The sequence below is a fragment of the Anditalea andensis genome (assembly GCF_000714815.1).
Lineage (GTDB): Bacteria > Bacteroidota > Bacteroidia > Cytophagales > Cyclobacteriaceae > Anditalea > Anditalea andensis.
The window spans coordinates 173,015-219,371 of record NZ_JMIH01000034.1 but is presented as its reverse complement, the minus strand read 5'-3'; the positions used below and the strand labels follow the sequence as shown (position 1 = coordinate 219,371).

At 40.5% G+C, this 46,357-nt stretch carries 29 protein-coding genes and 1 pseudogene (1 of these 30 only partly in view); 15 read left to right on the top strand and 15 right to left on the bottom strand.

Annotated elements, in window-relative coordinates:
- Nucleotides 1-283: 283 nt before the first annotated feature.
- The 5 genes and pseudogenes from EL17_RS21025 to EL17_RS21000 all read right to left on the bottom strand — a co-directional run bounded on the left by EL17_RS21025 (nucleotide 284) and on the right by EL17_RS21000 (nucleotide 3,509).
- Complete coding sequence (locus EL17_RS21025) at nucleotides 284-496, bottom strand: hypothetical protein (protein ID WP_035079061.1); 213 nt, start codon at nucleotides 494-496, stop codon at nucleotides 284-286.
- A gap of 286 nt (nucleotides 497-782) precedes the next feature.
- The gene (locus EL17_RS21015) at nucleotides 783-1,085 is read right to left on the bottom strand and encodes a MauE/DoxX family redox-associated membrane protein (protein WP_394332179.1); all 303 of its coding nucleotides are present in this window, start codon (nucleotides 1,083-1,085) and stop codon (nucleotides 783-785) included.
- A 688-nt stretch (nucleotides 1,086-1,773) separates the two neighbouring features.
- Nucleotides 1,774-2,181 (bottom strand): annotated as a pseudogene (locus EL17_RS21010) (FMN-binding negative transcriptional regulator); the annotation flags it as partial.
- Between the two features lie 106 nt (nucleotides 2,182-2,287).
- The gene (locus EL17_RS21005; protein WP_035079052.1) at nucleotides 2,288-2,974 is read right to left on the bottom strand and encodes a hypothetical protein; all 687 of its coding nucleotides are present in this window, start codon (nucleotides 2,972-2,974) and stop codon (nucleotides 2,288-2,290) included.
- 1 nt (nucleotide 2,975) lies between these two features.
- Complete coding sequence (locus EL17_RS21000) at nucleotides 2,976-3,509, bottom strand: RNA polymerase sigma factor (protein ID WP_240486042.1); 534 nt, start codon at nucleotides 3,507-3,509, stop codon at nucleotides 2,976-2,978.
- Between the two features lie 281 nt (nucleotides 3,510-3,790).
- Between EL17_RS21000 and EL17_RS20995 the strand changes: the two genes are divergently transcribed.
- The 9 genes from EL17_RS20995 to EL17_RS20960 all read left to right on the top strand — a co-directional run bounded on the left by EL17_RS20995 (nucleotide 3,791) and on the right by EL17_RS20960 (nucleotide 15,988).
- On the top strand, nucleotides 3,791-4,729 hold the full coding sequence (locus tag EL17_RS20995) for an SDR family oxidoreductase (protein WP_316932681.1): 939 nt from the start codon (nucleotides 3,791-3,793) through the stop codon (nucleotides 4,727-4,729).
- A gap of 11 nt (nucleotides 4,730-4,740) precedes the next feature.
- Entirely contained in the window at nucleotides 4,741-5,406 is a 666-nt protein-coding gene (locus EL17_RS20990; protein ID WP_205623598.1) for an SDR family NAD(P)-dependent oxidoreductase, read from the top strand.
- A gap of 18 nt (nucleotides 5,407-5,424) precedes the next feature.
- On the top strand, nucleotides 5,425-5,640 hold the full coding sequence (locus EL17_RS23940; protein WP_205623597.1) for a hypothetical protein: 216 nt from the start codon (nucleotides 5,425-5,427) through the stop codon (nucleotides 5,638-5,640).
- 55 nt (nucleotides 5,641-5,695) lie between these two features.
- Nucleotides 5,696-6,418 carry an Atu4866 domain-containing protein gene (locus EL17_RS24130; protein ID WP_240486041.1) on the top strand — a complete coding sequence of 241 codons (723 nt, stop codon included), beginning with the start codon at nucleotides 5,696-5,698 and terminating at the stop codon, nucleotides 6,416-6,418.
- Between the two features lie 18 nt (nucleotides 6,419-6,436).
- Nucleotides 6,437-7,351: a helix-turn-helix domain-containing protein gene (locus tag EL17_RS20980; protein WP_035079049.1), complete on the top strand. Its 915-nt coding sequence runs from the start codon at nucleotides 6,437-6,439 to the stop codon at nucleotides 7,349-7,351.
- A gap of 474 nt (nucleotides 7,352-7,825) precedes the next feature.
- The gene (locus tag EL17_RS20975) at nucleotides 7,826-11,050 is read left to right on the top strand and encodes a SusC/RagA family TonB-linked outer membrane protein (RefSeq protein WP_035079046.1); all 3,225 of its coding nucleotides are present in this window, start codon (nucleotides 7,826-7,828) and stop codon (nucleotides 11,048-11,050) included.
- A gap of 28 nt (nucleotides 11,051-11,078) precedes the next feature.
- Complete coding sequence (locus tag EL17_RS20970; protein ID WP_035079043.1) at nucleotides 11,079-12,635, top strand: SusD/RagB family nutrient-binding outer membrane lipoprotein; 1,557 nt, start codon at nucleotides 11,079-11,081, stop codon at nucleotides 12,633-12,635.
- A 53-nt stretch (nucleotides 12,636-12,688) separates the two neighbouring features.
- Nucleotides 12,689-15,238 (top strand): phosphocholine-specific phospholipase C, encoded by a 2,550-nt coding sequence (locus tag EL17_RS20965; protein ID WP_035079041.1) that lies wholly within the window; start codon nucleotides 12,689-12,691, stop codon nucleotides 15,236-15,238.
- 171 nt (nucleotides 15,239-15,409) lie between these two features.
- A complete protein-coding gene (locus EL17_RS20960) occupies nucleotides 15,410-15,988 on the top strand; it encodes a helix-turn-helix domain-containing protein (protein ID WP_035079038.1) in 579 nt (192 codons plus the stop codon).
- A gap of 786 nt (nucleotides 15,989-16,774) precedes the next feature.
- Here EL17_RS20960 and EL17_RS22890 read toward each other — a convergent pair.
- Nucleotides 16,775-22,645, bottom strand: coding sequence for a chitobiase/beta-hexosaminidase C-terminal domain-containing protein (locus EL17_RS22890; protein ID WP_051720279.1), 5,871 nt, complete (start codon nucleotides 22,643-22,645; stop codon nucleotides 16,775-16,777).
- A 624-nt stretch (nucleotides 22,646-23,269) separates the two neighbouring features.
- Nucleotides 23,270-25,996: a cation-transporting P-type ATPase gene (locus EL17_RS20950; RefSeq protein WP_035079036.1), complete on the bottom strand. Its 2,727-nt coding sequence runs from the start codon at nucleotides 25,994-25,996 to the stop codon at nucleotides 23,270-23,272.
- Between the two features lie 260 nt (nucleotides 25,997-26,256).
- Here EL17_RS20950 and EL17_RS20945 point away from each other — a divergent pair, with 260 nt between their 5' ends.
- Nucleotides 26,257-27,258, top strand: coding sequence for an amidohydrolase family protein (locus EL17_RS20945; protein WP_035079033.1), 1,002 nt, complete (start codon nucleotides 26,257-26,259; stop codon nucleotides 27,256-27,258).
- A gap of 688 nt (nucleotides 27,259-27,946) precedes the next feature.
- Here EL17_RS20945 and EL17_RS20940 read toward each other — a convergent pair.
- Nucleotides 27,947-28,687, bottom strand: a complete 741-nt coding sequence (locus EL17_RS20940) for a DUF4397 domain-containing protein (RefSeq protein ID WP_084166302.1) — start codon at nucleotides 28,685-28,687, stop codon at nucleotides 27,947-27,949.
- A gap of 499 nt (nucleotides 28,688-29,186) precedes the next feature.
- On the opposite strand from EL17_RS20940, the gene EL17_RS20935 reads away from it, so the two are divergent.
- Together EL17_RS20935 and EL17_RS20930 are read left to right on the top strand one after the other, a co-directional pair.
- Nucleotides 29,187-29,663 (top strand): hypothetical protein, encoded by a 477-nt coding sequence (locus EL17_RS20935; RefSeq protein ID WP_035079030.1) that lies wholly within the window; start codon nucleotides 29,187-29,189, stop codon nucleotides 29,661-29,663.
- A gap of 581 nt (nucleotides 29,664-30,244) precedes the next feature.
- The gene (locus tag EL17_RS20930) at nucleotides 30,245-32,614 is read left to right on the top strand and encodes an ABC transporter permease (protein WP_035079027.1); all 2,370 of its coding nucleotides are present in this window, start codon (nucleotides 30,245-30,247) and stop codon (nucleotides 32,612-32,614) included.
- A 67-nt stretch (nucleotides 32,615-32,681) separates the two neighbouring features.
- Here EL17_RS20930 and EL17_RS20925 read toward each other — a convergent pair whose 3' ends face one another.
- Complete coding sequence (locus EL17_RS20925; protein WP_035079024.1) at nucleotides 32,682-33,992, bottom strand: erythromycin esterase family protein; 1,311 nt, start codon at nucleotides 33,990-33,992, stop codon at nucleotides 32,682-32,684.
- Between the two features lie 686 nt (nucleotides 33,993-34,678).
- Between EL17_RS20925 and EL17_RS22885 the strand changes: the two genes are divergently transcribed.
- Nucleotides 34,679-35,770 (top strand): sensor histidine kinase, encoded by a 1,092-nt coding sequence (locus tag EL17_RS22885; RefSeq protein ID WP_051720275.1) that lies wholly within the window; start codon nucleotides 34,679-34,681, stop codon nucleotides 35,768-35,770.
- Nucleotides 35,767-36,456, top strand: a complete 690-nt coding sequence (locus EL17_RS20915) for a LytR/AlgR family response regulator transcription factor (protein ID WP_035079022.1) — start codon at nucleotides 35,767-35,769, stop codon at nucleotides 36,454-36,456. The genes EL17_RS22885 and EL17_RS20915 overlap by 4 nt, the downstream gene beginning before the upstream one ends.
- Before the next feature lie 80 nt (nucleotides 36,457-36,536).
- Here the strand turns inward: EL17_RS20915 and EL17_RS20910 are convergent, their stop codons facing one another.
- The 3 genes from EL17_RS20910 to EL17_RS20900 form a co-directional block, all read right to left on the bottom strand.
- On the bottom strand, nucleotides 36,537-36,878 hold the full coding sequence (locus EL17_RS20910) for an L-rhamnose mutarotase (RefSeq protein ID WP_035079019.1): 342 nt from the start codon (nucleotides 36,876-36,878) through the stop codon (nucleotides 36,537-36,539).
- Nucleotides 36,879-36,958: 80 nt separating this feature from the next.
- A complete protein-coding gene (locus tag EL17_RS20905; RefSeq protein ID WP_035079017.1) occupies nucleotides 36,959-38,194 on the bottom strand; it encodes a hypothetical protein in 1,236 nt (411 codons plus the stop codon).
- A gap of 310 nt (nucleotides 38,195-38,504) precedes the next feature.
- Nucleotides 38,505-39,242, bottom strand: a complete 738-nt coding sequence (locus tag EL17_RS20900) for a DUF2490 domain-containing protein (protein WP_164675199.1) — start codon at nucleotides 39,240-39,242, stop codon at nucleotides 38,505-38,507.
- Nucleotides 39,243-39,464: 222 nt separating this feature from the next.
- Here EL17_RS20900 and EL17_RS20895 point away from each other — a divergent pair, with 222 nt between their 5' ends.
- On the top strand, nucleotides 39,465-40,415 hold the full coding sequence (locus tag EL17_RS20895; protein ID WP_084166300.1) for an LD-carboxypeptidase: 951 nt from the start codon (nucleotides 39,465-39,467) through the stop codon (nucleotides 40,413-40,415).
- 80 nt (nucleotides 40,416-40,495) lie between these two features.
- Here the strand turns inward: EL17_RS20895 and EL17_RS20890 are convergent, their stop codons facing one another.
- The 3 genes from EL17_RS20890 to treS all read right to left on the bottom strand — a co-directional run.
- Complete coding sequence (locus tag EL17_RS20890; protein WP_035079140.1) at nucleotides 40,496-41,872, bottom strand: Gfo/Idh/MocA family oxidoreductase; 1,377 nt, start codon at nucleotides 41,870-41,872, stop codon at nucleotides 40,496-40,498.
- A gap of 247 nt (nucleotides 41,873-42,119) precedes the next feature.
- Nucleotides 42,120-44,222, bottom strand: a complete 2,103-nt coding sequence (gene glgB / locus EL17_RS20885) for a 1,4-alpha-glucan branching protein GlgB (protein WP_084166299.1) — start codon at nucleotides 44,220-44,222, stop codon at nucleotides 42,120-42,122.
- On the bottom strand, nucleotides 44,215-46,357 hold the 3' portion of the coding sequence (gene treS, locus EL17_RS20880; RefSeq protein WP_035079007.1) for a maltose alpha-D-glucosyltransferase. 1,172 nt of this gene lie beyond the right edge of the window; only the last 2,143 of its 3,315 coding nucleotides appear in the window; its start codon lies beyond the right edge, outside the window; it ends in the stop codon at nucleotides 44,215-44,217. The genes glgB and treS overlap by 8 nt, the downstream gene beginning before the upstream one ends.

The following is a 46,357-nucleotide window of genomic DNA, read 5'->3' as shown; positions in this document are numbered from 1 at the left end:
CTGGCGCTGATAGACAGCGTGGGGCTGATCCTGAAGGAAGAGGCCGCCAAGCGCGGCATGCACGTCGAGATCCAAGTGGGCCCCGGCCCTGAAAAACCTCCCTCCACCGATATGGTCCAGCGGGAGAACGGGAGTCCGTAGCGGGGGTAAGGTGCCTGGAGGGCCTGATTAAAGGTCCCTAATGTGATCTTTAACCGTGCAAAGCACCATGCCGTACATGCACCCAGGCTACTAAAAAGCTTCCGCCCATCTAACTTATCTCAACCCAAGTTAAACTGAATAATCAACAGCGGGCGGAACTTTTACTAGTAGTGGGAAGTATCAAATAAGGTACAGCAGCGTAATATGGAATCAGAAATTGAAATTCTGTACCCCTGTGGATTTGAAACCCAAATTGATTTTGGATTTCACTATTTGGCTGCGTAAAGGCAAAAGCCAGTACCGCACCCAGAGAAAATACTCCTCCGCGTAGGAGGATTAAAGCATGTTTTTTCATAGCTTTATTGTTTGTTAGTTAAAGATTACCGGTCGTCTTGGCATATCTTCCTGGCCGGGGAGATATATGCGCCTTCCGAGAGGGACGGCCGGTTTTTTTTGCCCCCTGCTGCTGTCCGGCAGCCACCTGGTAGCTTCACGGACAGTGATGGTTTTGCTTTTTATTTAATTCAGTGTTTCACTGACTGCCAAGAAGTGCATTATGAATAATTTGTAATTCCGATTACCATAGATCTAATTTCTGTATTATATATTTGTTTTTAGGGCCCAAATGGGCCTTTCGTTTTTTATGCTTTAAAAAGGCCCATTTGGGCCTTGGCCCTTTTTCTTCTTTCAAGCAGGTAGCCTATGAATGAAATACCCAAGAAAAAGAGGTTGAACAGCAAATGCTGGGACCAGCTCATCGACTGGATCACCCCACCACAGGAGTAGGGGATCCTACCCAACATACCAGTCATCACCACCCCTATATATAAGCTGAAACTACCCATCAGCCACGTACTGATCACCAGCCCCCAGTACCTGAAATAGGGGATGAGCAGCATAGCCGCTGCAGCCAGTTCTATGGCAGGCAGTACATATAGTAGCAGATCAGCTGTCCAGATCGGCCTATCCTAGTCCATCACTACCCCTGCACCAGTCTTGGGTAACGTAGGAGAAACGTAGACTTTATGTATCTCCAAAGGTCAAAGGACCCCTTGTTCAAGGGGCAACCTTTGAACAGGTTTGACAAGAACCATAACCATGGATTGAACGATTGGCCATTCCCATTGTGTGTTGGTCCGACTGGGGATGGCAGACCAATAAAAGAGGTGATATTATTATGAGGGAGCGTTAATTGCTGTGAACTGGATTGGACCTCATTCCACGATGATGAAGATAGTTCCTAATTTTAGGAAATAGCATATGGGAGCGGATAGGGTAAGGAGGCCATGCTGAAAGTCTCCATTTCTTTAGAAATATATGATACATTGTAGACAGACATACCGGTCATCTCTATACCTATGAATTAAATCCAGGAAATAGATTATGGGAAATGACATTCCAGACGCCGAATACTTTTCCAGCTCCAGAGGTCTTTTGGTAATACCTTCAAAGAATTAAAAAAAGAAGACTGATCGTCAGTATGTTTCTATATAGAATTAGGAATTGATATGGGTTTAATAGATGGTATAGTCATCATCTCTGCCAACACATTTCCCCTTTGGCCTTATAGTAAGAGTGGGGTAAGCTGATAATTTATTTCCATAGGCTTCCAATAAAAAGCTCCATCCTTCATCATTCAAAGCTTATACTGATTTTGTCCTGCGTATTATAAATGCCAGACTTTCCTATAGATATCCTATACCTGTCATATGAAGCTTTTTTTAGCCATTGTACTTGATAATGATCCCTAAGGTTTTCCACACTGGCTGCTTCAGCAGCCAATTTTGATGCTATTTTATAATGTTTATGGTCAGGGCTGTGATCCAGTCTTGGATATTGATTTCCCATGTCCATAGGCGGGGAAAGCATAGTCATTTCAAGTCGGTACATTAAGTTTTTGTCATAATGTTTTCTCGAAATATAGGCATGTGGCTCATTGAAAATCACCATCACCGGAATGTTCTCAATGTCCCAGTTATGTTCGTTTGCCTTTGCAAAATGGGAAGTCAGGGTAACGGTGTCCTTCTTGATGGAATGACGGAGTAATAGGGGCCGTGAAAATTACAGTAGATATATAGCTGAATAGCCAAATGTCTGAAGCATGCTCTTTTCCAATGATAAATTCGGCATTTTTATAAAATGGGCATTAGCTGCGAAATGCAGTAGGATGATGTTCCTCCCTTTTAAACGCTTCCAGTTCCTTATAATAATCCATGGCTTTCATAACCGATTTTCCGCCCGAACCCGCTATCATATTCCTAAACCATTTTTTGTCCAAGTTTTCGTGTTTATGGTTTTTATATAACCAATAACTGAAATAGACAAATAAGCCTGTACATAAAGCCTGGAATATGATGTATCCAGGTCCAACTTCTCCGGGAAACCAGTTATTACTTAAATAAAATGTTGTAAAAAACGGAAATTGTAGACACATTATCCTTGCGTGGTCTATGATGGATAACTGAAGCCTTGACAGTTGTTGCTGAATTTCCATTATACTGCCATTATAATTGATGGAGTTGGCCCAAACGAGATGTTTAATGTAGTCTGCAAAGCCTTTAATGTTAACCAGGGTAATTGCTGAAATAGAAAAAATGAAATAATTCCAGGCAGAAGAATAGTCGGACAGAGCATACACTAAGGCGTAACTTAAAAGAAGCAGATATAGAACAAAAGCCATAATTCCGGCAGTTTTCAATTTAATCAATGACTTTAATGAAGACCTGGCTTTTTCATTGATGACTTCTTTTAATAGCAGCTCATTGATGGCTAAAGTTTTGTCGATTTTGGTGTTTTGTAGTTTCCAAATGTTAATCAATTCTGTATTATTCATTTTATTGAGTTTTAAGTTGAGAGTATTGTTGTTTTAAGCTGTTTTTAATGCGGTTTATTTTGGTAGCTACATTGCTTTCGGATATACCGATGATTTGGGAAATTTCTTTGTGAGGCTTTTCTTCCAAATAAAGTAGCATCAGTGCTTTGTCGAAATCTTTTAGCTGAAAAATCATCTGTTGTAAAATACCCAAGTCCGTTTCTTTGTCTTCAATACCGTCATTGTCCGGAAAATTGAAGATTCCATCTGTAAAGGGATTTGATATTTTCTTTCTGCTACTTTCTTTGCGGTAAAATGATATGGCTACGTTCAGTGAAATCCGATACATCCATGTAGAATGTTTGAAATTGTCGTTATAATCATCAAAGGCTTTCCATAATTGGATAATGATCTCCTGAACGAGGTCTTTTCGGTCTTCAACGTCCTTGCAATAAGAATTTGCTACCTTATATATTATACCTTTATTGGATTGAACCACTGATAAAAACAAGTCAGTTTTCTCATTTATATCCATATTTTTACTTAGTCTGTACATCTTCTAAGGTAGTCGATCGGTATATCATTGATTTGGCTGTTTTTCATTGGATTAAATATTTGAGGTGCATAAATATCTGTTTTCTTAATTATTCGCACCAGGTATCAAAATATCACAATTTATAAAAAATAATTAGCCTGATGTCAAATGGACCTTTAGTTCCTTGGCAGAGTAGGTGATCTGGCTTGGCATGTCCTTTTCGATGGTGCTGTGACCTTGACTTAAGCTGTTTTTTATGGACTGGTACTGAAAAAAAAGCATCAAATATAAAGGTTCACGAAATGGCTACGATATTCAATGATTTGGCTAAGTGGCAGGATTTCAATTTCTTCATCTTTGTATCATCATTCAATCATAAATATCAAAGAAAGATGGAAACTCAAAAAGTATGGTTTGTAACCGGCGCCTCAAAGGGGCTGGGGCTTACACTGGTCAAAAAGCTATTGTCCCAAAATTTTAGGGTGGCAGCTACATCCCGCCACATTGAAGTATTGATAGAAGAAATAGGGGATGCCTCGGATGCCTTTCTTCCCCTTAAGATGGACCTGACCGACAATGAAAATGTAAAAGCCGCGGTAACCGAATGCATTAACCATTTCGGAAAGTTGGATGTATTGGTAAACAACGCCGGCTATGCCTTGATGGGCACACTGGAAGAGCTTAGCAGTATGGAGGTTAAGGACAGCTTTGATGTCAACGTGTTTGGTTCCCTGAATGTCATCCGCCATGTAGCACCTCATTTCCGTAAGCAACAGGCGGGGCATATTTTTAACATTTCTTCGATAGGGGGATATGTGGGAAGTTTTCCGGGCTTTGGCATTTACTGTGCTACCAAATTTGCCGTGGCCGGATTGACCGAAGCACTTGCTGAGGAAATGAAACCTTTTAACGTACATACTACACTGGTATATCCGGGCTATTTCAGAACTGGGTTTTTGTCAAAAGGATCTGCACAGACTGCCTTAAACCCGATAGCAGAATATAAGGCAGCTAGACAGATGGAACAGGACCACTTGAACAGTATCAACGGGAACCAGCCCAATGACCCGGAAAAAGCAGCAGATGTGCTGATAACATTAAGTAAAGAAGAAATGCCGCCGGTCCACTTCTTTATGGGAAAGGATGCATACCTATATGCCAAACAAAAGCTGGATCTTATCCAGAAAACACTGGAGCAAAACGAACCGCTTGCTACATCTACAGATATTTCCAATCACTAAATATTAAGACTATGAACGATAAGAAAAAATTGGCCGTGCTGATCACAGGGGCCGGATCGGGAATGGGACTACATACCGCCCGGACATTGGCATTACAAGGGCATAAAGTATATGCAGGAATCAGAGATCCTGACGGACGTAACATTCAAAAATCAGCTGCCCTTAGGGATGATGTGGAAAGCAGAGACAGCAAGGTGGATATCGTAGACCTGGACATACACTTGGAAGACTCCTGTCAGAAAGCTGCTGATACCATCATGCATCATGAAGGAGCGATTGATGTGGTGATACACAATGCCGCCCACTTGTTCATAGGTTATGCTGAAGCTTTTACCCCTGAGCAAATTGCGAGTGCGGTAAACACCAATGTAATAGGGGCCCATAGGTTGAACAGGGCTGTTTTGCCTTATATGAGAGCTCGGAAAAGGGGCTTGATTTTATATGTGGGCAGTGGCATTACCAATGTAACGGCACCTTTTATGGCCCCATATGTAATCGGAAAAGCCGGTTTGGATGCCCTGGCAGAAAATACGGCTTATGAAATAAGTCAATTTGGAGTTGAAACCACTATTTTGATGCCAGGCGTCTTTTTGAATGGCACTTCTCATTTTGAAACTGCAGAGTTTCCAAAAGATAAAGACGTTCTGAAAGATTATGGCGGCTTGCAAAAAGATTAGGACAACTATGGGCCGGGATTGCGTAACCTGTTTAGGTTTGGAGTTGCCCCTATACAGGGGGTAGCGGATAGAATAGCTGAAATATTGGCTCTGCCGGCAGGACACAGACCATTTAGGGATACAGTGGATTACTCAGACTGGTTGGCCGAGCCAGGAAATGGGGTAAGGGAAGCTTTAACGGAGAGGGCTTTTAAAATAATGGGCTATAGCCATCTCCTTAAGGTCAACAGCTAATTCTCCGGGGCTCTAAAGCCTCGGATATCTGTATTTATACTTTAAAAAAATAAACATGTTTTACTTAATCATTTCATTGGAAACGCTCATTCTTTTTCATCTAGCTTCAGATCGATTGCTGTTGAATAAGGAAAGGAATAATGATACCGTTGCCAAAGTATATGGTACATGGCAACCTGAAAGGGGGAGCCTGTTTGACATGTTGTATGAACATGCCACTTATAGGATGATAGAAAGTGATAGTTTTGGTGCCTTTAAATATAAATTAAGGTATAATGAAGCAACTCCGATACTGGCCCAGGCTCGGTCTGCCATCAAATATTGGCCTGAAATTAATGGCTTCCATATTTTAGCTAATTCTGTTTGGCATCATTGTCAGGATACAGGTTACGATAAAGCCATACAAGTCTGCCAAAATGAATTTGCATGGAATTTGGGATTCAGAAAAGGGATAAATTTACAGGGACCGGATGCTCCGGACCAACTGGCCTGGGATAAACCAATAAGAACGAAATTAAAATATATGGAACCGACAATAGAATCAACGAAGGAATATATTGGCATGTGGGTAACCGAAGATGGTTATATACGCCATGAACTGCTGCCCGGCAATCGCTACGATGAAGCACGTGGCAGCCGTAAGAGTGCCTATCAAGGAGCATATAAAGTTTCCGGAAACCATATCGATTATAAAGATGACACCGGATTTACAGCCGATGGTGAGTTCAGGGACGGCATCCTTTATCATGCAGGCATGGTTTTGTACAAAGAAAAATAATCAAATAGATTAGTAGTTATGGAAAAGACATTCCGCTTTAATTCCTTGTCCGAATTTCACTCTTTTTGTAATCTCCCACAGCCTGAACATCCTCTGATAAGTCTAATCGATTACAGCAAGGTGGTGTATCCTGGAGATGATAGGGTCATTAAATGGGTACAGCGTTTTTATTCAATAGGGTTAAAGCGGAATGTCAACGCCAAATTCAATTATGGGCAGCAGTCATACGATTTTGATTCGGGAGTGCTTACCTTTGTTTCGCCGCTTCAATTCTTGAAGATTGAAATCAACCCAGAAATAGAAGTGGCGCCTACAGGATGGCTATTACTGGTCCATCCAGATTTTTTGTGGAACCACCCTCTGGCCAAAAAGATAAAAACATACGATTTTTTCAAATATGCGGTAAACGAGGCACTTTTTTTATCCGGTAGGGAAGAAAAGGTGATGGTAGATATCCTTCTAAAAATAGAACAGGAATACCAGTCCAATATCGATAAATTCAGTCAGGAGGTCATCTTAGCGCAAATCGAACTGCTTCTGATCTATGCGGAACGTTTCTATGAAAGACAGTTCATTACCCGGAAGAAATCTAACCATGAAATATTGACACGTTTTGAACAAGTGATTTCTGACCATTTTGAATGTGGTAATTTATTGGAAAATGGGATACCCACCGTTACTGCCATTGCTGGAAAACTGAACATTTCCCCTAATTATTTGGGCAGTCTACTCCGGATCCATACAGGCCAAAATACCAAGCAGCACATACAGAGCAAAATGATGGATTACGCCAAGGAATGCCTGAGCACGACCGATAAGTCAATCAGTGAGATAGCTTATGAACTGGGATTCGAACACCCCCAATCATTCAGCAAATTGTTCAAGAAAAAGAACAATCAGACTCCTTTTGAATTCAGACAGTCATTTCTCTAAAAATCCTTCCCGCCCTAAAACGGTATGGTAACAGTACGATGGGTGCAGACTTAAGTATAAAGAATTGTTAACATTCCATCGAACAAAGTAATGCATCAGTAAAGTGATGCGCATCCCAACTCTATGCTGCTGTTGGTTATAAGCCTATACCGATCCTCAGTTATGGACGGGTTAGGTTACACAAGCCATTGATATTGAGCTGGGATTTTAAATTTTGGAATGATAATTATTATTCTACTAAAAGTTTATTATTTGTATACTTTTTAATCTGTCTGTTTACATTAAATACCTTTTTTGTAATTTTCATATTAACCGAAAACTGTTTTCAAATAATCAATTTATATACTAATTACTAATATAAATGCAGTTTACAAGTAAAATACTTCATCTTAATTTAATTTTTAGATAATCATATAAAAATAACTTGAGTTTAGCTTTGTTAAAATTTTAGCATATCAAACATAGGCCATACTCATGAAAAGTTTCCCTTTACAAACACATAAATACATCTGTTTGCTTTTTTTTATATTAGGCATTTCAATAGCTTCCTTTGCCCAAGAACGAAGGGTGGAAGGTACTGTTATGGACACATCCGGTCAGCCGCTTCCGGGGACAAGTGTCCTCGTTAAAGGAACTTCTAAGGGTACTGTTGCTGATTTAGATGGTCATTATAACCTTATGGTAAACCCCAGCGATACGCTTACCTTTTCTTACATAGGTTTTGAGAAGGTTACAAGGTTGGTTGGGAATGCCACTTTGATAAACGTGACACTGCAAGAAGGGCTAGAAATAGGGGAAGTAGTGGTCACAGCTCTTGGTATGGAACGGGATGCCAAGGCATTGGGGTATGCTATCCAAACAGTAGAGTCAGATAGGTTTACCGAAGCCCGTGAAACGAATGTACTCAATTCCCTTAGTGGCCGTGTGGCTGGGGTACAGATCACTAATGGATCAAGTACGCTAGGAGGGTCTTCCAGGGTAACCATCAGGGGAGAATCTTCTTTAAATATAAATGCCAATCAGCCCCTTTTTGTGGTGGATGGTATACCCATCTCAAACAACATAGTGGGCTCATCCGGTTCTGGCGGATTGGAAGTGGATTATGGTAATTCAGCTGGTGAAATCAACCCAGATGACATAGCCTCTATGACGGTCCTAAAAGGTCCTGCGGCTGCCGCGCTTTATGGATCCAGGGCTGCAAATGGTGCCATTCTGATTACAACAAAATCGGGCAAAGGTACCAAAGGGCTGGGGGTTACCATAAATTCCAATACAACTTTTGAAAACCCCCTAGTCATGCCCCAGTGGCAGAACAAATACGGCCAAGGTAACAACGGGCAGTTTGGGTTTGTAGACGGATCAGGTTCCGGGAATGCGGATGGTGTAGATGAAAGCTGGGGTCCACTTTTAGATAACGGACTGTCTGTTACCCAATTTGATTCCCCACGGAATGTTCCCGGCTATAGAGGTGGAGATCTTAATGCTCCTGAAGGCAGCCTGATAATACCTACACCTTGGGTGTCCCAACCGGATAATGTAAATGATTTTTTTAGGACTGGGTTAACTTTGGCCAACAACGTGTCTATTTCGGGAGAAAACCAAAAGGCTAATGTAAGGTTTTCATGGACCAATTTAGACCAAAAAGGTATTGTTCCAAATACAGATTTGAAAAGGAATACATTGGCGCTTAATACTGGAATTCATATAGTACCTCAGAGGCTAACATTGAACGCTACAGTTAACTATCAAAATTCCCTATCAGGTAACCGACCAAACATCAGTTATGGCACTGAAAGCCTGATGTATCTATGGATTTGGTATGGCCGACAGGTGAATACAAGAAACCTAAGGGATTATTGGATGCAAGGATCTGAAGATCTCCAACAATTTAACTACAATTACAACTATCATGATAACCCCTACTTTACCGTCTATGAAAATACGAACGGTCAGCAGAAAGACCGGATTTTTGGAAACCTATCTCTCAATTACAGCATCACAGAAAAATTAAACCTGATGATAAGAACTGGATTGGATACCTATAATGAATTAAGGGACAGAAAAAGGGCATTTTCTACTCAAAGATTCCCAAGAGGAAACTATAGGGAAGACAATGTTTATTTTTATGAAAGAAACGCTGATTTTTTACTCTCCTATGCTGAAAATTCAGGCCCTTCATGGACTTATAATTTGGCTTTGGGTGGTAACTTAATGACGCAGCAAAACAGGTATTTACAATTGATAGCACCGGAACTTTTAATTCCAGGCATCTATAATTTTACCAATACAGCAGTAGCCCTCCAGACAGATCAGTTTATCAGCAAAAAGCAAATCAACTCTTTATATGGATTTGGTCAAATAGGGTATAAAAACACATTATTTTTAGATATCACAGGAAGGAATGATTGGTCATCTACGTTGCCGTTGAACAGCAACTCTTATTTCTATCCTTCAGCTACGTTAAGTGCTATTGTATCAGATATGATACAGCTGCCACGTATTTTCTACCTGGTCAAAGCCAGAGCAGCATATGCCGAAGTGGGTAACGATACGAACCCATACAGTTTGACAAATATTTTTAACAATCAGATTGCTTGGGGTTCGGACCAGGCTAAAAGTGAATCTTCTCAGCTTTCTAACGCTACATTGCGACCTGAAAGGACTTCATCTTCAGAATTTGGTTTGGATGTAAGGTTTTTTCAGGGACGGCTTGGGCTGGATGTAACATATTATAACAATTTAACCAGAGACCAGATCATACCTATAACACTGGATATATCAACAGGCTATAACAGCAGAATCATCAATGCAGGTAAAATCCAAAACCGAGGAATAGAAATAGTGGCCATGGCCAATCCTGTCAGAAAGAACAATGGCTTTCGTTGGGACCTGATCGCCAATTTTACGAGGAATAGGGGGAAGGTAATCGAACTGACTGAAGGCTTGGACACCTATACGTTAACATCTACTAACGGTGCGTTTATCCAGGCACGTATTGGTGAAAGGATGGGAAATATCTATGGGGCAGGATTCAGGAGGGTAAGTGATGAAACCAGCCCCTACTTTGGACAGATTATACATAACAGTACCGGCACTCCACTTACCGACTCTGAATTATCTTTGCAGGGAAATTATAACCCGGACTGGATGCTCGGTATTCAAAACAATTTTTCCATAAAAAATTTCAACCTGGGTTTTCTTTTTGATATTCGATACGGGGGCATCGTAGTTTCACGTACGAAGACAATTGGCAGTACTTCAGGTCAGCTCGAGGAAACGCTTTTGGGAAGGGAAAATGGTTATGATTTGAATATAGAAGGAAACGGAATCATCAGCCCTGGTGTCATTCAGAATGAAGATGGATCATTTGAACCGAATACCATAAAACTTAGCTCACGAAACTGGCACAATAGATATTATGAACGAAATAATGTAGAAGCTGCCAAATATGATGCTTCATACATCAAGTTAAGAGAAGTAACTATAGGTTACAACATTCCAAAAAACCTGACTGCCAGACTGCCATTTGAAGATGTGAAAGTGTCTATTGTAGCTAGGAACTTGGCACTTTGGACAGAAAACCCTCATTTTGACCCAGAAACATTATCTATGTCTGGAGGTACTTTACAACCCGGAATTGAGAATATGGCTTTTCCATCTACCAGAAGTATTGGCTTCAATGTCAACGTGAAGTTTTAATGATTTTAAATTTTGATTCAAATAAGATATGAAAATTAAATTTAATAAATTTTTCCCTGTGTTTTTGGGACTGCAAATGATTTGGCTGGCGGCCTGTACCGGTGATTTTGAGGAAATAAACACCAATACCAATTCACCCGAAACCATTCCTTCATCCTTGCTTTTGCCCACTGTGATGCGGACCACTGCCAATCAGGTAGCGGGGCAAGCCTGGGGTATTGGAAATGTGGTGATGCAGTATACGGCCAAGATCCAGTTTACTAATGAGGATAGATATAATTGGGGTCCGTTTGGTGATCCATATGAGAGTTTTTACAATGCGCAAAGAGATATTTCAAATATAATTAAAATATCAGAGCCCCAAGGGCAGCTAAATTATGTAGGTATAGCGAAAGTAATCCGAGCATTTCAATATGCTTTTATGACGGATGCATATGGTGAGCTTCCTTATTCAGAAGCAATTAATGCAAAGGAAGGCATCAACTATCCTGTGTTTGACAGTCAGGAAGCAATTTACACGGGCATTTTAAATGATCTGAAAGAAGCGAATGAACTGCTGGGGTCCAGTTCTGAGTCAGTTAGCGGTGATATTTTGTTTAATGGTAATATTCAAAATTGGAGAAAATTGGCCAACTCTCTTCGAATCAGGGCGCTGATGAGAATATCCTTGAGAAAAGACCCTGGAGCTGAATTGGAAGAGATGCTTGCCAATCCTGAGAAATACCCAATTTTCACAGGTAATGAAGACCACGCTGTCTTACAGCACCTGCCGGATGTACCGAACCAGCACAACCTTTATACAGCAAGGTCGGGATCTTTTGACGAATACCGCCTTAGTCAAAATTTGGAATTTACTTTAAAGGAGCTAAATGATCCAAGACTTTTTGCTTATGCCCAGCCTACCAATGCGTCAGGGGCAGGTGTCATCGGTAGTTTAAACGATTATCTGGGGGTTCCAAACGGACTTTCAGATGAAGAAGCCCTTCAGTTTTCTCCTTCGGGTGACCCATCTAAAGGTGGCTCCAATTATATATCCAGGGTGGGATTCCTATGGTCATGTGCCGCATGTACCCCTTTAGCCAACCCGGTAGGCTATCAGTCTATCCTTATGAGCTATTCAGAATTGCAATTCCTGCTTGCAGAAGCCAGGGAAAAGGGATTTATTTCTATAGGTACAGCAGAAACGTATTACCTGAACGGTATCCATGCCTCATTTGACTATTATGCCTCCAGATATAATGCTATAAATCTACCTCAAATTGCCGCCAGGCTAAAGGTAGATGATGGGTATTTTGGACAGGATAAAGTAGCTTATACGGGTTCCAAGGCAGATAAATTATACAAAATAGGAAATCAGAAATGGATTGCGCTTTATTTTTCAGGATTGGAAAACTGGTTTGACTGGAGACGGACTGCGATTCCTGCAATTAAGCCCGGCCCGGCAGCATTTGAAAGTATGGTTCCCAGAAGGTTTATGTACCCCTCTACTGTTCAGGCATTGAATGAGGAAAACTACAGGGCAGCAATTTCAAGACAAGGTGATGATAGAATAACCACCCGTGTATGGTGGGACATGCCGAAATAACCTGTCCATTTTCTTATAAATAATATCTCCTGAGTAGGGATTAAACAATCATCATGAACAATAACAGAAGGGATTTTCTTAAACAGGCAGCTATATTATCTGGAAGTATGGCCTTATGGGGTGGCATTCCCCCAGCCATTCAAAAAGCCATGGCGATCAATCCTGATTTAGGCACGAGCTATTTGGATGCGGAACATGTGGTTTTTTTAATGCAGGAAAACAGGTCTTTTGACCATGCTTTTGGTTCCTTGCAGGGAGTAAGGGGGTTTAATGATCCCCGGGCTATAAAGCTGGCCAATGGAGTTCCGGTATGGCTTCAGCAGGATGATCAGTTGAACACCTACAAACCCTTCCATCTGGATATACACAATACCAAAGCTACCTGGATGAATGATATCCCTCATTCATGGGAAAACCAAGTGGATGCAAGAAATAATGGCAAGTATGACCAGTGGATTGAATCCAAAAGACCAGGTAGCAGTGAGTTCAGTCATATTCCCCTCACGATGGGCTTTTATAATAGACAGGATATCCCATTTTATTACGCATTAGCAGATGCATTTACGATATGTGACCAGCATTTTTGTTCAGCTCTTACAGGGACCACAACGAACAGAATGTATTTTTGGACGGGCAAAAGCCGTGATCCGAAAACAGGATATTCGGTAGTAAGAAATTCAGAAGCTACCTATAATAGAGAAGTAGACTGGAAAACCTACCCAGAACGGCTGGAGGAAAACGGTGTGTCATGGAAGGTATACCAAAATGAGATCAGCTTGGATTCCGGTCTTTCAGGTGAAGATGAATCGCTGCTGGCAAATTTTACAGACAATAACCTTGAATGGTTCAAACAGTTTAATGTCCGTTTTTCGAAAAGTCATTATTCTTTTCTTCAAAAAGCTGAAAAAGAACTATTACTCGAGATAGGGGGTCTGGAAAAGAAACACAATAAAGAACCAACAAACGCGACTGGCAAATCACTGGCAGAGCAAAAAGAAAAACTTCTTTTTATCCAAGACGCACTGTTGAAATATAGCCCCGCAAATTTTGAAAAACTATCAGAATTCGAGCAAAACATTCATGCAAAAGCTTTTACTATAAATGATGTAGATCCGGACTATCATACCACTGAATGGATGGATTATGAAAAAGCCGGCAAAAACTTTAAAACCAAAATACCCAAAGGAGACATTTTGCATGAATTCAGAAAGGCGGTCAAAGAAGACAATCTTCCCACGGTATCATGGCTGGTTCCTCCTCAAAAATTTTCGGATCATCCATCTGCGCCATGGTACGGAGCTTGGTATGTTTCAGAAGTTATGAATATCCTTACCGAAAATCCTGAAATATGGAAGAAAACTATATTTATCTTAAATTATGATGAAAATGATGGGTATTTTGATCATATTCCACCTTTTGTAGCACCTCATCCCACAGATAATTCTACAGGTAAGGTAACTTCCGGTATTCAGACCCATGAAGAATTTGTTACCATGGAAGAAGAATTGTCCAAGCCTGGAATGGTAGAAAAAAATGCCCGTGAGAGTCCAATAGGTTTGGGATATCGCGTTCCCTTGATTATAGCTTCACCCTGGACACGTGGTGGCTGGGTAAACTCAGAAGTTTGTGACCTTACTTCTTCACTCATGTTTCTGGAAAAATTTTTAAAACACAAAACTGGAAAAGATATTATAGAAACGAATATCAGTAGTTGGAGAAGATCCATTTGCGGCAATTTAACCTCAGCATTCAGGCCAACCAATGAAAAACATGTAAGCTTTCCAGAGCAAGTTGCTCAAAAAGAACTAATAAAAAATTTACACCAGTCTAAATTCAAGAACCTACCAGACAATTTTGGACCTTTGAAAAAAACAGAAATTGAAGCTGCCATCCAAAAAGGAAAAACTGCTCAAATCCTTCCAAGGCAAGAAGCAGGAATTAGAAACTCTAATGCCTTGCCCTATGATTTCAACCTTAATGGTAATCTCAGTAAGGAACAGCAAGCTTTGGTGATTACCTTTCAGAACAGTACCAAAACTTTTGGAGAAAAAACATCCGGTGTCCCTTTTCAGATATATTCCTCCTCTAAATACAGGGAGAAAGATACATGGTTGCCGATGAAGGTATGGTCCTTTGCAGTGGAAGCTGGAAAAACTTTGGACTATCATTGGCCACTCTCAAACTTTGAAAACGGATATTACCAACTGGATGCCTATGGACCAAATGGATATTATAGAGGTTATAAAGGAAATGTAGATGAAGCCAATGTAGAGCTGTCCACAAGCTACGATGTGGCAAAGCCTAAAAAACCTAAACTGCTGCTTCATATAAGAAATTTGGAAGTGCATAAAATATTGAAAATCATTCTGGAAGATCAGGCTTATGGAAAAGCAAAAACTGAATATTCGGTTGAACCAGGTTCAGAATTGACTATAGGTTTAAATACATCTAAAAGTTATGGTTGGTATGATTATGTACTACTAATAGAAGGCAGCCCAATTTTTGAAAGAAAAATGGCCGGAAGGATAGAGACCGGATTGGATTCCAAGACGGATCCACAGATGGGTAATGTCCCTCCCCATACCAGTCCTTATCTCATTTAAAATGCTTTGATTGCCATATGCCGTAATAGAAAGTAGACCTCCAATTTTTATTTCTATGATGGGGTAGATATAATCGGGTAAACAGTTTACTATAGGTGAAGCTAACCAGGTAGTTTGTGAAAAAATAATCTGAGAGATTGGCTATTCCTATATAACCTAGTATTTTTCGGTATGGAAAATGAAATTCTGGCCCAAATAAGCCAAAAGATCAAAAGTATCAGGAAAGAAAAGGGGTTAACGATCCAGGGGATTGCAGATCGGGCCGGAGTAACAAAAGGTCTGATTTCACAGGTTGAAAATTCGAAAACCATTCCGTCCTTGATGGTATTGATGCAAATAATAAAAGCTTTAGAAGTGGATCTGGATTTCTTTTTTAATCATATGAGTCTTCAAGGTCGGGATGCCCCCATATTGGTTTTACGGAAAGAGGAATATGAAGGGTTTGAAAATGAACCTGCCTCCGATTTTCATTATGAACGGATTATATCTAAAAAAATAAAATCCTCAGCAGTGGACGTGGTGCTGCTGGAAATTCAGCCCTACGTAAAAAAACACTTTGACACTACTGAGGCTTATGCTTTCAAATACATTCTGGAAGGATCGATAAAATATGTCTTCCGTGATCAGACAGTAGTGTTACATCCAGGCGATTCTATGCTATTTGATGGCAGACTGGACCACCATCTTGTAAATGAGTATGATGTAATGACAAAAATGCTGGTGGTATACTTTAATGAAAATATCGAATAGCTTATCTCGCCCTATTGTATCATTTGATTAGTCTAATCTATGCCCTTATGGATTATATGCTAGAAAAACAAAAATATCTCCTATGTATATCATGTTATCCCTAAATACAAAAATCATCATCTTCCTTAATTAATAAGGTAGTGTCAAGTGTAGGGTCAAACCTTAAATTGTTTTTTTTAAAAGCTCCTTTAGGACTTTTCATATTTTATATAGTTTGATAGGATAGCCTTTCCCATTTATTGTTCCCGCTTATAAGTAAGGTTTTTATTAAAATCCCGAAGCCTTACTCATAACATGATATATATCTATAGTAAATAATATGATTTTTTTAAGTTGAATAGCGTTAGAAATATACCATTATTTCAAAATATCGCTCATTTCCTGGCCAATTATACGCGTGATGCCCTATAGCTCCCCCATGTATCCCCCGTATACTCCCCGAGGATACTCCGACTTTTGGCGAAAATCTAAGAAAAGATTGTACAATTTTAAGTACGGATAGATGAGTCTACCCATCTGAAGTACCATGAATCAGCAGGTGGCCACTGTTCATTCAAGCCCCAAATAGGACTATAAAATCCAATCATCTGTATCTTTCATTTATTCCTATCAGCCTTAAAAGGAGCAATACGATCTCTCACTAAAACCTCGGAGGGTAAAGACAATACCAATCGACCAAAACCAGGGTTACTGAACGATAAAAACCAACTATTCATTAATGACTATTATTAACCATAAAAAAAGCCTTCCCACGGGAAAGGCTTTTTTTATGCAGGGTATGATCGCTTATTTTACCAACAATCTTTCTACCGTGTGGTTTCCAAAATTATCTGTGATCATGATCAGGTAGACTCCCTGATATAATGAGGATACATCAAATTCCACCTTGTTTTTATCTGTAGTATAGGACTTTATCAATAATCCCATAGCATTGCGTAATTCTATCCTATGAAGCCCTGTATTTTCTTCTATGGAGACAAAAACCTTTTTGCTGGAAGGGTTGGGAAATATCTTATAGCTATTTTTAAGCGGTACTTGGGGGAACTTATACGGTGGGGATACCGCTGCACAGCCCTCCTCGTTACGGATTTCCACCAGGTAATTTCCCGCTCCGTTGATGCGGATTTCATTGTCCAAAGTAGTAGCCACAAGCTTGCCATCTTTATACCATGTATAGGTATAATCTCCGGCTAGGGTCACCAATTTCCCTTTTTCAAAATTGATAAAAGGTACCTCTAGCGTCTTTATTTTTACCTCCAAAGGCTCAGTATAAATCGCGGAGCAGGAAGAACCCTCCACCCCAACCCTATATAGGGTGTTTTCTGCTATATTAGCTACAGTTATCGTAGCTCGGCCCTCTGAATTTCCGATGGTAATCCACGAATTACCTCCATCTACTGACCTTTCCCATGCGCCTATACTATCAAACAGGCCCCCTACCATGGTCAGTTGTACTTCATTGGCTCCGGCACACACTTCATCGTTGCCGATGATCACGCCTGCTTCCAAGTGGCACTTCAGTTCAAATCGTACTTTGATAGGCAGGTGGTCAGAGGTAGTATTCGCATAGTTCTGCACCAGATCAAATGGGATGACCACCCTTTCTGAGCCCGGCAGCCACTTGTCCTTTATCTCATTGGAAATGATCATGTGGTCTATCACATTTTCAAAAGCAATAAAAGTTCTCAAACCTGCATTACTTAGACTGATCGTAGCAGGGGTGTAGTTTAGCGAGTCATTGATGTAATCTATAAAGGAGGTCTTGCTGGTATTTACCGTGGCAGCTGACTGGTCGGCTACAGTTTCATCCAGATCATCATTAAAGTCTCCCAATATAATCAGCGGTACATTGCTGTAATATAGATCAAGGGAATCCTTCATTACATTCACATCATATTTACGCATGGCATACCGTGGGTTTGCCGCACTTTCACCGCCGCCATTTGACCGGGTATGGACATTCACCAAGGTGATGTTTTCGGCTACACCATTGATCTTTGTCTTGATGTCAAACAGGAATGGCAACCTACCGCTAGCCCAAAACCTGTCCCGGGTGGATGGATAACCGGTCAGTAAATTTACATCCACACCCTGTAACAATACTCGGGAGCTAATAGAATCTACCGTGGTGGTCTTGTAAAGGTAGGTCAGTTTCTGAGCTTCGGAAAAATCTCCTACCTGTGAAACTGCTGAAGAATGAAATCCTCTGTACTCCGGCAAAGCTTCTGCCAACTCATAAAATTTATCAAGATCAGTGATCTCCTGGAAAGCATATACATCAGCATCCAGGTCTTCAATGATGGTCTTTACATTTTGCAGCTGCAGGTTTACATTGGATGGTCCCTGAAAAGAAGTGGAGGAACCAAACCATTCGATGTTCCAAGAAACGACATCAAATGTATTTTCTTTCCCTTTGGTTGATCCTGTAAACCTGCCATAGTTGCTCGTTATCCCACCGGAGGTAAGCTGTACCGAAGCCACATCTACCCCTATACTTACAGGTGCATATTTTACCTGAACAGCAGATCTGAATGGCTCGCCTGGAAGAAAGCTGATTTCTGAACTGAAATCAGTACCGTTTTTAGAAATGAGAAAAGGTGCTGCAATAGAAAGGGTCACCTGATCAGCAAGTCCCGTAGCAGTAAAATTAAAGGATTTGGCTTCCGATATTTCCCCAGGGGTTACAATTCCAAAGTGCATATTGCTCAATGGTCCTATATCCAATAGAAGATTACGTGGCTGTTCATCCTGAAGTCGAATATTGAAATCATCTACCCTCCATTCAGCTGCGCCCACTTCCTGATCGGAAAGGTAAACAAAGGCCAGATGAAGCTGTCCGTGGTTAAAATCGGATAAATCGATATTGTCCGCTAATACAAAGCTTCCGGTAGAAACCGCAAATTTGTCTTCCAGATCTATCCAGGTGAATTGGGGTAGGGTAGGATCGCTGAATCCGTCATAATTGGCAGAGGCTTTAAGCTGAAGTCTAGGGCCTGAAAAGAATGACCTGGAGTAGAAACTAAGAACTGGGAATTTGTCCGAATCCAAATTGAATAGGGGAGAGATCATCCAGTTCTCATTCTCCTGCGCACCATTTGAAAATCCGTTCATTTGGGCTGCCCTTCCAGTATTGTTCACACCAGTGCCGTCCGCAGTTATCTGCCATCCCTGAGCACCCCTCACATTGTAATCTGACCAACCACCGGCTGTAAAGACATCAGGGGTGTTGAAGTTTTGAGCATACGGGATGGCGGTGGTGTTTCCAGATTCTATACCGTGTAGCTGCACGATAGATCGGTAAATCTGCCCCCCGCTATGCAGGATAAATCCATTCCTGATACCATTTGCAAATGCAGTTGGAACAAACCTCACCAAGACTTCCTGAGTGGCTATGCCCAGATCGTCAAGTGATACGGTTTTTGCAAAACTTTCTCCATCTATAGAAAGTTCAAAAGGACCTTCAGCCGATAAATTCAGTGTAGCTGCAGGCTGATTGATCATAAATGAATATGATAAAGGCGGTGAAACCTCTCCGGAAGCAGTCAGACCAAAGTTCAGTCTGCCCTCAGAAAATGCTATGCTTCCGGCTGCATTGTCCAGGATAATATCTTCCTGGAATCTGGGATTAAGTTGTGCCGTCGCATTGAACCTGTCCACTATCCCTATGGCATCAAAGGTTTTGTCAGGAATAGGATTTCCCACCACCGGATGGTCGGCTGTAGGTATCCTTAAGATCCTACTCCCGGATTGGCCTGTTATGGTGTAGCTTCCTAATGCACCTGCTCCTTCGAACAAAATTCTTGGATCACTGAGGCTTAATCCATCTACCCTTACCAGTCTGCCCTGCACTGCAGGATTACTGATGTCTGCTATACTGATTGTCAGCGGTTCCGGTAATAATGTATTTGCGGCCAGACGTTCCATCCCAATCGCTCCGGCACTGATCTGTATGTTCTGATTAAAAGTAGCCAAAGTACCGGATATCCTCACACTGTCCCCTACATTAAGATCAGCAGAGCGTTCGACGCCATTCTCCAGTGTATTGGAAAATGCCCTCAGCATAATACCCCCAGTCGCATCCTGAATCCACCTGTTATCTGGATTGAGGGTGCTGCCAGCCACCACGATCCCTTCTACAAATACCTCTGTACCGTTTGGCAGTAATCTGGCTGCAGCAATGGTAATCTGGTTACCGATCTCATCACCGATTAACCTTACACTTCGACTGACAGCTCCATCACTGCTGATGATAAGATCCCCTTCTATAGATTGGTTAGTGCCACTGTTAGGTGTAAACCTCACCTGGACGTGGGTTTCGCTGGTTCCCGATTCTGCGGGATCAAGTATAAGTTCATTACTGAATATTCCGTCAATACCTACTTCAAAATTTATTGGGGCCGATACACTGATAGGAGCCGAGACATTGGTTAGGGTCAATGCAAATGTCTGGGAAGCTGATGCCTGGCCACTGCTTATCCTGCCAAAATTGTCCAGGGCTTCCCTATTTACAGTGATTAGGGGAGCATTGGGGTCAAAGGTGGTGAAAACCCACTGTTCAGGACTTTCAATACCGCCAGAAGGATTGCCAAACCTATCTTCAAAAGCGCCAGCATCTATCAATACATAAAAAGTAGAAGCTTGTGCCAGCTCTGATAAAGCAATAGAAGCCGTATGGCCATCTATGCTTACTAGTTCACTGGATATGGCTATCGTCTGAACAGGTGATCCATTGGTATCGTATAGGATGATGTTTCCCTGACCTTTTATAATCCGTTCATCAAAAGTGATGGAGAGGTCGGCATTGCTGTCTATTTCCTGGTCACCGTTGGCTGGGGAAAGTGATGAGATGACCGGAGGAAAATTATCTTCAAATGGCGTCCAGGTGATATTATCGATTGTAATCTGTCCTTCGGTAAGGTTTCTGATTTCTATGACGATGTCACCTCCTAAGTGGATATCATTCACTTCAAAAGTTCTGATAGTGGCATCAGCTCCGGAAAAACCGCCGAATATTTCTGAACGGGCGATTTCTTCCCCATTGATCAATAAGGCTACCTGCCTGTCCGCTCCTCCCGTAAAGGCTTTTCGTAAATCCATGCTAAAGGAACCGATACCTCCGGGTATAGCCGAGGAAGTGATTTTCGATTCATAGCTTGCCCCCCTAAGCATCAAACCTTTGCCGTCTATAGGAAAATCACCTTCGTTTCTGGAAGCTACGTAGTTCCAGATAATGTCGCTGTTGCCGACAAATGAACCATTGGTATATCCCGTGCCCAAGGATATATTGTTAAAATCTTCTACGTTTAGGACAGGTGCTTCAGATATTACCGGTATAACTGAAACTTCAGTAAGACCTATCTGTCTGCTTCCTCCTGTAGTGCTCAATCCTCTATCAGAAGACCATGAAATCTCCACTTCCTGACCCGGCAATATATTTATACCTTGGATAGTATGAGAAACCGTACGTGCTGATCCCTCCTGGGTAGAATAGCCTAATTCCGGAACCACGTATCCGTTGACCGTCACCGTAAATGCGGGAAAGCGTGTTTGGTTTAATCTTTCGGTCAGACCCCGATAGGAAATTTCTAAATCCTGTATGGTCACAGCGGTCGTATTGGAAACTACCAAAGTGGAAGTAAAAATACCTGAACTTCCTGTATGCTGATAACCCACCACACCATTGCCCCGCAACCCAGCTGGGGTGCCTGTACCAAAATCACCGCCATAGCTTAATATATTTCCAGAAAAGGTCCATTCAAGACTTTCTCCAAATGCGGTAACATCGGTAGTAAAATTGCTAAAGAGGGAGAAATGCTGTTGGTAAGGAATACCTGCTGCAGGGGAGTTGGCAGTATGGATTACGTACTCCGCTTCCGACACTTCACTGTCAGCCATTCCATCTTTTGAAGCGATTGCTTTTAAGACTGTAGTAGTGGCGACCGGTAGGGGGTAGGTATAAAGGTTACTTTCAGTGGTGGGATCAGTACCATCTAGGGTATAATAAATCCTCGCAGATTCAGTAGATGTAGCAATGTTGATGTTTTGGGTAGATGTATAACTACCACCTTGAGGTGAAAACTGTGGTGCAGCTACTCTTTCCATGGCAGGACCGTCAAATGAATTCCACCTGATATCATCTATAACCAGTTGTCTGTTTGCCGTCCCACCGCTGAGGTGCCTGATTTCCAAGGTAAAATCTCCTGCTACATCAATATTGTCCACCGCAAAAGCAAAAATATCATCACTTCCTCCGGACAATCCCCCAAAAACAATGGATTCGGCTATCAGCCGGTCATTGATAAAAAGCCCTATCTGCCGGTCTCCGGCTCCTGTAAATGCTTTTCTCATCAATACCTGAAAATTGGAAATCCCACCTGTGATCAGTTCTGATTTGATGTGGCTATTGTCACCGGATCTTCGGAGGAGCATGCCTGCACCATCTATAGGAAAAGCCTGCTCTCCGGAGACATGGGTATATGTCCAGGTAATCCCGTTATTGCCCACAAAAGTACCATCTCTATATTGGTTGCCGGTGAGTCCAAGGTTTTCAAATGTTTCTATGAACGCATAGGGAGTTGATTGCTGTGCCCATGCTGTAGCCGAAGCCAAATATAACATAAGAAACCCGATCAGAAATTTGGGTAAAGTGTGTTTCATTTATTGATGTTAAGGTGGCAAATATTAATGGGCGAAAATAGTGCTTATATCTTTAGCTAATGCTTTGGTATAGATTATTAAATCTTTACTATAAGTGAGATAAGCTATAAATCCCTTGGATGGATCAAGCAAATGATACTGGACGAATTTGAATAGATAGGGCGGAGTTTATATTTTACTATAGAATTTAAAAGGCTGGGATCCGGATACCTGCCGGGAAGGGATATAAAATATGGCCGTTCAGAGATGTCGTAGTACTAGGTAAAATGGGTATAGCTTGGCAGTATAAGCTTGCCTATGGTTTTAAAGTCTGATCGTAGCCCCAGACCATGCATATCTTGTCTGGGAATATTTTAGGTGGAGTAATCATAAGTTCAAGGGTGTTTAACCAATGTTTAAAGTGATTAACCATAGTTAAAAAAAACCCTTAGCATATAATATGTTTTCATTCAAGCGTTTTTTTATTTCCTTATATTATAACAGTTGGTATTTTTAGTATGTTGGCCTTAAGCGATGGATCCTAGTCCCAAAAAATTTATTGCGGACCAGGTTCTATACTTTAACGGGTTGAACATAATTGTCATTATTTACGTCATTTAGTTATATAGGCTTCAGCACCTAAAGCTACTTATTCCTCTCTCCATTTTTGTTTTTATACTTCCGTCTGAAATATTTTTCTATGGAAATGATGATATAAACCAAAGCCCCGGCTGCTAATATTCTTAACCATGTCATAAGGTTCAGAGGAAGCGTATGAAAAAACACATTCATGATCGGTACATAGATAAACAATACCTGAAAGACCATCATTAAACCTATTCCTCCAAATATCCAGGGATTGCTGAAAAATCCGATTTCCATATTGGTTTTAAGCAGTGAACGGCAGTTCAACAGATAAAATGCCTGTATGACCACAATGGTGGTAGTGGTAACCGTGCGTGCATAATCTTTATCTGCTCCCAAATATAGCTCGTAGTGAAACAGTCCTGTAGCAAACAGGAGTATCAAAAACCCTACTAAAAGTGTCCTCAGAACCAAGCTTTTCGTCATGATAGGCTGGTCTGGATTTCTGGGTTTACGGTCCATAATATCCGGTTCGTTGGGTTCAAATGCAAGTGGCAATCCCAGTAAGACTGCAGTGGTCATATTCACCCAAAGCGCCTGAACAGGCAGTATGGGAAGTACCATTCCCAATATAATGGAGGCCATTATTGATAGACCTTGGCCCAGGTTAGTAGGCAGGATGCAGACGATGAACTTGGTCAGATTGTCAAATACGCCACGCCCTTCTTCCACTGCGCTTTCAATAGAAGCAAAGTTATCGTCCGTCAATACCATATCGGAGGCATCTTTGGCCACCTCGGTACCGGTAATGCCCATGGCTACACCTATATTGGCCTGCTTGAGTGCCGGGCCGTCATTGACGCCATCTCCTGTCATGGCCACCACGTTGTTTTTTGACTGCAGGGCTTTGACCAACTTTAACTTTTGTTCTGGTGCTACCCGTGCAAAGACAGCAATTCTCTCAGCTATGTCAGGATATTCCTCATCAGATATATCAGATAGTTCTCTTCCTGTATATGCTTTAAGTTTTCCGTTCTCCTCCTTTTCACCCTCCAGTCCGATCATCCCCGCTATGGCCGATGCGGTCAGGGCATGGTCCCCGGTGATCATCTTCACCTGTATGCCCGCTTTCTGACATAAATGGACGGAGGTTTTGGCTTCATCACGTGGAGGATCTATCATACCCTGCAATCCCAGGAAGGTAACGCCATGTTTCAGGTCATCGTGGCTGATTTGCTCTTTTCCGGAATCAAATATTATGGAACCAAAGCCCAAAACCCTAAGGCCATCAGATGACATCTTCTTTGCCGCTTCTTCTATTTTGGCCGGGTTGATCTCTTCTTCTTTATCACTTCCCATTAGCCTCTTATCGGAGCGTTCCAGAAGGGCTTCCATTGATCCTTTTATATAGGCTATGGTATGGTCAGCAACTTTATGCAGGGTAGCCATGTATTGGTATTCTGATTCAAATGGTATATCTTCCAGCCTGGGATAATCCTTGTGGATGTTGTCAGCATCCAATCCCCCCTTTATAGAGGCCACATATATGGCGGCTTCTGTAGGATCACCCTCCAGCTTCCATTTTTCTTCTTCTTTTTTGATTTTGCTGTCATTACATAATAGCCCGCACTGAAGACATTCATTCAATACTTGATGATCAGCCAGTTTTATCTTATTTCCCTCTGTCTGGATTTCACCTTCAGGCGCATATCCTATACCTGTCACTTTATAAAGCTGGTCCCCGGCATAAATGCGCTGGACGGTCATCTGGTTTTCTGTGAGTGTACCTGTCTTATCAGAACAGATGACAGTAGTGCTTCCCAATGTTTCCACTGCCACCAGTTTTCGGATGATGGCCCTCCTTTTGGCCATCTTGGATACGCCCAGCGCCAGCATGATGGTCACCGCTGCAGGAAGTCCCTCCGGAATGACCGAGACGGCAAAGGCAACGGAAGACATAAAGATTTCCGTAAACTCCTGGCCTCTCAGCAGTCCTATCGCAAATGTCAAAACAGTCAACCCCAGGATTACAAATAAGAGCTGATGGCTGAATTTTTCTATTTTTACAGTGAGAGGAGTTTTGATATCTTGTGCTGAACTGATATGGCCTGATATTTTTCCTATTTCACTTTTGTCCCCGGTAGCGATCACAATGCCCGAGCCTCTTCCATAGGTCACTACCGTGGAGGCATAGGCCATATTGGTCCTGTCCCCCAATACGGTTTCTTTTTCCAGTAAATCCTGCTTTTTGTCCACTGCCACTGATTCACCTGTAAGCGCGGATTCATCTATACGAAGGTCTTTTATTCTAGTGAGCCTGAGATCCGCCGGAACCCGGTCTCCCGATTCCAACAGGACCAGATCCCCCGGTACCAGTGCAGATGCTTCTATTTTTATCCTATCACCATTTCTTACCACTACAGCCTGGGTAGTCATACTCTTAGAAAGTGAATCTATGGCGCTAAGGGCTTTGGATTCCTGGACGAAGCCTATTATGGCATTCAGCAGCACCACTGCAAAAATGACCCCTGCGTCTATGTATTCTCCCAAAAACAGGGTGACAATAGTAGCACCCAATAAAATGTAAATAAGTGGCTGGTGGAACTGAAGCAGAAACCTCATGAAGGAGCTTTGCTGCTGCTGCTTGGTGATTTTGTTTTCTCCAAACTGTCCTATTCTTTTATCTGCCTCTTCTTTGCCAATGCCTTCAGAACTGTCGGTTTCAAAAATTTTCTCTATTTCGTTAACTTCTAGGTGGTGCCAGTCTTTGGTTAAAATCTCCTTCATGTTGTATTGCTTTGCCCGTTTTGAGTACTTAGCTTAATTTACTCCGTATACCTCTAAAACAATATAAATAGATTATCTAATGATATTGTTTAGTCCTTCTTAGGCTATCTGGGCTATTTGATATACCTAATTGTAATGGCTCTTAAGGGTCCTGTACAATTACACATGGTATGCTGCAGGCATTTTTCTGATGGCGGTCCAGTGATTTTTAATTTTCAGACCCCATAGAATGTTTTTGTTTAATTAATAAATTGCGTGCTATGATTAGACCTTTTATAGATGCCCATGTACACCTGAACACCCCCTCTATCGAAAAGATGATAACTGCTGTGGAACAGGGTGCCTATTTTCTCTCTATCAATACCGATATTCCTTTTTTTATACCACTGGACCACCAAAGAGAAAATATCCTACGGCTTTCCAATATTTATCCGGACCGGGTCAAATTTATAACTTCCTTTAGCCTGGATGATTGGGGAAGACCGGAATGGCCTGATAGGGCTATAAATCAGATCCGGATTGGAATGGAAGCGGGAGCTGTAGGGGTGAAGTTTTGGAAGAATATAGGCATGGAATTAAAGGATATCAACGGCCAGTTTGTGATGTTGGACCATCCCAGCTTTGATCCGATTTTTGAATATATAGAAACAAACAACATCCTGGTACTGGGACATCTTGGAGAACCTAAAAACTGCTGGTTACCATTACATGAAATGACCGTAGAATCGGACAGAAACTATTTCCAGCTTCACCCGCAATACCATATGTACCTGCATCCGGAATACCCTTCCTACCAGGAGCAATTGGTAGCCAGAGATAACCGGTTATCCAAACACCCGCATCTAAAGTTTATAGGTTTACACCTGGCAAGTCTGGAATGGAGTGTTTCGGAAGTAGCCCGCTGGTTAGATACTTATCCACTGGCCAAAGTGGACCTGGCCGAGAGGATCTGTCATCTTCAGTATCAGGCACAACAGAATAGAGACACCGTCAGAACATTTTTAATCGATTATCAGGACAGGGTCATATATGGTACCGATATAATAGACGATGGACATTATGCGCCAGATGCAGTAGCTGAAAAGTTTAAAATCCTGTGGGAATTTCATTGGCAATTTTTTGCTGGTAAAGAAGTGATGCAGGCTCCAGAATTTAGCGGGAAGTTTATAGGACTGGATTTACCGGAAGCGGTTTTATCTAAAATCTTTTATAAGAATGCAGCCACTGCATATGGTTTTGATCCTACATGTGCCCAATTATAGCAGGTCTTATCCACCATTAATTCCTACACCCTAAAACAGCCACGCTTTTCAGGCTTTACTTATTTTATTTTGGCAGGTCATTTTAGGCTCCGAATCAATGATGGAGGAAGGTGCTCTGTACAGCTGTATGGGTGCCAATTGCGTGTTTTTTAACAATTTTCCTTCAGCTATATTAAAATATTTAAAATTAATTAAATAAAGTCATCACCTATAAAATGTTGATTATCAATAGATATTTGTGTTATTAATTAGTTAATGTTTATAGATTAAAAATACATATTCGATAATTTTTTACTTTTTTTATTAAATTATTTGCAATAAAGAAATCGATCTATTACATTTGAATCATTGGAACAAAGACATAAGGTTTTTACCACATAATGTAGGATGTTGAAATTGGCAGACATGCCCTCCTGTCTCGGGGGTAGGGTCAAGAGGATAAAGCAAATAGCGAGCTCGTATTTTTGCCTAACTGCCCTGTGGAGGTTCGAATCCTTCTCCTACAGCTAGTTATTTTGGGTTTATTGTTAATTAGAAAAGCTATGAGATCTTTATTTCATAGTTTTTTTTTTCCTTTTTTTTTCGGTTACTGTCGCCAATGTCCGTGGTGTATAGCTAAAAAAGCACAAAAAAAAAGGCCCTGATACCTGCAGGTATTAAGGGCCATATCATTACCTTCAGCGGTAATTTATAAGGTATTATAGTTTGTCAGCAGCTGAAGGGCCAGTCCATTGGAAGATCCTTCAGTGGGTGTCTGGAAACCTCTAATTAGTAGTGTATAGATTCTGCCATTGCGCAATTCCATATTTTCAGCACTAAGTAGCGTTTGCCCTGTTAAGTCCGATATTACTTCTATGGTATATTGACCCGCTTCTAATTCCTCAAAATCATTGATTTGTTCAAAAGAGCCGTTTTGGATATATTCTTTGCCTTCACGGCTGATCTTAATACGGACTGCTCCTAAGTCAGGAGAAAGGTGAAGGGACCGTAGGCCTACGTTACCGGAGGAAGGTGTACTCCATTTATCCTCTACCATGAGCGTGGACATATTTGAAACCGAATTGGTTATAAATATGGAGTAGATCTTATCAGCCTCTAATGTATGTGAAGATTCATGTAAGGTATTGAACCCATTATAGGGGGTGATCCTAAAATGGCGTTCTCCCACTCGGAACCGGGTATAGCTTATGCTATTCGCATAATTTACTATCTGCTGGTTGATCCTGGTATGCTCCACATATAAATCCAGTGCCGGGGCATTTGGTGAGGCATGATATAGGGAAACATGGGCTACCGGTGGTAATTCTACCGGATCACCCTGGTCTAAACAACTGGAAATCAGTATGGGTACAAACAGGAAATAGGCCCATCTTTTGAAATTTACCCTACTCTTCATTTTGACTTTTGGTTTCAAGAATATTGGTTTCATATGTTATACATTTTGTTATTATCATGATTTGTTCTGTCAAGGAGCCAAGCAGGATGCCTCGGAGGATCCATATCCATCTCCCAGGCAGGCAAATGATATGCTTTTTTATATGTTTTAAAATGATAATGGTTAAGACGTCTTGATGCCTGTACGCAGGATGGAACTGATCTGCTACAACACAGGTAGCTTTTAATTGCGGTTCAGGGGCAGATTAACTGCATATTTATATAAAAGGGTGCCTATTAATCGGTTCATTTAGTAGGTAATGACAGGCAGTTGGGGGTTAAAAATAATTTTTTTCAGCAAAGGAGAACTATAAGGCTGGCTTATTAGGCCAACTATTGTTTTTTCTCTATTTCGGAATGACCGTTGGTGTAATTTATTCTTGAAATTATTAAACTATTATTGAAATAAATAATTAAATGCATATATTTACTGTATATGTTTCTTAAATGAGGATAGTATTATAGGCTTTTTTTTGAAGAACAAAATATAGATTATGAAAAACACTATATACCACACACTATTGGGTACCGCTTTAATGGTCCTGTTTGCACAATGCAAAGGTCAATCAGATATAGCACAAAATGGAACCCTTAATGTAATTGAATATGATCATCCAATCTTAGGGGGGGAGTTTAACGAAGTGGCAGAGCTGGTCCTGCAACTTAACAAACCACAGTTTATCCGTGAACTTAGCTTTGACCTGACCGGCCAGGATACATTGGAGAGTTTGAGGGTCATTCAGGTAGTAAAGCAGGAGGGTGGAGATGAAAAGCTGCCGATAGCGGCTATCAAAGAAGTAATAGGTACCAATGTGGTATTTCTAGATCGGGAACTGTCTGCAGGGGAACATCGGTTTCTGATCAGCATTTATCCCAAAGCATCCCAAGAATATTCAACTCCTGGAAGGATACATTTCAACCATATGGCAACAGATAAATCCAAATATATAGTAACCAGTGATCCTATTTAAGCAGTGGGGATTCGGTCAATAGTTGGCCATGATAGCCCCTTCCGAAATAGAAGATGCTTTTTATACATAAACCATTGCTTGACCATTCATTATACAATACTTAATGAAGTATTGTATAATGAATGGTCATTTGTTTTTTATATGTAGAAGAAAAAATCATCACCTAATCGTAAGGAGTTTTAATCTATTCTGGGCACTTACCACAATAGATTTAAACAGAAGATATTTTTGAAAAGGATATCTGAAATGCAAAGCAGATAGAACCTGACACTTTACCTAATGTAAAAAAATGTTTACATAATTTTGTCCACATACGAACAAATCTGTTCGCGTGAGAATAGGGTATGGGTAAGGAATGTAGGTATGGCCGCATTTATGACGGTTTGATGTTGGCACCTTACTGGTAATATGTATAAAAACCTACAAATTTATTCAACATAAAAAAGTCCATAGCATACAAACTCCATTTACTTTATTAGAGAAAGCTGCCGCATTTAATACATTAGAGGTACGCCTATAGCGTAAGGGGAGCAATGCCAAGGATTATTGATCACACTATTATAAATAAAAGTTGTTGGCCAATGTTACTAAATTATTTAAAAATCACCTGGAGGAATCTTCTTCGCAACAAGGGTTACGCTACCCTTAACCTTTTGGGACTGGCCATCGGAATGACAGGGGCCCTGATCATTCTTTTATGGATACAGCATGAGGTAAGTTTTGACCGTTTTCACCGACATAGTAAGGATTTATATGAGGCTTACCATAGGTTTGATTATAACGGAACCATCCATCATACCAATTATACGTCGGAACCGCTGGGGGCCTCCCTATTGGAAGAGTATCCCGAAATATTGAATGTAGCCAGGTATGACGGGGGTAACCACTTTTATTTGAAGTATGAAGACATGTCATTCAAACAGCATACAGTATTTATGGAGCCTTCATTTTTTGATATGTTTGATTTTGAATTTTTATTGGGCAATAAGGAATCTGCTTTTAATGTGCCAAACGCAATAGTATTGACGGCTGAATTGGCAGATAAATTTTTTGGCCGGGAAGATCCTATAGGTAAAGTAATACAGATGCAGGATGAACATTTATTTACTGTAACGGGAGTATTGAAACCGCTTCCCACCAATACCAGGTTTGCCTTTGAAGCAGTATTGGACTGGAAGATGAAAGAGGAGATGGGCTATTATGACCAATCACCTCATAGCTGGTCAAATAGTTATGTAAACACCTTTGTACAGCTTTATCCAAAGTCGGATATAGCTGCTGTTAATCAGAAGATTATCCATGTCAGCAGGAAAAAAGATGAAGTGGCAGATATGGACGTATTGCTTTATCCCTCGTCCAGATGGCACCTATATAACCGGTTTGAAAATGGGAAAGCAGCAGGCGGAAGGATAGATAGGGTTTATATGTTTGGCGCTATAGGCATTTTTATATTGCTGATAGCCTGTATCAATTTTATGAATCTAAGTACGGCCAGGAGCCAAAAGCGGGCTAAAGAAGTAGGGATCAGAAAAACGATAGGAGCAGAGCGGCAGATGCTGATCTTCCAATTTATCAGCGAATCGGTACTGTTGGCATGCATTTCAGGTTTGATAGCTTTGGGCTTGGTTTATCTGCTGATTCCCTATTTCGGTCAGATGATCGGACAGCAGTTTTTATTGCCTGTAGACCAAATGTGGTTTTGGCTTTCCTATATAGCTTTTATCATGGTCACCGGTTTTATGGCAGGAAGCTATCCGGCTTTCATGCTATCTTCATTCAGACCGGCCAGCGTCTTAAAAGGGACATTTATTAAGAGAAATGCTGTTTTCGAAGGGAGAAAAATACTCGTAGTGGTACAGTTTTGCTTTGCTATAGGTCTCATCCTTTGTACGCTTATCGTTAGACAACAGATCAAATTTGCCTCAGAAAGGGACCTGGGTTATGATCAGGATCATCTGATTACATTATATTTAAATAATACGACCAGAGATAAAGCTGAACTGATACGGAATGATCTGATTTCATCCAATGCCGTTTCTTCTGTCACACGGACAGGTGCTGCGATGACACGGCCTATAAATAATTCATCCGGTATAGAGTGGGAGGGTAAGCAGGAGGAGACGAAGCTGATTTTGTACCGGTACGGTGCAGACAGGGATTGGGTAAAAACCACGGGTGTGCAACTGGTGGCAGGAAGAGATATCAATATAGATTTATATGCTACTGATTCTACCGCTATGTTGATCAATGAAACCGCGGCCAGATTGATGGGATATGAGGATCCGATAGGTAAAGTGGTTTATGATAGTTTTTTAGAGTATACCATAGTAGGGGTTTTTAAAGATTTTCTCATAACCTCGCCCTTTGGAAACAATGTCCCATTACTAGTAGCCGGGCCCTCTGCTTATCTACCTGTATTTACGGCTAAGCTTAATCCCGATGGAGCAGGTGTAGATGCACAATTGGCGACTATCCATGAGATATTCAGAAAACATGATCCTGATCATCCACTGGAATATGAATTTGTGGATCAGCAGTATGCAGCTAACTTTAAAAGTGAAAAACAAACATCCTTATTGACGGCTACGTTTAGCAGTGTTTCCATTTTCATATCCTGTTTGGGATTGTTTGGATTAGCGGCATTTACAGCCGAACAGCGTAAAAAGGAAATCGGTGTGAGAAAAGTCTTGGGAGCCAGTGTCAGTAAAATAGTTTATTTACTGTCAATGGAGTTCATCAAACTTGTAGCCATATCCTTTGTGATCGCTGTACCCATTACTTATTACATTATGGAACAATGGTTGGATAATTTTCAGTACAAGACGGTTGTAGGATGGGATTTATTTGTCATTACAGGTCTGGTATCCTTAAGTATAGCCATAATTACTGTAACCTTCCAGTCCCTTAAGGCTGCCATTCAAAATCCGGTAAATGCCCTGATTAGTGAATGATATGAGTGGATGTCGCACGATAGAACAGAAGCACCCGCATTTTGCTTCTGTTCTACATAAATCCCTATTATTCAAAAAATTTTGATGCAGTTGTTTCTCTGATAAATATAAAACCATCATAGAGATCTATCAAATTGGTAGCATCATAACTGTTTTCACCGCTGCCGGGATTATATCCTATAAATCTGTGCGGAAGTACCTCTTTGTTTTTGTTCAAAATCAGAGTAGGAGCATAAAATGCTTTTACATTGATTTGATCAAATCTTTCCTCCCATGATCCAGGTATAGCCGCTTCTAAAGGATAGATTTTTAACCCGTTATCTTGGTTGATATACCGGTCTTCCATGGCAGAGTGGGTGCCACGGGAGGTTCCAAAGCCAAGAATGAATGTTTCGCCAGGCATTTTTTCTTCCAGCCTGCCCCCCATGCCCCCTACCATGCCATCCATGATTTCGTTTTTGGCCACGTGTCCATTGTGCGCCCATATGATTATTTTATCAGTAGGTTCCTGGATCATCCAGTTTGCCATTTCTGCCATACAGCTATCCCTGGAGCTTTCGGTCTTTGAGGTAGCCCATTGAAAAAAGGCGTTGAACCCGAGCTTAGTGTCTAAGAGCAATCCGGATAAATTCATTTTTATACTGTCGGGCATGTCTGATTCTTTCACTTCCAATTCCATTTGGTAAGCAATCTGGTAACCTTTCACACCGTTTTGTACCAAAGCTTTCATGTCAGGCTGAAAGGAACCATAGTTTTGTAGTCTACGGATTGAATCCTGGTAGACGGCATGCACTTCTAATTCGGAGGCGAGTTCTTTTAGTTTGGGGTATTTTATAGATTTTAATAGATCTATCATGGAGGCTACATCATTGCTGATAAAATTATTATCTATTCCACCAAATTTAAGTTTGGACCTTTGCTCTATACCCAATTGCTGCATCCAGGTGAGCATGTCTTTTACTTCTTGCGTCTGCCATATGCGCAAAAGGTATTTTTTCATAAGGGATTCCAGCGGCTTGGCTTCCCCCATACCTTTGTTGAGCATATATGAATCACTGAAATCATTTTCGAAGGCAATATGGTTAAAACCCTTTTCTTCCACCAAAATTCTGCTGATCCAGAATCTGATCTTGTTGAATTCATAGGTGCCATGTGTACCTTCTCCCAGGGCAACTATTCTTTTGTCACCTATCTGATTGATGAGTGGCATGATGGATTTTTTAAACGATTCATAATCATTTAAACTTATAGAAGTCAATCCATCTTCAGTCATGAAATGTGGCGCTATTCTTTTTTCATAAATATTAAGATGATGAAAACTGGCCAATAGAAATAACAATAATAAAGCAGGCAGGGAAATGTTTTTTTGATTTTTCATGATTTGTTTTTGTTAAATGATAGGCAAATCAAGTCAAGGTTGTCTGCATCTGCGAATTTTAATAGACTACCACGTATATATCCCGACAAGTTTTGGAGATACCTGGTTTTCGTCGATCACATACTGCGTTCGTCGATAAAAACCTATCCGTGGAACTGCACTGTCAGAAAAATTCATGAATTTAGGCATATGAAATCGAGCATGAAGTATCCTTTACACACCGGGATGATTATAAACATTGCGAGATTCCATCTGACCATTTAAAACCAAATTATAAACAGATGAAAACGAGCATGGGGAAAACCTCACATACTGGGATGATTATAAATATGGGTGATTCTCCCGAATAAATTCAGGACAGGCTATCCCGACCTCCGGTAGAGAACAAGTTATGACCATTTAAAACAAATTATATACAGATCAAATCGAGCATGACGTTGACCGTCACACACGGGGATGATTACCGGTCCAAGCAAGATCCATCCCTACCTATTATGGTACTGGACATGTTCTGGCCTTTAAAAATCAATGATAAAGAAAGGAAGCTGAGCTTATCATATCCTTCATACCAAACAATGCCCTGATAGGTATCAAGGTACACAGTGGGCCCAAAAATCCATTGGGGGAAAGGCTATTCCTACCCTTTATGAAACAGGTTATGAGATGAAATAAATGATTATGAAAACATGAAGCTAAAAAGTTATAATATGGACTTCCCTCAGGTATTTGAACTTGGGGTATGGCTTATTTATGTGTGCCTATATAAATACAGTTATTATTCGGGCTTGACCCCTACTATTCCCCAGGCCGATAGGTTATGGCCATTTCCGGAGCTTATCCTCTATGCTATCTTTTTGAGTGTTTATTTTATTCCTTTTTACCGGATTATTATTCCTCGATTTTTGGCTACAAATAAACATTTAGGGTTGTTGCTGGTCACTATAGTATATGTAGCTTTTATCAGTAAAATCAGCAACTTAGCGGTGAATTACCTTTTTATGTCAGTAAGGGGGGAATCTGATGAGCTATATAGGTTTTACTATTACCAGTGGCAGAGCTCACTGAATCAGGCGAAATACATTTTCGCCGGCTGGAATTTAGATGTGCTCGTGACTGACCTGATAGCTTTTTCTAGTATAGCCTTTGTCCGTTTTGCCTTTGAAAATGAAAGGCGCCGCTATAATCTCGAAAAAGAGAATTTGCAGTTGCAGTTTGATGTTTTAAAAACTCAGCTGCAGCCTCATTTTCTTTTCAATACGCTCAATAGCATATATAGTCTCAGTTTAAAAGGGGCCGCGGAGACACCCCGATTTATAATGTTGCTTTCTGATATGATGCGCCATATTCTTTACAACAGTAGTAAGGAGCTGGTGCCTCTAAAAGATGAAATAGTCTTCCTGCAAAACTATATGGAAATGGAGCAAAAGCGGTATCCTCAGTCCACCTTCACCTTCCAGTTAGCTGTAGAGGATAGTACTCATCTGAGTATTCCACCACTGTTATTGCTGCCTTTGATAGAGAATAGTTTTAAACATGGGTCACATAGGTTGGTTGATCAGGCATATGTGAATATGGTGCTCAAAATTGAAAAAGGAAATTTATGTTTTTCTGTAGAAAACTCCGTTTACAAAAATCCTATGACGAAACAGGAGGTAGGAGGCATCGGTCTACCGAATATCCGTAAAAGGCTCCAGCTATATTATCCACACACTCACCAGATGCTGTTAAAGGAAAATGAAGATAGATTTTTGGCAGAACTAACCCTTACTAATTTATGATTACATGTATAATAGTAGATGATGAACCTCTGGCTATAGAGGTATTAGAAAATTATATAGAACAAACGCCCGACCTTATGCTGCTATTCAAATGCCGAAATGCATTTGAAGCTTCCGAATACCTTAAAAATAATCAACCTGATCTGATGTTTCTGGATATAGAAATGCCCCTGATCAAAGGTACTCAATTCTTACAGTCACTTGAAACTCCTCCCAAAACCATATTGGCAACAGCCTATCGGGAGTATGCTTTTGATGGCTATGAATTGGATGTGGTTGATTACTTATTAAAGCCTATAGCATACGATAGGTTTTTGAAAGCAATTCAGAAATTTAAAGAGCAGGCGGAAACGCCCTTGGTATCAGAGGAAGATGAAAAATATTTATTGATTAAAGATCGATGGGGGATTCAGAGAATCAAGCACAGCGATGTATTGTATATAGAGGGATGCAAGGATTATGTGAAAATAAATACCGCGACGAAGTCTTATATGATGTTACAGACCATGAAGGAAACAGAAATACTCTTAGGTGAAAAATTTGTACGGGTCCACCGATCCTATATAGCAGGGCTGGGCCATCTTAAGCTCATACATGCAGATAGCTTAGTGTTGTCAAATGATAAAAGCATACCGGTAGGAAATAAATTTAAAAAAGCTTTGATGGATAAGCTCAAAGGAGGATAAAGAGGATTAAAACCATAATGAAGGTGGAAGGAGGTCAGTAAACAGGGGGGTATGTACTCTATAGCCAAGATCATGACAGTTTAATCCATCCGGAATATCTTTTGCATCAACTGCCATTTACTTCCATCCAGGACACCGGGCAGGCTTTGTTGGTATTTCCACATCAATTTTTCCCATTCTATCACCTTTTTATTGGATTGGTCAAGCATGGCTTTATGATCAAAAGAGAATTCTGGCGTTGTTTCGAGTATCATACATAACCTGTTCTGCCACCTGTATATTTCAGCAGAAAGAATACCGGCAGCCTTCATGTTAAGCAGAATTTCCGGCCATACCTGCTGATGGTAAGCTTCATATTCCGCTATGAGACCTGGTTCATCTACCAGGTCTAGACATAGTGTATATCGAACTGATTTATTCATGGTCTTATATTGATGCCCTTATAGAAAAAAAAGCGTGTATCCATATTTCGTAAAGGTCTGCTCTATATTTGATGACTTAACTATTTAAAGTCGAAAATTAAAGGAAACAAAAATGTAACCAGGATGGCCCAGATAAAATATACGGGTAAATAAGTAGCAATGGTTTTGCCCATTCGGGAGGTATCAGAAGGATTGGACAGGGTTTTGAAAATCCTCACCGTCACCAACAGCAAATTGATTAATATAAGCAGATTACTACCAAGCACAGCGCCTCTATTTGGCGTCAAACCAAACTCCCAGATCCTGAATAGGATGGCGGATAAAGCTATACTGTTTACAATTATTGTTACGATAGACAATAGCAGTAAAATCCATATCTGGCTTTTGCTCAGTTTATTATTTTCCACTACGGAGAAAAAGATTATAGCCATTACCCCTATCAATAGTACGTTGAAGATGATCAAAAATTCTCGGTCATTATAGGGATCCTTTTTGGAGAAAAGCATGGCTACCAAGTAAATGATCAGCATCACCAGTACCAAAGGACTGAATATTTTAGCAATCACAGGGGATATTTTGCCTACCAGGCTGGGGTTTTTCTGGGACAGATACGTGGCCAGAACAGGGGATGCAGCAAGTCCGATTATGGCTATGTATTCACCATAAAATTTTTCTATATTAAAACCGAGGATGGAAAATAAGCCAACGGTAACTGCGGACATAAGTCCTCCTGCCAGTAGGATCATTGATGTCATGACAATGAGATCACCATTGTATTTCAAAAAATCTATCCGCTTCGTTCCTATATTTCTATGATCCCCTACATAAGCGAAACCCAATATAGCCCATAAGTACAGTAAAATATGTATGCAGGCGAGAGAAAGGGTATCACTCGGTTCATTGGGCAGCAAATTGATGTAAACTACCCCTATAAGCATGGCTAGAATTATAAAGATGATTTTATTGGAATGAAGTTTATTTTTCCATGCAAAATAGCCTGCTAGTATGGGGAACAATATGAATCCAATATTTCTCGGATAAAAATAGCTTTCCCATATGGATAGGATGGCCGGAATTTTGGCTATCAGACCTGCTAGAATAGATAAAGAAACTACTGCTAATATTTCTTTTGTATTGCCCCAGTTGATATCTTCAGTATCATAATGAAGCCTTTCATTCCAAAAATCGGCCAGTGGCTGCCCTTTATGCTTAGGATAAAGGGCGGTAAAGGCTTGTTTAAAAGCAGATTTATTTTCACGGTATAACTTCTCCAGCTGTCGGGGATCATTAATAGAGGGTAGGATTTTATCTTGCATTGGATTTATATTCAGGTTAAACATGGGACAGGGTTATATTTTATGGATAAGAATTACTGCCTCTTGTTTTATCCCATACCCTGTAAATCCCCTAGATGGCACCTTAAAATACCCATGAAATCTGATAATAAACGGATAATTTACTGTAAATTATGGTTTCATTAAAATATTTTTTAAATATTTTTCTTACCGAACTGAGGGTAATGGATATTACTAAACCTGGTATTATTTTTTAAATGTTTTAAACAAAAGCATAAATACATCACTTACCTCGGCAGGGCATTTTAAGACTGGCCTGATGCAGGGATCTTTAAAAATACTGAGCCATTTGATCAGTTTTTATTTTTCTTTTGAAATCTATATAATGGATAAACCATACAGTAAGGCCATGCCTGAAGGTAAGTTGGCCTGGGCCTGTAGGGATAGCACGTAGATGGTAACCTGCCAAAAATGTATAATTATTTCCTGTGATCCCATTTAATAAATACAGTCGATTTTGGTCTACACCATTATTCACCTTTGTTCCTATATCGTAAAGAAATTCATCCATTACATCAATATGCCATTGATTACCATTAGAATACGTCTTGATGTTATAGCGAAGAGCACTCATAATCCTAGACCTATGGTAATTAATTCTTGAATCAATAACCTGGTCATTTATAATTTGCTTTCTGGCCCTATAATCATGTCTATACCTCACTTGTAATCTGAGTCTGCTTGAAAGTGGAAAACGTGCTACCGCTTGGCCCCATAGCCTGTTTTCCGGTCTGATCAGCTGATCTGAAAATTCGGTGTTGGTGATGACATAGGCATAACCTGCAGTAATATCGATCTTGGAAGTCGGATAATAGGTCAATCCATGTCTGGAAACAAAAAATGTATTGGTTACATAATGGAAATCATTCCAAATGGACCACTTGTCTGTTATTCCTATAGAGGAAATATATCCACCCCACACTTCACCTTCATGGGTGATATTTTGTGCCTTAGTGGAACAAATGATCAAATAAAAAGTAACCAGCCATAATCCTACCTTAGTTGACATGATGGTAAACACTGAGCTTATTCTTATATGATTAAAAGCCATTGGGCAAAAATAACAAATATACGGGATTATAAAAGTAAGGGGATCTGAGGTGATGACATACTCAATTTATCCCTTGCAGCTTTAATATAAAAACTATGAATTTTAAAGCCCTATTAGACACGAAGGGTATTTTTTGTACGTTATTTATATAAATCATATTTTTAATATGAAAATTTTAATATGTTATCATCAATGAGCACCATCACTCCTCCAAAACTAAAATTTGGACAGCGCATAAGGGTTATATTCCCCTCAGCTAAAGTAAAACCATGTACTGAGGTGGTACATAATGCGGTTGTTTCTCTGGAAAACGTAGGACTTGATATTAGTTTCAGTGATCCGAAGGCGACATTTCCAGGTAATTGGGCAGAGGACTTTAATCAGGCCATTATGGATCCGGATATACATGGACTGCTGTTAGCCACCGGTATAGATAATGATCATCAGTTTAGACGAATTGATTATGAAGCCATTATGACAAACCCAAAGATCATTTTCGGGATGGCTGAGGCTCCTTTGCTATCTCTCTATTTGTATCAGAAAACTGGTTTGATAAACTACTACGGACCCAATTTAAGCATGCTGGGAAGGTGTGACTTGAGAGAAGAATGTTTAAGGGCTATGACGGAAATTCTCATGGTAGATGCTACGATTAGAATTTTTCCTTCCTCCTATTACGGTAATGGTAAATATCAAATCAGGAAAAATGAAATATGGGTGATTCAGGAGGGTATGGCCGAAGGTAAATTTATGATTGTGGGGAATTGCACGGCAGATATTATGGCTTTAACTTTTAACGGTAGTTATGATTACAGCGGAAATATTGTATTTATAGATGGAAATGATTTTAAAGACCTTCAAGGACTTAAAAATAATATTCAAATGCTGATAAATACAAAAGGTGGGACAAACCTTAATGGTCTGATCATCGGTGCTATTGAAGGCACTGGTATTTCCCCCCATCAGGTGAAAAAAATTATCTATGACAATGTCTGCCTAGCTAAAATACCTGTTTTAGCAAATGTGAATTTTATAAAGTCTGATCCTAAATTTACACTGCCTATAGGAGGGGTGATTAGAATGAATATCAAGCAGAATCATCATATTAAACTTGATATAACAGAGCATTAATTGTTAGAAATATGCTGCTTCAGATAGGATTTTGGCGTATTAGCATAAATCATCCCTTAGCTGAATGCTCCGGCGTAATATCAGCCAAAACCCCTTCCTGTTTTTTGGAGTGAAATATCAGTAAGTTCCTGTATCCGAACAGGCTTACCTGTTTCTATACTGTTTCGCGCGGCTATGCCTACTAATATTGACAATGCGCCATCCCGGGTTCCTGCTGACTGCCTGGCGGGATCTGGCAGATTTGGATCTTTAAACAATTTATCCTTCAACCGGACATCGCCGCCCCCATGTCCACCTGGACCATGGGGAACGGATATGATTTCAGTTTTTCCGAAATTTTTGGTCAACCTGATTTCATCTTTCTCAGGTTCTTGCCAGGGCTGCTTTTCTTTTATCCAAGCCTCTATACGGCCTTTGGTACCATTAAAGGCTATGCGGTATCCTTCGTAGGGAGAGTAGGTGGTCAACGAATAACTTACCTGGACGCCGTTCATATATCTGATCTGCACTGCCATTTTATCATAGATATCAAGGTCTTCTCTATATACACATCCGTCTCTTAGGTAGCCATCGTGTTTCTCATTATCTACATATAGATCGATCATGTGCTGGCTTTTTGTAATGTCCCAGTAGAAGTCACAATCGTTTTTATGGGGACAGGGCCTGCAGTGTGTATGACGGAACGGCCCATTTTTTCCGTACAGCTCCAAATCTCCATAGGCAAAAACTTCTTCAGGATCAGAATCGATCCACCAGTTCAATAAGTCAAAATGATGGGTGCTTTTATGAACTAATAGTGTACCTCCTTTTTCCCTGTAGCCGTGCCATCTTCGGAAATAATCAGCCCCATGGGATGTGTCCAGGTACCAGTGGAAATCTACAGAAGTGAGCGCTCCGATTTCACCTGCCCTGAGCATTTCGTACATTTTTTGTCTATGGGGTGAATAGCGGTAGTTAAAAGTAACGATAACTTTTTTATCAGATTTCCGCTCTGCATCCAAAATTGCCTGACATTTAAACTCATCTGTTGTCATAGGTTTTTCTGTGATGACATTGGCTCCATATTCCAGACCTTTAATGATAAATTCGTGATGGGTATTATCTACAGTGGTGACTATAAGGACATCTGGCTTGGTCTGTGCCATCATCTCATCAAAGCTGAGAAAAGTAGGGCAATCTACACCTATATATGTTTGAGCAAATTTTAATCTTCCGGGATTGATGTCACTTAATCCAACAAAGGTGATCTGATCAGGATATTCATTTTTGATGTCCCTGCCAAACATATTCACACCCCTTACTCCGGTACCTACCATGGCGACTTTCATTTTTTCATTAGGTCGGTCCCATAAATTTAAGGCTTCAGCTATTCCGGACATAAAAATGGTTCCCGTAGTAAGTAGACTAGTCTTAGTGATAAAGCTTCTTCTAGAGAGGGTAGGAGTAATTGGATCCATGGTTTTTTTGGGTATATGGTACAAATTGGAATTAAGATATCATAAAATATACTTATAAATCCTCCCAAGTATCCTGTAGTAGGAGGGTTTACTGAAAAAAGGTTATGAATGCTTTAAATCGTAACAACAATTAAATAGGTGAAATCTAAGTTTTTTGATGCATCCAGATCTCACTATCTGGCAAATGGACAAAAAAAAGGCAGGGAACCGATCCCTGCCTGATACACTTTTAGTTTATTAAGAAAGACTATTCTACCACTTTCTGTTTTTTTTCTTTTTTAGTAGTCTTGCCTTTTTTTTCTGCTTGAATTAAATTTACCTGATCCATAGTTGCTTCCGCAATGGCGGCTGTTTCATCAGCTATTTTTTTTACCGCTTTTTTTGCTGCCACCTTTACCTTTGGCGGTGTATCCAGTTTAAGGAAATGAACCGCTAATGGCGACAGGTTCATAGATATGGAATGGCTTTTTCCATGCATGGCATATTCATCCGCCTCTATAGTACCCGAATTATACTGATTACTTCCTCCAAATTCTTCCAGATCACTGTTAAAGATTTCCCTCCATTTACCGGTAGCAGGTACTCCTATTCTATAATTTTGGCGGTGTACGGGTGTGAAATTACAGACAACTAGTATATCATCTTCAGCATGCTCTCCCTTTCTTAGAAATGACAGCACGCTACTGGCGGTATCCTGTGTATCTATCCACTCAAAACCTCTTTCTTCGAAATTATACTCATACAAGGCAGGTTCTGCCTTAAAGATATGGTTAAGCCGCTTTACGGTATTAAATACACCTTTATGATAAGGAAGATCTGAGTAATGCCAATCTAGACTGCTGTCATGGTTCCATTCTGTAATCTGGCCAAATTCGCCCCCCATAAAAAGCAACTTATTACCTGGATGAGCATACATATAAGCATACATCGCCCGTAGATTAGCAAATTTTTGCCATTCATCTCCCGGCATTTTAAGGATCATAGGTTTTTTACCATATACTACTTCATCATGAGAGAAAGGAAGCATAAAGTTTTCGCTAAATGCATAACATAGACTAAATGTGATGGTGCCCTGGTGGTGCTGCCGGTGGATGGGTTCCAGTTCAAAATATTTAATGGTATCATGCATCCAACCCATCATCCACTTCATGCCAAACCCGAGGCCGTCATCGTATGTGGGTCGGGATACCTTAGGATAAGCAGTGGACTCTTCTGCTATAGTGACCACATCAGGGTATTCTTTATAGACATGTTCATTAAATTCCCTTAAGAACCTGATGGCTTCCAGGTTTTCCTGGCCGCCAAATTCATTAGGCTCCCATTGACCTTCTTCCCTAGAATAATTCAAATAGAGCATGGACGCTACAGCATCTACCCGAAGACCATCTATATGGAAGCGATCCAGCCAGAAGAGGGCATTACTGATCAAAAATGATTTAACCTCATTTCTTCCATAGTTAAAAATATAGCTTTTCCAATCTGGATGGTACCCCTTGCGCGGATCTTCATGTTCATATAAGAATGTCCCATCAAAATAATGTAACCCGTGCATATCTGATGGAAAATGGGAGGGCACCCAATCTAGTATTACCCCTATTCCTTTTTGGTGCAGTACATCTATCAGATACATAAATTCCTCAGGTGTACCGAACCTGCTGGAGGGGGCAAAGTATCCTGTCACCTGATATCCCCATGAACCGAAGAAAGGATGCTCCATGACCGGCATAAATTCTACATGGGTAAATCCCATTTCTTCCAGGTAGGCTGGAAGGGATTCTGCCAGTTCCAAATAGGATAGTGATCTGTTCTCTTCTTCCGGTACTCTTTTCCATGAACCTAAATGCATTTCATAAACCGAGTATGGCTGAGCTTTTTGAGCCGCTTTATCGCGTGCTGTCAGCCAGCTTTTGTCCTTCCATTCATAGTTTTCGGACCATACCACTGAAGCAGTATTGGGTGGGGTTTCCCACATAAGGGCATAAGGGTCACCTTTTTCCACTTCATAGCCATTATGTGATTTTATAAAGTATTTATATAGAGTGCCGTTTCCTATTTCCGGAATAAACAGTTCCCATATACCTGAACCATCGTGGCGTACATTCATGGGATTGCGGCCTCTATCCCAGCCGTTAAAATCACCAATGACAGAAATATAGGAAGCATTAGGTGCCCACAGGGCAAAATAGGTCCCCTGGTTTCCATGATGTTTCATTGGATGGGATCCCAGCTTATTGTACAGCCGGAAATGTTTTCCTTCTCTAAAAAGGTGAAGGTCTAAATCCGTAAATAAAGTACCTTCGGCATTTTCTATATCTGAACCCGGTTTAATATTATTTTTTGTCTTACTCATTTTTAAATCTGTTTAGAATGGTTTTGATGCCTCTCAGTGGGATTAGCACCCAGTCAGGCCTGCTATTTAATTCATAAGCCAGTTCATAAACTGCTTTTTCGAGTAGGAATGTTTCTAGCAATATTTTGAAATCTCCTTCTTCCTCTGGCATCAGGTCGGTGCCTTTTACCTGATCAAGATATCCTTGAAGATAAATTTTGGTTACATTCTGAAACCAAACCTCTGCCCATCCTTTGAGGTCATCTTCTTTGCGTGCATTTACATATTCATCCTGTAGGACCGTAGAGTAGGAAGCATAGTGCAGTGACCGTATCATACCTGCCACATCTCTTACAGGAGACCTTTTTAGCCTTCTTTCGCTATAAGCTCTGGCTGGTTCTCCTTCAAAATCTATAATGACAAAATCTTTACCTGTCCATAAAACCTGCCCTAGGTGATAATCTCCATGTAGTCTGATTTTTAAAGTAGTAATTTTATGAGCAAAAATTCTTTTAAAGGCATTGAGTACTTCTTCTTTCATACCCAACACTTCTTCGGCTTCCGCTTTTACGTGTTCTGGCAGTTTATGAAGATTATCTTTCAAACTCTGGAATGAACCTCGAGTCAAAGATTGAAGTGATGAATACAAAGAACGCTGATAATGCAGCGAAAATGCTTCAGGTTCAAAATCCTTATCTTCTGAAGGTCCTACCAATGCTTGGTGCATTTCCCCGGTTCTTTTTCCCAAAAGAGACATCCTTTCTGAAAATATACCTCCCACTAAGTCCTTCAATGTATTTGACATGTCTGAAAAGTGCATAGGGATGGATATGTCTTCCGAAAGGGTAGGGGCTTTTTCAGTCTTTGGTAAAACCAGTACATTGTCAAAATAGGTTTGCAGGGCATCTTTAGTATAGGTCCATGCATCCCCTTGATTAGGTACGGCTTCCTGCATCATTGCCAACAAAGATTCTGATTGGTCCTTATGTACCAGACTGATGTCACCTAGATATGCCGGAACATTTTTGAAGTTGGCTTTTTCGGTTAGATATCGGGTAATTTCCAGATCAGAATTAATGGTATTGTCTATTTTACGATATAGTTTCATAAAATATTTACCGTTATAAATGATAGAGGTGTTGCTTTGTTCTGCACTCAGAATTTTGGAATAGACTTCCGTTTCATCTTTTAGATTAGCCTTTGTTGATGCCTGAAACAGTAAGTTATCAGAATTGCCTTTTAGCTTTTTCCCTCTTCGCAAGTTTTCAAAAAGGATATTTCTAAAAAACTCATTATAGGTGGCATCTATCAGTATAGCATCGTCCTGGCCTATGGTAAGTTTTCCTAAAACACCCCTTTTATCTATATTCCGATAATCATCCTCATGTTGTGTTTCCAGATAGGTAACAGGAAGTTGATAAGTTTCTCCTATGCCTTCGGTAAACTGAACATCTAAAATCAGCCATTTGGCATCTATATTTTTTTCTTTTACATCTATGGATTCCTTTACCTTAATGGTCTTAATAATCCTAGATTTACTACCAAACCACCTGCATTCTTTAATGTAATTGGGCAATATTTTGCTTTCCAATTGTTGTATGGCTTTAGACTCAAAAAGTTCTTTCCAGGTTTTGACGGTGATCTGAGGCTGATTTTTTTCATCTGGGAAGTTTTTCTCTTTTTCCAGGGTAAACCAATAATATCCATGCGGACCCATGGTGAATAAGTATGGCCGCTCTGTAACCCTAGGGAATTTATTGTGGCTGAACATCTCTACCGGGGTAGAATCTTCATAGTCCTGTAAATCCAGTTCAGCTGCTTGGGGGAACCTTGATAGATTAGCCAGAACCAAAATGGTTTCGTCCTGAAAACTTCTGGTAAACGCCAATACTTTAGGATTGGCAGGAGACAGGAATTTAATATCCCCTCTACCGAAGGCCAAATGTTGCTTTCTCATATTGATGATCCTTTTCATCCACCATAGCAGTGATGAAGGATTGACCTGCTGAGATTCCACATTAATGGATTCATACCTGTACTCAGGATCAATGATGACGGGAAGGTAAAGTTTGTGCGGATTAGCTTCGGAGAAACCCGCATTCTTATTAGCATTCCACTGCATGGGTGTCCGGACCCCGTCTCTATCGCCGAGATAA

Coding starts and splice junctions, on each gene's coding strand:
- EL17_RS20945 (WP_035079033.1), top strand. CDS start 26,257: ATGATTAGACCTTTTATAGATGCCCATGTACACCTGAACACCCCCTCT.
- EL17_RS22885 (WP_051720275.1), top strand. CDS start 34,679: ATGAAGCTAAAAAGTTATAATATGGACTTCCCTCAGGTATTTGAACTT.
- EL17_RS20980 (WP_035079049.1), top strand. CDS start 6,437: ATGGAAAAGACATTCCGCTTTAATTCCTTGTCCGAATTTCACTCTTTT.
- EL17_RS20910 (WP_035079019.1), bottom strand. CDS start 36,878: ATGAATAAATCAGTTCGATATACACTATGTCTAGACCTGGTAGATGAA.
- EL17_RS21000 (WP_240486042.1), bottom strand. CDS start 3,509: ATGTACAGACTAAGTAAAAATATGGATATAAATGAGAAAACTGACTTG.
- EL17_RS20940 (WP_084166302.1), bottom strand. CDS start 28,687: ATGAAACCAATATTCTTGAAACCAAAAGTCAAAATGAAGAGTAGGGTA.
- EL17_RS20890 (WP_035079140.1), bottom strand. CDS start 41,872: ATGGATCCAATTACTCCTACCCTCTCTAGAAGAAGCTTTATCACTAAG.
- EL17_RS20975 (WP_035079046.1), top strand. CDS start 7,826: ATGAAAAGTTTCCCTTTACAAACACATAAATACATCTGTTTGCTTTTT.
- EL17_RS20960 (WP_035079038.1), top strand. CDS start 15,410: ATGGAAAATGAAATTCTGGCCCAAATAAGCCAAAAGATCAAAAGTATC.
- EL17_RS20905 (WP_035079017.1), bottom strand. CDS start 38,194: ATGCAAGATAAAATCCTACCCTCTATTAATGATCCCCGACAGCTGGAG.
- EL17_RS20995 (WP_316932681.1), top strand. CDS start 3,791: ATGGCTACGATATTCAATGATTTGGCTAAGTGGCAGGATTTCAATTTC.
- EL17_RS20900 (WP_164675199.1), bottom strand. CDS start 39,242: ATGTCAACTAAGGTAGGATTATGGCTGGTTACTTTTTATTTGATCATT.
- EL17_RS20895 (WP_084166300.1), top strand. CDS start 39,465: ATGTTATCATCAATGAGCACCATCACTCCTCCAAAACTAAAATTTGGA.
- EL17_RS20950 (WP_035079036.1), bottom strand. CDS start 25,996: ATGAAGGAGATTTTAACCAAAGACTGGCACCACCTAGAAGTTAACGAA.
- EL17_RS20965 (WP_035079041.1), top strand. CDS start 12,689: ATGAACAATAACAGAAGGGATTTTCTTAAACAGGCAGCTATATTATCT.
- EL17_RS21005 (WP_035079052.1), bottom strand. CDS start 2,974: ATGAATAATACAGAATTGATTAACATTTGGAAACTACAAAACACCAAA.
- EL17_RS20915 (WP_035079022.1), top strand. CDS start 35,767: ATGATTACATGTATAATAGTAGATGATGAACCTCTGGCTATAGAGGTA.
- EL17_RS22890 (WP_051720279.1), bottom strand. CDS start 22,645: ATGAAACACACTTTACCCAAATTTCTGATCGGGTTTCTTATGTTATAT.
- EL17_RS20990 (WP_205623598.1), top strand. CDS start 4,741: ATGAACGATAAGAAAAAATTGGCCGTGCTGATCACAGGGGCCGGATCG.
- EL17_RS20935 (WP_035079030.1), top strand. CDS start 29,187: ATGAAAAACACTATATACCACACACTATTGGGTACCGCTTTAATGGTC.
- EL17_RS21025 (WP_035079061.1), bottom strand. CDS start 496: ATGAAAAAACATGCTTTAATCCTCCTACGCGGAGGAGTATTTTCTCTG.
- EL17_RS24130 (WP_240486041.1), top strand. CDS start 5,696: ATGTTTTACTTAATCATTTCATTGGAAACGCTCATTCTTTTTCATCTA.
- EL17_RS20925 (WP_035079024.1), bottom strand. CDS start 33,992: ATGAAAAATCAAAAAAACATTTCCCTGCCTGCTTTATTATTGTTATTT.
- EL17_RS20930 (WP_035079027.1), top strand. CDS start 30,245: ATGTTACTAAATTATTTAAAAATCACCTGGAGGAATCTTCTTCGCAAC.
- glgB (WP_084166299.1), bottom strand. CDS start 44,222: ATGAGTAAGACAAAAAATAATATTAAACCGGGTTCAGATATAGAAAAT.
- EL17_RS20970 (WP_035079043.1), top strand. CDS start 11,079: ATGAAAATTAAATTTAATAAATTTTTCCCTGTGTTTTTGGGACTGCAA.